This is a genomic window from Candidatus Avelusimicrobium luingense (assembly GCF_902757105.1).
Lineage (GTDB): Bacteria > Elusimicrobiota > Elusimicrobia > Elusimicrobiales > Elusimicrobiaceae > Avelusimicrobium > Avelusimicrobium luingense.
This window is the reverse complement of the sequence record NZ_CACVTK010000006.1, coordinates 57672-114329: the sequence shown is the minus strand read 5'-3', so window position 1 is coordinate 114329 and position 56658 is coordinate 57672. Positions and strand designations below refer to the sequence as shown.

Sequence of the window (56658 nt, the reverse complement as noted above, 5' to 3'; positions counted from 1 at the left end):
TTGTTGTGTGTCGCGCCCTTAATACAGGCGCAAGATGAATCGCTTTTGTTTATTCACCCCGGGCGGGAAACAATGGTGAATTTCCCGTCGGAATCGTTGGGAAATACCTATACGGTATCGTTTTTCTTACCGGAAGATTCCGTGCCGCTTAAACAAAATTATCCGGTGATAGTAGCCTTGGGATTGGTGCCTAAAGAGGATGCGTCTTTCGTAGCCGCCTATCAAAAAGGGAATCCGGCTATTGTGGTGGGAATCAATTTTACCGAGCAAGATTATACGCAAAAAGCCGATAAAATTGTACGGTTTTTATCGGATGAAATACTTCCTTATACCGATGCTAACTATTTAACAAAAAACGGCCCGGAAAACCGTATTTTGGCCGTACAAGGGCCAAACGCGGCTAAAATTGCACTACGCGTCGCTCAAAACCCGAATTTGTTCGGTGCGGTGGCGCTTATTCATCCCGGTAATGTGTGGGAAAATGTCCCGGTACCGTCGGTGCGGATATTAGGGGTCGGTACGCAAGAAGAACTGGCCCGGGCTCAACAAGTTTTAGAGCAAAACGGTAAAATCTATGGCCCTGATTTTGCTTTGCGTTACGACGATACAACATCGTTTTGGTTAAATCCGGTTAATACGCAATATTTGTGGGCTTCTCAAGCGCAAGTGCAACTTAAAACACTCAAGGCCGACGTATTATTTAACCATATATCGTTATCTGCCCCGAAAGATATACCTTTACGTGTTTGGGCGGTGCTGGCGGATAATTCGCTATTTCACTATGTTCCGGTTTCGGTACGGATAAGCCCGCCGTTTTTGGCATGGGATCCCATGCAAGGGGTGTTCCGTGTGCTGGCCGGAGCAGAGCCCGGCAAGGTAAAAATTTATCAATCTGTGGATAAAAATCCATTTTCTGTAAAAATTCGGCTTAAAAAATAAGAAAAACGCACAAAAAAGGCTGTTTTAGGCAAAAAAAGAGGGACTTGTCAACAGGTTTTTTCTTTTGACCGAAAAAAAGGGAAAAAGTGGTAATTTATAAATTCTCCGTCGGGGAAAATAAAATTTTCCTTTATTTTTCGGGTTTAGTTTTAAAGTTATCCACAGAAAAAAGAAGTTATCCACAGCCTATAGTCCAAAACCGGGTATAAAGCCGAAAAGGGGTATCGTAAAAACCCCTAAAATGTAGAGTATAAAGCGGGTTATCCACAAGTTATCCACAGTATGTGAATAACTTGGATAAAATAAATTTTATTACGCAAATTAATGTATTGTGCTATAATAAGCACAGGAGGAATTATGAAGAATTGGAAACTTTTTTTACTTATATTAAGTGCAGCGGTACTCACCGCGTGTGCTTCTGCTCAAACGGAGGAAGATGATCTTTCCCGTCCGAAAAAGACCGACCCGGCTATTCAGGAACAACAAATTAAAAATGAACGCTTGTCGGCCCAATCGGCTAAACAGATGGGCAAAACATTACAGATTCCGTCAGTGCATTACGAATTTGACTCTATCCGCCCGCCGGAAGATGCTTATCCTATATTGGATAAACTGGTTACCGTATTGCAAGACGATACTACCTTGCACCTGATTATTGAAGGCCATGCGGATATTGTTGGGTCTGATGAGTATAATTACTGGATTGCCGGCTCCAGGGCGGCCGCTATGAAGTCGTATTTAGTCAGCCGCGGTATCAATGCCGAACGTATCCGTATCCACTCATACGGCAAATCTCGCCCGATTACGTTGGATAACTCATCCGAAGGACGCCGCGCGAACCGTCGTGTAGATTTCAAGATCACCAAACGCAGTTGGCACGCAATTTATTAGGACATAAATAGGATAGTTGTGATGACAATGCCCCGCTGATTTTAGCGGGGCATTTTTGTTGTGTTGTGTGCTTGTTCTTGTGTAAGACTTGACATCGTTTTTTTTTTGCTAGATTTTATTTGTTGGAACATTTTGTAAAAAGAGGGATAAATGTATGAAAAACAAACAAGCATTTACGCTTATTGAACTTTTAGTTGTTGTACTCATTATCGGTATTTTGGCGGCAGTGGCACTCCCGCAATATCAAAAAGCGGTAGAAAAAAGTAAAGCCGTACAAGGAATAACACTGGTTAAATCATTGGCTCAGGCAGCAGAGGCATATCATATAGCAAACGGTACATACGTTACATATGCGGATGTAGATAGTTTGGATATTGGACTATCCGATGCGCAAAAAACACAACATCTTTGTGCTCAACTTTACGATGGTTGTCCTACTAATACGGAGTGGGGGGTTGCCATTCAAGAAACCGCGGGAGTACAGGGTATCGTAGCCATACGGACTGCTGGACAATATGCCGGAGCCGGTTTTGCTATTTTTCAAAATGTAGGAAATTTGTCAACGGTGTCACCCAATACCCTATATTGTTACGAACGGACTGCCGGAACTTATGTGCTTACAAAAGGAATCTATTGCCAAAAACTATTTCGTGGAAAATGGATCTCGGAATATGTTTCTAATGCTCATTTGTTTGCCTTGCCTTAAAACTATTTACAGACAATTTACAGACAATAAACCCCCGGATAACGCGTTTATCCGGGGGGTATATTCGGAGTTTTTAATTATCCTTAGATAATTATTTCGCCTCTTGCACCGGGGCTTCCGTGGTAGTCTCGGTGGGTTTTTTAAGTTCTTGTAAGCGGGCCGCTTTACCGGACAGTTTGGTCAAGTAATTGAGTTTAGCGCGGCGTACTTTGCCGATTTTGAGTACTTCAATGCTGTCCACCCGGGGAGAGTGCACCGGGAAAATGCGTTCCACGCCTACGCCAAAGGATACTTTGCGTACGGTAAAAGTCTCGCCAATGCCGCTGCCTTTGCGGGCAATAACTACGCCGTCAAACGCTTGTAAGCGTTCCGTGTCGCCTTCTACTACTTTTACTTTGACACGTACCGTGTCGCCGGCTTTGAAAGACGGGACATTGGTTTTGAGATTGTGTTTAATATCGTTGATATTCATAAAACTACTTCCTCCGAATTGTTTTTTTCTTTACGGCCTTTTTTACCGGTTGAGAGGCGGTTAGTAAATCGGGCCTTAATTGTTTTGTTAATCTGAGTGCCTGTTCGTGTTTCCACGCGGCGATTTCTTTATGGTTTCCGTTCAGTAAAACCTCGGGTACTCGTAATCCCCGCCAAACTTCCGGGCGGGTGTACTGGGGGGCTTCTAACAGCCCTTCTTCAAACGATTCACTGGTCGTTACGTCTTGCTTCTTAAAAGTGCCTTTCTGCAACCGCGTAATCGCGTCTATCATGGTGCAAGCGGCAAGTTCTCCGCCCGTCAAAATAAAATTGCCCAAAGATACTTCTAAATCCACCTGCGGATAAATCCGCGCATCTATTCCTTCGTAATGCCCGCACACAAAAATCAGGTGGCGCTTTTTGGCTAACTTTTTGGCCAAGGTTTGGTCAAAGGTTTGCCCGCGCGGGCTGGTTAAAATTACGAAAGATGTTTTTTTACGTAACTTTTTAATCGCCTGATACAGCGGTTCGGCCTTCATTAACATTCCGGGCCCGCCACCATAGGGGCGATCGTCAATCGTTTGGTGTTTGTCCGTTGTGAATACCCGCGGACTTAACGTTGCCAACTTGATTATCCCCGCTTTGCGCGCCCGCCCGACAATACTGTGGGAAAGCGTTTGGTCTATCATTTCTTCAAAAGCGGTGATAACGTCAATTTTCATTAGTCTTCCAACTTTAGGGTAACTTTTTTATCCTGCTTGGCTCCGGCGGCACTCAAAACCGTGCGTACGGCTTTGATGATACAACCGTCTTTGCCAATGATTTTACCTTTATCAGCCGAGCCCACTTTCGTGGACAAGAAAATCCGATTGTCTTCTACCTTTTCTTCTACAACTACGTCTTGAGGCGTAGAAGAAAGCGATTTCAAAATTAACGTGGCTAGTTCTTTCATAACAAGCCCCGTTGATTATTTGGCGCTGGCTTTTTTAATCAAACTAGCGACGGTTTCCGACGGTTTGGCGCCGATTTTCATCCAATATTCCACACGGGGCATATTGAGTTTAATTTGTTCGGCGGCGTTCGGATTGCACGGGTGATATTGCCCTAACACTTCTTTTGCTTCTTGGCCGACCGCTGATTTCTTTTCAATTGCGACGACTCTGTATTGAGGTTGGGCTTTTTTGCCTACCCGTTGTAATCTAATTACTACTGCCATTGTATGACTCTCCTTATGTACCTTCTGCATTGGTGCAAAAGGTTGATATTAAATGTACTAAGATGCCTGCTTAATTTGTTTAAGGGCCACAGCAGGATCTTTTGCACTAAAAATTGCATTTCCGGCTACTAACACATCTGCCCCCGCTTGTACAACTTCGCGCGCGGTTTGCGCGTTAATACCGCCATCCACTTCCAACCAAACCGGACGGTTTGTTTTCGTTATCAGTTGGCGAATTTGCCGTATTCTTTCGGGCGCCTCGGGCAAAAATTCTTGCCCGCCAAAGCCCGGATATACACTCATTACTAAAATCAAATCGGTTTCTTCCAATACCGGAATAATGGACCGGACATCGGTGTCGGGTTTAATAGATACACCCACTTTTATTCCCAGCGCATGAATTTGTTTCAACACATCTTTTACATCATCTTGCGCTTCCAAATGTACGGTCAGTAAATCAGCCCCGGCTTTAGTAAACGGCTCAATAAACCGGGCCGGATGTTCCACCATCAAATGCACATCCAGCGGTAAGGAAGTGTTTTTCTTCAAAGAACGCACTAATGCCGGCCCAAAACTTAAATTCGGTACAAAGTGTCCGTCCATTACGTCCACATGTAACCAATCGGCTCCGGCCAGTTCTACACGTTGCACGTCTTGCCCTAACTGCCACAAATCGGCAGACAATAAAGACGGCGCAACATATATTTTACCATTTGCGGGGGGAATTTTGGAAGTCATTTTTATAAAATCTCCCGTTCCCGTACTAACACTCCGTCGGTAAAGATGCGTAAAGTAGCGGTGCCCGCATACGGAATTTCCAAATTGATTTTAGAGCCGGGTTGCTTGGTTTCATTCAAAATTTCATTTTCACCCGTCTCATCTTCCAGCACTACGCGCACATGACTGGCGTTTTTACCTTGCGGCATTTCGTAGTGCAGGTGATATACTTTTTCATCATCACTAATCGGGCGGCGGCTGACGGTAACTTCTACGTTTGTACCGGGGGCAGTTTGACTATCTGCCGCCGGACGTTGTGCCGCAATCGTGCCGTTACGAAATGCGCTGGTCGGATCTTCTTTGATAATTAAATTGATGTTTTGCGCACTGGCCCACAGCGTGGCTTCGGATAAATTTTTGCCTTTGAAATTAGGTACTAATACAACGCTGGATGGCGGTTGACCGTTGGAAATAATCAGCGAAACGGTTTCTCCTTTTTGTACCATACTGTCTGCTTTGGGATTTTGCGCGACGATCAGCCCTTTTTCATACGTAAGCGAATAGGCATTTTCCACCTTGCCTACGCTTAACCCTGCTTGACGTACGGCTAGTTGCGCGCTTCGTAAGTCGGTGCCAACTAACGTCGGTACAAAGACCATTTCATCCCCTTGGCTGATCCATACACGAATCACGCGGCCTTCCCGCACGGTTGAACCGGCAGATGGAATTTGACGAAGTACAGAGCCGGGGGGAACATTCTGGGCAAATTCTACGCCCGCTTGTTTAATGGCTAAATTTTGTGCGGCGAGCAAGCCTAATGCTTGCGAAACGGGTTTTTTGGTTAAGTCGGGCACGGACACTTCTTTGCGCGTATGCACGAGTGCGCCCATCACCCAGTCGGCCGATACGAAAAGTAAGGCAACAAAAAACGCAAGCACTACCAAGGCGATAACCCATTTGGTAAGCCGGCGTGATTTTTTGGGCTTGTTATTTAAAAAATCGTCAAAATTTTGTTCGTTTTGTGTCATAATTTTTCTACAAAAATCAAATCGCCTGTATGTAAGGCGCGTCCGTTTGCAAAATCTGCTGCGGGCATGGGTTTTTTACCGGCGGGTTGTACTTGACTGATCCACACCGCACCCTCTTTACATTTTACTAAAATTCCGCGGTTTCTCTCAATAGCCAATACGGTGCCGGGGGCTTGGGTGTCGGTGTTTTGTTCCGGTTGGGTTTGTAACACTAGTAACCAATCTGATTTCCCGTTATGCAAAAACGGAATTTTGGGCTTAGGCCCGCACGCAAGTCCGCGCACGCGGTTATGTAATTGTGTGGCGGTTAAATCGGCCGGATGCAAAAGTGCATCTTCTTTTTGAAGCATCGGGGCAAGGGTGGGCACGCCTTGTTGCGGCGTGCGGAGTATATTACCTTGCTCTAATTGTAAAATTGTTTCTTGCAAAGCCTCTAACCCAAGCGCGGTTAATTTTTCAAACAACGTTTTGGCATTGTCTTGCGGGGCAATATCTAATTTTTTTTGCAGAAATAACGGCCCGTCATCCATTCCTTCGTTTATCCAAAAAGTGGAAACGCCGGTTTGGGTATAACCTTGCAGTAACGCTTGTTGTACAGGGGCCGCGCCGCGTAAGTGCGGCAGTAAAGAAAAATGTACATTGATCAGCCCCAATTTAGGTAGCGCAATAAAATTCGGGCGGAAAATTTTTCCGTACGCTACGACGATACCTACATCAAAAGGAATTTTTGAAATTTCATCAAAACTGTCTTTTAATTTTTCGGGTGATAAAACCGGAAGCCCCAAATTTTGTGCCATTTGTTTGACGGGGCAAGCGGATACTTCCATCCCGCGTCCGCGCGGTTTATCGGCTTGCGTAACGACGAGTTTTACGTTCGTAAGTTCGTGGGTGCGTTGTAAAAACGGCACGGAAATATCGGGCGTACCGAAAAAAATCGTGTTCAGTTTAACCATATATTTAATTTTATCAAATAGTGCGTCGATTTTTGTATACTCTAAAAATGCCACTTCTAAATGATTACGCCACGCAAGCCCGGAAGTTGTTTGAAGATTTTTGGGTAAGCGAAAATTTGGAAAAATATAGCCACCAATTTATTGTTGCGGAAAAATGAAACTCCCCGAGCATAAGCCCGGGGAGTTTTATCAAATTTTATCTTCCGCCGCCGCCACCACCGCCGTGACCGCCGCCGGAACTTCCTCCTCCGTGGCTCCCGCCACCGCCACTGCTACGGCTACTTTCACTGGGGCGGCTACTGCTTGCGCTGGAAACGGCGCGGGATAAGTCGCTTGTGATAAAATGAGTCCCGCCGGCTGCTTCTGTGCAGCGTTCCAATACCGCTTGTGATAAAATACCTTTGAAATTCTTTATCCATTGGTTTTTTAACCCCAGCGCAAAGGCATAAGGCAAAAAATTGCAGAAAATAGTTTCCGCATTTTGTGGGTTGGACGCTAAAGTGCGGTACGTTTCGGCAACGCGCAAATAATGCTTGAACCCATACAATTCGGTATAGAGTTGCTGGCCCTGCTGTGTTACGTTACGTATGAGATACGTATATAAACTAAACAAAAGCACGATACTAACAAATATTAGTTGACAAAATATACTGTAACGCGTGTTTTGCATAGCAATAAGTATCGCAGCAAATAGTTGGGTAGGAAACAACATCGGAAGGATACCCCATTTCGGTTGAATCTGTTTCGGCATAGTTGCTAAAACAATATTAAACAGGGATAAGAATATCGCCCCGATAAACGGTAAAATAAGCAGCGTAATGTTGCCTTCGTCAATTGAAGAAATAAATACTCCGGTATCGTTAAACATTTCCCAAACGCCGGGATTGTAAATCAATGTAACGGCTCCCAGTATGCCCGCTAATCCGGGTAACAATCCTAATAAACACAAAAGACGAAATACCGTTTTTACATAGGGAGTATTTTGATTGATGAAAGGTTCGGCCATCTTTTGAAATTCGTCGTCGGTTTTGGTGTCAATGTGGTGAAAAATATCTTCGGCTGAGTACGGCGCCAACGTGCGCGTTTCGGTATCTTTGGGAAATAACTGCTTAAGCACAATTTTTTCTTCAACGGGTAAGCCGTCCGTATCTTGGCGTAACCGGGTTAGTTTGGTTTTGTTGCGGTCTAAAGGAGTGATTTTTATATATCCGTTAAGCGCCAAATGAAGTAGCGAACACGTATGCATGGCGGTATTGATTCGTAAGTGTTCTAAATAGTATATAAAAGCGGGGGAAAACTCGCGCGGCGGTTCATACTGCGGAACGAGCGTATAAAAGGGATCTCGGCCTTTCGTCCACCAAGTAATTGCCATAAAGCAAATTAAAAACACACCGAGGATGATCGCAATACGTAACGGGGCGCGGAGTAAGCGAAACCAAAAAATCCGCTCGGCACGAAATTTATCCGCCAGCATGTTTGCCGATAAAATAGAGACAACCCCTTTATCAAACGGAATAGCAATGGTCATCCCTTCGCGCGGTGATAACGGGCGGGTTGTTTCGTAAGTCAGTTTTCCTACTTCTTCAGTATGATTGGCTTTGCCGCCTTTGGGCCCTGTATAGAGCGAAATACCGTCTTTTTGTACTTTTACTTGTTCGGGAAATGTTACGTGCACGCGAGCTTTATCCATGGAGAAAGCCCAATTGTTTCCGGTAACGTTCCAATAGAGCTCGTCGTAGTCCTTATAAGAATCAACGGCTCCGATAAATGTGTACGTAAAGGTATAGGTATGTTTGCCGACGGGGATATAATTATCATCTCCGAAATTGATAGTTAATATGCTGTTATTTTTCTCTACAAAAAACGGATGTTCTTGTCCGTCAAATTGCAACGAAACAGGTAGCACTTTTTCTGTGCGGGAAACGGGGATATCGCGGTAAATACCGCGGTTAATGTTTTGATGTTTGACGTTAAGGGTAATGTTTTCAACAACGGTAATAGAGCCGTCTGTATGGACGGTAATATCCGAGTCAAACAGATAGATTTTTTCCGGGTCGTTTGCCGATGTGTCATACGTTTGCGCGCCGGACACAATCCCCAACGCGGGAAGAAAAAAAACAGCAAGTAACAGAGAATAAATTTTTTTCATAACAAGATTATAGTAAATCCGTAAGCAAAAAGAAGTCTGTATTTTTGGCAGACTTCTTTTATTATAAATTGGTAGGACGGGTTTATCTTCCGCCGCCGCCACCACCACCGTGACCGCCGCCGGCATGACCGCCGCCGTGGCTTCCGCCGCCACCGCCGCCGCTGCTGACACTTTTGGAAAGACCTCCGGAGGATATAAACCGCATGCCTCCGGCCGCTGATGTGCATTTATCTATAATGGCTTTGGAAAGCACCCCTTCAAATTTTTTCATCCATTTGTTTTCTAATCCAAAAGCAAACGCAAACGGTAAAAACGCACAGAAAATTTGTTCCGCTTTGGTCGGGTCGGATGCATATACACGGTTAATTTCGGCGGTTTTCATATATTTCTTAAAACCGTAAATATGCGCAAAGAGTTCCTTGCCGCGTTCGGTTACGTTGCGAATGAGCGTTACGTAGAAAGACAGCCCCCACATTCCTAAAACATAGGATAGCGAACAAATCAATGCGGCCGGCCCCGCCTGCAAGGACATCGGAATCCAAAAGGCAGAGTAAAATGCCGTGATTGCAAGCCCTAATATAACTTTAAGACCTATGCGGGAATGAATAATGGAAGTCAGTGTAAAAAATACCGCAAAGTGTAGGTTGATAAATATAAGCGGAAATCCTATTTTCCCTAAACATAAAGGCGGTACAAGCCCCAATATCACCATACCGATAACGGCTTTTTTGATATAAGATGAATGGCTGATGATATATTCTTTTGCATTTTGCCTAAACAATTTTTCTATGCCTTTGTGGAAAGGTTTCCATCGTTGGGCGGTATATGGCCCTAAACTGAAGGTATCAGTACCGTGCGGGAATAAAAGCGTAATCAACCCGGCTTCTTCTTCCGGTAAATCCAGTGTATCGCGGTTCTTTAAAATAATGGTGGCTTTATCCATGGCGAAAAAAGATTTGTTTTCTTTAATTTCTATATACCCTTTCATCGCCAAATCCAGTAGCATACAGGCTATGGCGGTTGTGTCCAATTCTTGTGTACATAAATAGTGCATAAACGCCGGCGATATGTTTTGCGGCGGCTCGTATTGAGGTACAAGTAAATAAGACGGATCTATCCCTACCATAATCCACGTACTGATAAAATAGATAAATAGACCGACTAATAACAGTAGCGCCAATATGGAAGCAGGCGCAAAAAAGAGCCTTAATGATTGAAAAGAAGACGGTTTTTGTATAACGCCTTTATAGAACGGAATAGCAATGGTCATTCCTTCGTGCGGGGATAACGGGCGGGTCGTTTCGTAAGTCAGTTTTCCTACTTCTTCGGTATAATTGGCTTTGCTGCCTTTGTACCCGGTATAGAGCGAAATACCGTCTTTTTGTATTTGTACTTGTTCGGGAAATGTTACGTGCACGCGGGCTTTGTCAATGGAGAAAGCCCAATCGCTTCCGGTAACGTTCCAGTAAAGTTCATCGTGATTTTGGTAAAAATCAATCGCGCCTGTAAATTTATAGGTAAAGGTATAGGTGTGCTTGCCCCACGGGATATAATTATCATCTCCGAAGTTAATGCGTTGGATTTTGCCTTTAAATTCAATGAAAAATGGGTGAGAAACTCCGTCAAACGTTAAGGATAGGGGCTCTATCGATTCTTTGAGCGAGAACGGAATATCGCGGTAAATACCGCGGTTAATGTTTTGGTGTTTGACGTTAAGGGTAATGGTTTCAACGACGGTAATAGAGCCGTCTGTATGGACGGTAATATCCGAGTCAAACAGATAGATTTTTTCCGGGTCATTTGCCGACGTGTCATACGTTTGCGCGTTGGAGATTATCCCCAGCGTGGGAAGAAGAAAAGCAACAAGTAACAGGGAATAAATTTTTTTCATAGCAAAATTATAGTAAATTTGCGTGAAAAAGCGGGTGTTTTTTGAAATCATTGGGTTGTTTGGTATAATAATAATTGATTTTTAAATTTATGAGATAGTATAAAATAAAGGAGTATTGTTATGAGAAAAGCATCATCCGGTCATTTGGGGTTTACGCTCATTGAATTATTAGTGGTTGTGCTTATCATAGGCATATTAGCCGCGGTAGCCTTGCCGCAATATAAGCGTGCGGTGCAAAAAGCCCGTCTAACGCAAATGATTACGTATATGGATGCGCTTAAAAAAGGGGCGGAATTATATTATATGGCTAACGGAGAATATCCCAATGATGTGACGGCGTTAGATTTGGATATTTCCGGTGCGGCCGTTAGTCTGGGGCAATCTACTAAAATTACACAAGGCACTACGGTAGCCGCCACTTTTGCGGACGGTACCGAATGTATGGTGCATGGTTCGGCCACGGCCTGTATTGATGATGATTTTTATTTATTGCGCATTCACGATAACGTTTCTTATCCGGGGTTACCGAATGGCCTTTTATGTGCGAGCCGTCACGCCGGACAATCTAGTCCGGTATGCGCTTCTATGTCCAGCGCAAGCAGTATCGCATCCGGCAACCATATATTTTACTTGATCGGAAATTAAAACCGGTTCGTAGGGGACGGCCTGTCGCCCATATACGGTAAAATTTGGTATAATGAATATAGATATACGGGCCAGCCACTCGGCGTGTATATAATTGGAGAGGTGTGTGAGTGGTTGAAACAGCAGGTCTCGAAAACCTGTAAACCGCAAGGTTTCGAGGGTTCAAATCCCTCCCTCTCCGCCAGTTAAAAAGCACCCTAACGGGTGCTTTTTTATTGGCAAAGAGTGGAGCGGCATAAACTGCTTTATGCCGCGTCGGGGCATAAACTGCTTTATGCCGCGTCGGGATTTGAAGCTCGCAGCGATGTTTTTGTTTGCGAAGCAAGGCAAAAACCGCGAGAGCGGGCCCGGACGCAATTCCCGTCAGGAAATTGACGTAGGGCAAATCCATGAACAGTTAAAAAGCACCCTAGCGGGTGCTTTTTTATTATTGCTCAAAAGAAAAATTTATCCCATCATTTGGGTCGCACTCATAGGCCGTTCCGTTGGAACAACACGTGTCCCCTACCGAAAGGTCATCCTTGTTCAACCCACAGAAATCAGCACATAAAAATACGCTGCTTTCATTATTAGCGGTACAAGATGTCTTTGGGGAGCCGTAATAGCGGCTCAATACATAGTTCATGCCGTTTGCCGATGGAGTAATCCGTTGGGCAGTTATCTTGTGCGGGTGTAAGGTTACCTCAAATCCGTTTCCCGGTTTGCCTGTTTGTTGATTAAGGTCGGTGTAATACACATTTCCTTGGGCTCCTTGCGGGGCGACATCTAATTCTCTAAAGTCCGTTACATAGTGATCGTATTGCAAGCCGGCCCGCAATTGCGCTTGATTGATGTTTTCCATCAAAGTAACCGCTTCTGTCAAACGGGCTTTTTCTACCGCCCTGAAGAATTGCGGCATGGCTATAGCGGCGATCATGCCGGCAAAAAGCGTGCCGACTAACAATATCACTACCCCGATTACAACGGCTACAACACAGCCCGAGTTTTCTTCCGGTTTTGTGTCCGCCACTATACAATCGGCTAACATATCATGCAAGCATTGTTTGCGTTCTGTCCACAAGCACATTAAATAACCGATACCTAAAATCAAACCGGAAATATACATCCCCAAGTTGCGTCCTAATGAACGCCAAAAGGAAATGCGTTGGCCGGCGGAGTCGGTTACTTTTAAGCCCATGATTCTTTTGCCCAGCGTGGCTTGCGCCGTAGAACTTTCCGGCCAAACAAAATACAACAAAAAGCATGCTATAGTAAAAAACATCCACAGTAACGTGGTTTGTAACTGGCCGTGTATGGTATTCGTGTGATTAAGAATACCTGTTATCCCTAACAGCACAGCAAGAAATATCGCTCCGGCTGTTTTAATAAGCCCGTAAATAATTATATCTATAAAATAAGCGGCAACACGTTTCCAAAAACTTGCGTAAGTCATATTTTCTCCTAGTTCTTAATAGAACAGAAAAAATTATAACATATTTACGGAGACAAAAGTGGTATTTGCTATAATACCTATATATCATTGTTAGGGGGATTTTATGGCAGAAAATTGTTCGCATGATTGCGCCAGTTGCGGTGCAAATTGTTCCAGTCGGCAAGGCGAAATGCCCAAAATCAAACCGCATTTACTCAGCCGTATTAAACACGTTATTGGGGTAGTCAGCGGTAAAGGGGGGGTCGGAAAATCGTTTGTTACCGGCTTACTCGCTAGCGAGATGACTCGCCGCGGGTTTGCGTGCGGTATTTTAGACGGGGATATTACCGGCCCGTCTATTCCCAAAATGTTCGGTGTGCACGAACGCGCCACCGGGGATCAGGACGGTATTTATCCCGTTACCACCGCAAGCGGCATACAAATTATGTCGCTTAACTTATTATTAGAAAACGAAACCGAGCCTGTTATTTGGCGCGGCGCGTTAATTACGGGAACGGTGCAACAATTTTGGACAGATGTAGTTTGGAAAGATATTGATTATCTCTTTATTGATATGCCGCCCGGTACCGGGGATGTTACTTTAACTGTTTTCCAATCTTTACCGGTGGATGGTATTATCATGGTGTCGTCTCCGCAAGATTTGGTGCAGTTAATAGTGGGCAAGGCCGTCAAAATGGCACAAAAAATGAATGTGCCGATTTTGGGACTTGTGGAAAATATGAGTTATTTACAATGCCCGGATTGCGGAAAACAGATAGCGTTATTCGGGCCGTCTAAAGTGGAAAAAACAGCGCATGAATTTGGTATTTCTCCGGCGGTGCGTTTGCCGTTAAACCCAGATGTTACCACGGCCATAGATAATGGGCAAATGGAATCGGTGCGGCAGGAGGCTATTGCTCCGCTTGCAGATAAACTTACGCAACTTGCGTAATTAAATGGTACAATGAAAACAGAGGATATTTATGGCCACTACATTAAGTAAACTTGCTACCGTGATTGGGGATTCCCCGACACTCAAAATCAACGCCGCTGCGCGTGCCCTAAAAGCCGCCGGCGAACCGGTGATTCACTTAGGCGGCGGAGAGCCGACCTATCCGGCTCCGCAAGCCGCAGTAGATGCAATTATTGCACAAGCCAAAACCCGTAAGATTAAATATTCACCTTCTTCGGGTACACCGGCTATGAAAAAAGCCGTTATCGGTTATACCGAGCGCCAATACGGCCGCACGTTTGAACCGGCTAATGTGTTAATTTCTGCCGGGGCTAAACAAGCGTTATTTAACTTTTTACTCGCCGCAGTAACCGAAGGCGACGAAGTCATTTTTGCCGCTCCTTATTGGGTCAGTTATCCGGAAATGATTAAAATGGCCGGCGGTACACCTGTTTGCGTGCGCCCGACGGAAGGCTTACAAGTTAAAGCCCAACAAATTTTAGATGCTGTTACGCCTAAAACGAAAGCCATTTTGCTTAACAGCCCGTGCAACCCTTCGGGTCAAATTTATAGCGAAGAATTTATCAAAACGATTGTGGAATTTGCCGAGAAAAATGATATTTTCCTCGTGATGGACGATATTTACCACCAACTCGTTTTTGATGGAAACAAAACTCCTAATCCGTGCAAATATGCCAAAGAAGGTAACAATATGGTTATCATCAACGGTGTATCCAAATTGTACGGCTTAACGGGCCTTCGTATCGGTTGGGCCGTATCGGCACGCAAGGATTTAATTGCCGCTATGGGCCGCATGCAAGCACAAAGCACTTCCTGCAATAGCGACTTGTCCGAAACGGCCGCTTGCGCTGCCTTAAACGGTGACCAAGGCTGTATTGCTGATATGTGCCGCGTGCTAGAGGACAACCGCAATACGTTGTTGGAAGAAGTAGCCAAGATTCCCAATATCAAGGTACAAAAACCGATGGGAACTTTCTACTCATTTGTAGATTTTAGTCACTATAACAAATCTTCGGCGGAACTCGCGCAGTTCTTGCTGGAAAAAGCGTTAGTGGCTGTAGTACCCGGGGTAGCGTTCGGGGCAGACGGATATTTACGCATCAGTTTCTGTGCGGATAAGGCTTCTATTATAGAAGGCGTACGCCGCATTCGCTGGGCGTTGGATAATACGCAACCCAATGAACTGAAAATCGGGGATAAAATTCTTAAGAGGAACTAAATGAAAAAAGTAAATGCAACACCGGACTTTTTTAAGCCCGACTTTGGATTAGAACACGCCGGCATCTGCACATCTAAAAATGTGTATTGGAACTACTCCACGCCGGCTTTGTACGAAGAATCACTTAAACGTGAAGAAGGCAACGTCGTATATGGCGGCCCGTTGTGCGTAAGCACCGGCAAACATACCGGTCGTAGCCCCAATGACCGCTATTTCGTGGAAACCCCCGAAATTGATGGTAAACTCTTTTATTGCAAAAGCAATAAAGGTATTAAAGCCGAATATTTTGATAAAATCTTTGCCAAAGTACAAAAATACGTCGCAGATAAAGACCTTTTTGTACGTGATGCCTATGTGGGCTCCAGCGAAGCGTCGCGCTTAAAAGTGCGTGCTATTACCGAGTGCGCTTGGTCTAACCTGTTTGTTAAAAATATGTTCATTGAACCCAAACAGGAAGAACTTAAATCGTTCGTGCCGGAATTTACGCTTATCTGCTTGCCCAAAATGCATGTAGATCCGACCACCGACGGTACCGTTTCCGAAACCGCTATTTTAATTAACTTCGCTAAAAAATTAGTACTCGTTATCGGTAGCGAATACGGCGGAGAAAACAAAAAAGCGTTATTCACGATTATGAACTTCCTCTTGCCGCAAAAAGGCATTATGACCATGCACTGCTCGGCCAACGTAGGAAGCAAAAACGACAGCGCCATTTTCTTCGGTTTGTCCGGTACGGGTAAAACCACCTTGTCGGCTGATATTACCCGCGGTCTCATCGGTGACGATGAACACGGTTGGGATGATGACGGCGTATTTAACTTTGAAGGCGGCTGCTATGCTAAAGTCATTCACTTAAGCCAGGAAGCCGAACCGCAAATTTATTCCACCACCCAACGCTTCGGAACGGTGTTGGAAAACGTCGTGTTTGACCCGCAAACGGGTAAATTAGATTTAGACGACGATACCTTAACCGAAAATACGCGCGCGTGCTATCCGCTTAACTTTATTGATAACGCGGTAGAATCTAAACGCGCTACCCACCCCAAAAACATCATTTTCTTAACGTGTGATGCGTTTGGTGTGATGCCGCCTATTTCCAAATTGACGCCCGATCAAGCGCTCTATCACTTTATCAGCGGTTATACCGCCAAAGTGGCCGGAACGGAAAAAGGTGTCAAAGAACCGACCAGCACGTTCTCTACGTGTTTCGGCGGTCCGTTTATGGCCTTGCACCCGTCTGTGTATGCGGAACTTTTGAAAAAGAAAATTCAAGCGCATAATGTGGATTGCTGGCTCGTTAATACGGGCTGGATTGGTGGTCCGTACGGCGTAGGCAAGCGCATCAGCATTAAATATACGCGTGCGTTGTTAAATGCTGCTTTAGACGGCAAACTCGCCAAAGTAGATTTCATTACCGACCCGGTATTTGGTTTCCAAATCCCGACGTCTTGCGAAGGCGTACCTTCGGAAATTTTGAACCCCATTAACTTGTGGAACAATAAAGAAGACTATATGGCGAAATATGAAGCACTCGCCCGGTCGTTTATTGAAAACTTCAAAAAATACGAAGACGGCTGCACCAAAGAAGTATTAGCCGCGGCTCCGAAAGTGAAAGTCGCCGCGTAAGTAATTTGAAAATGGGGGCTTGTGGGTTGTATAACAAGCCCCTAATATACTAGAATAAAGAAAATTAAACTAAATAGGAGATCTTTAAGTATGGCAAAAGCAAATGCAAAATTTATGGCACCTTTAACCCCCAGCGCTGAATTAGCGGCGGTAGTGGGAACGACGGCAATGCCGCGCACCGAAGTAGTCAAAAAAATGTGGGACTACATTAAAAAGAACGGTCTTCAAGATACGACCAACAAACGCATGATCAACTCTGATGCGAAATTGGCCCCGATTTTTGAAGGCAAAAAACAAATCAGCATGTTTGACATGAGCAAATACTTGTCCAAACACTTGTCTAAATAACGGTTATTCGTTTAATAGCAAGGCGGGAAAATATATATTTTCCCGCCTTGTTTATTTTCCCGGCAACACTTTAACAACTTCTGCCAATCATTCAGTATCAGTTTTTTAGTTTGTCTTTTTTGGGGATGAAAAAAACACGGAAATATCTAATTTTTCTGTTAGTGCATAGGATTTTATTTCTCGGGAGAGAGTTTCCCAATAGGTATGGTTGTTATGCATATAAATATCTATATATAACGGCAATGTTTGGGGATAATTATTCTCAATAAACGTTAATACACGCTTTTGGTAAGCCGGGCGCATATTCAAACTGTCCACATAATAGTAATCTGTATAGGGACGTGTTTGCTGAAGAATGTCTTTCCAATCGGTTATTCCCGGCATAAATGGGGCTATCATTACGCCGGTTCGTATGCCGTTTTCATGCAGTAATTTTAGCGCATCAATTTTGTCTTTAATCGGCGATGCTCCCGGTTCTGCCAGTTCTCTAAAAGTTTCATCTGCTGAAGAAAACGAAAACATGACGCTGCTGTTGTTGGCCAGTTCTTTAAGGATATCCAAATCGCGTATAACAAGGGCTGATTTTGTTAAAATGTGCACATAGGCTTGGCAATCTCTAAGTTGCTTAAGAATGTTACGGGTAATTTGAAATTCTCTTTCGTACGGGTTGTATGGATCTGTTACCGAACTTAATAGCACATTCGTATGAAATAATTGGATAGGACGAAAAGGTATATTACAAGTACGCACGTCTAAAAACTCGCCCCATGGTTCTTCATGTCCGGAAAATTTCCGCATATATTCCGCATAACAATAAATGCACTTATGCGTGCAACCGATATACGGGTTGATAGCATAATCTACTCCGGAGATTTTACTTTTAGATAAAAATGTTTTTACGGGAATATATGAAATGGTAACCATATAACCAATCTAATTATTTTTTGAATATGCCAAAAAATCTATGTATTATTATAATATATCATCTTATTTAAGGAGAAGTACATGCGAAAAATTGTATGGGTATTGTTGGGAATAATGACAGCCTTGCCGGGTTTTGGACAGTTGCAGAAAGTATGCCAATATGGCGTATTGCCGACGGATAACATTACGTCGTTAGAAGTTAACCCGTCCATGACGGTTATAGATGACAGCGGAAGTGTTTCTGCGTCACAGGTAACTTTTAAGGGATATCATGTAATTAACCCAAACTGGAACTGGGGGGTAGAAGTGCCGTTGAGTCGTTTTGAATCGCCTGAAAAATCGGTCAATGGGTTGGGGGATATCTTGTTTGCCATAACGTGGATGCAACCGGAAACCGACCGTAGTTTGGGGTATGGAGCCAAAATGGAGCTAATTACACCGACCGCTACCGATAAGCGCTTGGGTAGCGGCCAGTTGCAAGCCAGCCCATCGGTGTTTGGTGTCTGGACGAATGGCAGCGGTTTTTATGTGGCGTTAGGATATAAGCACTATGCATCTGTAATTGGCGATCATGCCCGCGAGGATATCAATTACGGACGTATCCGCGGGAATATCAGTTATTTGTCCGAAAATAAATGGTGGATACAAACAAATTGGTATTATTACCAAAATTTCCACGAAAGCGGCAAAATGGAATTTGTACCGGAAGTAGAACTCGGCACGCTGGTAAATGAAGGGACGGCCTTTTACATCAATAGCGGTACGCATGCGGCTGGAAACTGGAAGAGTAAAGATTGGAGCGTAAGTATCGGTTTTAAAGTGTTGTATTTGTAAAACTGAATTTTGAAAAGTGACTCCCGACGCAGACAAAGCAGTTTGTCTGCTCCGAGCCTACATACAAAAACCCCGCATAAAGCGGGGTTTTTATATTTGCGCTCGGCTATGTCGTCGGCCACAAGTCGCCTTGCTGACGCGCGGCGCTCGCGGCCCCGCCTCGCCATGCTCGCCTTTCGTTCATGCTTTGCAAGAACTCAAACTCGCATAAGGCTGCGGCTTTCGACTCCCGACGCAGACAAAGCAGTTTGTCTGCTCCGAGCCTACATACAAAAACCCCGCATAAAGCGGGGTTTTTATATTTGCGCTCGGCGGGAGTCGAACCCACATTTCCAGCTTCGGAGGCTGACGCTCTATCCATTGAACTACGAGCGCGTAAATCTATCTCTATTTTATCAAATTATGATTTCGTATGTATTAGATTTTGTCGCCGTGTACCGTAAATTTACGTGGCAAGTTTAGCCCAATGGCTATCAGCGCGCCTATCCCCAAAATATACGGATAATATAAGTACCGCATAATTTGCAACGGCGATATGCCCGATAAACTTGCTGCCATTAACAGTTGGGCTCCGTAAGGTAAAATGCCTTGGGTCACACACGAAAAAATATCTAATAAACTGGCGGCTCGATTAGGGGAAATATGAAATTTTTGGGCGATTTCTTTGGCAATCGGGCCCGCCATAATAAGGGCAATTGTATTGTTTGCGGTACAGATATTGGCAAAACTGACAACGGCCGCTAAACTTAATTCCGCCCCTTTCCGTCCGGTAATATGAGAGGTGCATGCGCGAATAATCCACGCGAGTCCGCCATTATAGCGCAAAAGTTCCAACATGCCGCCCGCTAGTAATGTAACAATAATCAGTTCCCCCATATTATTAATACCGGCACCCGTAGCACTTATCCAATCCCAGACGCTAAAAGCACGGCTGAGTACACCGATAAGCCCACACAATACAAGCCCACCTAATAATACTACCAGCACATTTACTCCGGCTACTGCGGCCAGTAATACAGCCCCATAGGGAAGAACATGTATCCAATTGACCGCTTGCGGTTCAAACGAGTGCGCCCCTTGGCTTCCAATCAAAATATAGAGTATAGTGGTGATAAGCGCCAGCGGCATCACAAGATTGAAATTGGTCTTGAATTTATCAGCCAGTTTGCATCCTTGTGTACGGGTGGCCACGATGGTGGTATCTGAAATCACGGATAAATTATCCCCAAACATTGCACCGCTGACCACTACGGCGCTCATGAGCGCCGGCGGTAACCCGGTTTGTTGGGAAAGTCCCGCCGCTACCGGCGTGAGTGCCACAATTGTTCCTACCGAAGTCCCCACCGAAACGGAAATTACACAGGCTGCTAAAAAAAGTCCTGCCGCTAACATGTTTCCGGGGACAATCGTTAAGGTTAAATTGACAGTGGCTTCTACCGCTCCCATGGCTTTAGCAGTTTGCGCGAAGGCGCCCGCTAAAATAAAAATTAGCACCATGAGCATAATGTTTTCATCGGCAGCCCCTTTGCAAAACCGTTCAATGCGGGCAGATAAGGTTGGCAGTTTCGTCATAGCGATAGCCACGACACTTGCCAGCACAAAGGCTACTGTAACGGGAATCTTGTAAAAATCTCCGGCAACAAGTGACAGCCCGACATAAGTAATCAAAAATACCGCTAGAGGCGTTAAGGCTCTTAAATGGGGAGTAGGCTCTTTTTTCATAGAAATTATATTGTAGCAATTTTTGGGGACATCTTTGATGTTTTTATCGTCGGGAAGGACTCTCGTTAAAAAAATACTTACTTTTTGAGTACAATGTGCTACAATAATAATATCTTCATTACTACTAGGAGAAATTATGGGAAATCCGATGGACTTTCAAACTATTTTATTTGCGGTGGCTTGTTTGGCCACTTTGTTGTTTGTGCTGAAATTGGTGTTGTTTATGATGGGGGGGGCAGATTCGGAAATTGATAGCGATTTTTCGTCGATAGATGATTCGGATGCTTCGTTTAATTTCCTATCTATTCAATCTGTGTTGGCTTTCTTTATGGGGTTTGGTTGGAGTGGTGTAGCCGCCATGCGCCAATTCGGCTTATCTACCGGAATGTCGCTGATTATAGCAATAGCGGTGGGGTTGTTCTTTATGTTTGTTTCCGCCTATTTAATGCGTATGACGAAAAAACTCAATAAAATCGTTAAGGTAGATTATAACGAATTGAAAGGACAAGTCGCCAAAACCTATACGGCATTTGCCCCAAAAGGCAAAGGCCAAATTCAAGTGACGTTAAATAAACGCTTGTCTATCGTTGATGCTACTAATGCATCGGACGAAAATTTGCCTGCTTTTACGGATGTTACTATCAACCAAGTAGAGCAAAATATCATTTACATTACTAAAAAATAAAGGAGAGTTAAATGGAAATCTTACAAGATAGTGCCTTAGTTAGTTTGTTAGTTACGTTCGGATTTCTTTTCTTGGCGGTGATGGTTTTTGTCGCTCGCCAATATAAAAGATGTCCCTCCAACAAAATCATCGTGGTCTATGGTAAAACCGGCGGTAATACGACGGCCCAATGCGTGCACGGCGGCGGTACGTTTATTATCCCGCTCATACAAGATTACGGGGTGCTTTCGTTGGAGCCGATGACGACGGATATTGATTTGCGCGGTGCGCTTTCCAAAGGGAACATCCGTGTAGCCGTACCGACGACTATTACGTTTGGTATTTCTACCCGTGAAGGTATTATGATTAACGCCGCCGAACGTTTGCTCGGCCTAAGCAAAAATGAAATTATTGCGCAAGCCAGCGATATCATTTTAGGGCAGTTACGTTTGGCCATTGCCACGTTAACCATTGAAGAAATCAACCAAGACCGCGAAAAATTCTTGGAACTCATTAACGCCAACGTCAATACCGAGTTAAATAAAATCGGTTTGGAAATTATCAACGTCAACATTAAAGATATTACCGATGAATCGGGCTATATTGACGCTATCGGTAAAAAAGTAGCCGCCGAAGCCATCAACAAAGCCAAAGTGGACGTGGCCCAACAGGAAAAATTCGGTGCCGTCGGTGAAGCGGAAGCCAACCGGGATAAAGAAGTCCGCGTGGCGGAACAATTTGCCGCAACCCAAATCGGTAAAACCAACGCCCAAAAAGAACAGCGTATTAAAACCGCTACGTTGGAAGCCGGCGCAGTAGAAGGGGAAAACATTGCTAAAGCCAACATCGCCGAATATAACGCTACGTTAGCCGTCAAACAGGCTAATGCCTTGAAACTCGGGGAAGTGGCCAAAGCCAATGCCCAACGCGACGTGTTACTCGCTCAAAAAGAACAAGAAGAAGCGCGCCTTAAAAAAGAAGAATTGGCCCGCCAAGAAGTAGAAAAATTGAAAGTACAAGTACAAGCCGACGCCGAAGCCGAAAAGCAACGCCGTATCGCTTTGGGGCAAGCCGATGCTATTAAAGCGCGGTACTTCGCCGAAGCAGAAGGTGTGCGTGCGGTATTGGAAGCCAAGGCTCGCGGGTACGAACATTTAATCGGTGCTACGCACGATAAGCCGGAAATTGCTACCAGTCTTTTGATGATTGAAAAGATTGAAAATATCGTAGCCAAGCAAGTGGAAGCGATTAAAAATATTAAGTTTGATAAAATTACCGTTTGGGACGGCGCTGCCGGTTCCTCTAAAGGTTCTACGACGGCTAATTTTATGCGCGATTTGATTAAATCGCTCCCGGCGATGCATGATTTAGCCCAACAAGCGGGTATTGAACTACCGCAAGTGTTAGGCAAAGTTGCCGACGGAGAACTCCCGACGGTTAAACCGTCCGCTCCGCAAGGCAAATAAATCAAATACGTTCATTTGAAACACCCCCGGGGAATCTCCCGGGGGTGCTTGTTATTATAAAAATGGAAGAAATGATTATTATTTAACTTTCATTTTTTCAAACACGAGGAAATCATACAATTCTTCGGGGGTTTCTATTTCTTCCTCGTGATTGTTTAGACGTACCGTTGCTTGTTTCTTCCCAAAATCATTATCTTCCATCCACCAGCGTAACCATGTTTTTCCTTGTGGAGTGGATGGACAATCCATGACGCTTTCCAACACACAAATTAAACCGGCATATACGGCAGTATGTTGCAGTTGGTTCTTTTCACTTTCCAACGCGTGAATTGCCTTTACAAAAAGATTTTTATCTATCATGTTGCTCTCCTTATCTGTTTTGGAAATTTTATCAAAAAAATCTATTTCAAGCAAAGGAATTATATAATAGGATGCCTGATCTTAATGTGATAAAATATACATATGACTACCATAACTGATACGCTGACGCGGGAAAAAATCATTGTAAGGACAAGTATTATCGGTATTGCAACCAACCTACTGCTGGCGTCGTTCAAAGCTGCCGTGGGGGTTTTGGCACATTCTATTGCCGTGATATTAGATGCGGTCAATAACTTGTCGGATGTGTTATCTTCGCTTATTACGCTTATCGGAGTTAAACTGGCCAACAAAGCCCCCGATAAAAAACATCCGCTGGGGCACGGGCGTATTGAATATATTAGTGCTATGCTTGTGTCGGCGATTGTGTCCTACGCAGGGATTGCGGCACTTGTGGAGTCGGTAAAAAAGATTTTTCATCCGCAAATTCCTATTTATTCAGAGAGTTTTTTTATAGTTGTCGTGGCGGCTATTGTGGTGAAATTAGTGCTTGGCCGGTATGTCAAAAGACAGGGGCAAAAAGTCAGTTCCGGGGCACTTGTAGCGTCGGGAGCAGATGCTTTTTTTGACGCGATATTGTCCGTTTCCGTTTTGGGTTGTGCCATTATTTATGTTTTATTTCAGTTTTCATTAGAGGCCTATGTGGGGGTGGGTATTTCTTTGGTTATTATCAAGGCCGGTCTTTCTATGTTGCAAGAAACCCTGCATGATATCTTGGGCCAACGGGCAGATACTAAAACAACGCAACTGGTCAAACAAATTATCGGCACCGAACCCGAAGTTCGTGGCGTGTATGATTTAATGATTAACAATTACGGTCCGAATAAAAATTATGCGTCCGTACATTTGGAATTGCCTGATACCATGTGCGTGGACGAGGTGGACCAGTTGACCCGTCGTATTGAAGAAAAAGTCTATCACCAAACGGGTATTATTTTAACGGGTGTCGGTGTCTATTCGTATAACACAAAGCAGGGCAAAGCCGCACAACTGCAAAATGATATCCAAGGAAGGGTGTTGGCGCACGATTGGGCGTTGCAATTACATGGTTTCTATGCAAATATAGAGGAAAAAACCCTTCGTTTTGATGTGGTGCTCAGTTTTGATATTTCCCCACAAAAAGCCGTAGAAATATTACAAAGCGAAATCAAAACCGCTTATCCGGACTATGCCATCCAAATCGTGCCGGATGTGGATATTTGCGACTAAAAATCGGATTTCTTTATCAATTGTAGTTTTCTTTTTTGAAACTTTTCCCTATACAAAAAATTAAGACGACAAGGCGATGTCTGCGCGGATTGTTAGACTAATAGTATCTTAAATCAAGGAGACTAAATTATGTCAACAACACCGCAAAATGTCTTAACGCTCATTGCTCAAGAAAATTACTTGGATGCGCAACAACAAATAAAAGAACTGATTGCGCAGTTTCCTCATCAAGAAGAGTTATACCAACTGTATGGCTATTGCGCCAAATGTATAGAAGATATTTGCGAAAAAGAAGCGTGGGAAGAACCCAAACCCGCATCCAAACCGTTAGAACCATGGGAACGATGGCGTCACGAAGCCCAATTGTTAGCCGATAAGGGCGAATATAAAAAAGCCGCCACGTTGCTGGGACTTATATGGGATGGACCGGATATCATAAAACATAATCCTTATTTGCCTATATCACTTTCACGCCAGCCGCGTGCGATTTTATTGCAAGATAGGGCATGCTGCTTATTTTTGCTGGATAATAAGGACGGCGCTAAAACAACGTATGCGCGTGCGATCGGTGTGGAATTAGACCAACTACACCCGGATGATCCCGAACGTATTGATTGTCTGCTTAAGTTAAAAAAATATGATGAAGTATTCCGCTTATTTGATTTGGCCTTGGCACATCTGTCTCGGCCGGAGCAGCACGATATGTATTATAAGCGCTATGCAGTATATAAGCAATTAGGCAATAGTACGGCCGCTAGGCAAGATTTGCAAGAGGCCCTTGGCAGTTTGGAAGCGGATATCGCCGCGCGCCCGCTATTTTATTTGTTGTATTATACGCACGCGGCGTGGCTGATAGAAAAAGGCGATTTGAAAAAAGCGTTACTGGAAAATGCCAAAGCCATTGCTTTATGGCCCGATTTGTACCAATATCACTTACAACGTGCCGAAATTTATGCCCGTTTAGGGCGAACGCACGAAGCACGCGCGGAACTCGCCTTGGTGGAACAAGGAACGCTACGCCGTGTGGATGAGTGTCGGCCGTCTGAAAAAGCCAAAATTTATGAGTTGTTGGGCGATTTGGACAAGGCCGAAAAATTATACCGTTCGGAACACGTCCGTATTTTAACGCGTTATGAGCAGTTGTATGCTTTTTATGAACGTCATAACCGTAAGGACGATATCGTCAAATTGCGCCAAATCCAACGGCAAGAGCCGTACTTTCGCGACCGCGTGTGCGAACAGGAAATATTAGATTTATTTTAAGGAGAGAAACTATGGAATATATTTTGGTTATTTTAGTAACGTGTCTTATTCTGCTTATAGCACAACGCTGCGTGCCGGCCCCGCGGCAAAAGCAAGCACAGTGGCTGGGCGTGTGTTTGCTATCAGGCATGGCGTATCAGTTGGTCATAGCCCCGTTTCGCGTGGCGCGTATATGGTATGATTTAACGCATTTGTTGGGTTAGACACAGCCGTGCGAAATGCTATAAACAGCCCCGGGCTAATTTGTCCGGGGCTGTCTGTATTAGGGCTTTAGATGCACTTGTTAAAGTCCGACTCATTTGTCCAAGTTAATGGAGGACAAGTTGGATATTGCTTGCAAGGTTGTTCACATAAGCAAAATTCACAAGTAATAGGGTTGGATAAATTTTTTTCATTTAATGTTGGATTCCACTGGATAAGTTTGCCATAATACTTAAAAGCACATCGGATAACGGTATTGATTTTCGTGGAACTATAACTTGTCCCCGGATGTGTGGGCATAAGAACTAAACAATGTTTTCCATTATAATCTAATACAGTAAAAGGAATATTGTATTTTGAATCCTTTTCTTCTTGTTTTGTATAGGAAATATGCAAACGGGGAATGAAATATTTTCGTTTCTTCTTTTCTGGCATTTTGCGTAACGTAATCGTCGGATCTTGCAAACCAAGTATGGGGAGTTCATCTTCTTTTCCCCATGTAATAATAATATCGGGTTGATGTTGTATTACAATTTCGGCAAAAGCCCTTAATGCCTGTGCTATTTCTCCGGCGGAATTATTCATTTTATAGGGCATACTGCGTTGGTAAAAATTAGTAAATAATACATGATTCCAAACTTTAGGAGAATCATTACTTTTATGATTGAGAGCCTTGCGAAAATTATTGTGGCTCGTGGAGTCCGTTTCGCTTTGTTTGGTGTAATTGTACATTTGCCGTTGTGTTTTATAATGGCAAATCGGCATTTGTTCACAGAAAGTGCATTTTATTTCTTCCTTTTTACAACAAGGACACCAAAATTTTTCATGCATGTGACATTCGAGATGTTCGTCTGCTTCTTTGATAAACCGGTTAAAATTTTGTGCAAAAGTTACGAGATCGTCCACTTGTTCGTTACGGGGTTCTCCCCATAACGAACATATAGTCAAAATTTTCTCAATAGCCATACACAAATGTAAATCGTGAGAAGATAAATTAGAGATTATCCTCTGTAGCGGTTTTGTTTGGTCGGCTAGCGTTTTCAAATCTTTCTGAATTTCCCCAAAGGCCTGCTGTAATGCTTGCGTATGTATATGTTTTAAGAATGTAGTTGGTTCTGTGCCTTTATTTTTAGCATATAAGGTGTTGTATTCCGGTAGGTAATACAAAACATACAATTTATCTTGATAGGGAGTGTTCCCTCTACTTGATGGTATCTTTCTACGAATAATAAGATGTTTAATAAAATTCCGAATTTTACCTTTGTTATTTATATCTTCTAACTCGGTTAAGATCGTTTTATCTAGAATTTCTAGGTCAAATTGTTGCTTAAAGTTGTTGCCTGCACAATCTTCACGCGATTCGCAATAATGTTCTTTGCCCAGTACTTCTAATCTTAAAGGGCGATAATTAACGGGGATATTTTGGGCTTCTTGGAGCGTATTACTTTCGTCGTAATAATACCATTTTTCATCTTCTTTATTAAAAAAGATTAACCGGCCGTCCGGGGCAAAGTTAATGCCGTCTCCATAGTTCTTACCTACCCACGGATAAAAAAAGACATCTTGGCTGTAATTTTGAATGGGCATAAATCTCTCCGTATGTTTTATTATACAAAAACCTCTTTTCTACAAGTAAATAATTGTAAAATAATACTATGTTACCGCAAGAATTTACTGATTATACTTCCGCATTATTCGGCCCGGAGCGTTGGCAACGCTTTTTACAAGCGTTTGAGCAAGAGACTCCCGTCAGCGTTCGGTTTAACCCGTTTAAGTACCATGGCGAGCCGGTTTTTGAATCGGCTACAGCGGTGCCGTGGTGTAAGGATGGCTATTGGCTTAACGAACGTCCGAATTTTACGTTAGATCCGCTGTTTCATGCGGGCGTGTATTATGTGCAGGAAGCCGGATCTTTATTTTTAGATCAGGTGCTTCGCCAATATGTTTCGTCACCTGTGTTAGCGTTAGATTTGTGCGGCGCCCCGGGGGGGAAATCTACGCTCATGCGTGCCGCTTTACCACAAGGTTCTATGCTGGTGACCAATGAGCCTGACCGCCGACGCGCTAACATTTTATTGGAAAATATGCTCAAGCAAGGGCACCCCGATGTGCTTGTGACGCATAATCAGCCGTATGATTTTACTAAAACAAAATGGACGTTTGATATCATTTTGACGGACGTTCCTTGTTCGGGGGAAGGGTTATTTCGCCGTGATAGTAACGCCGTTAGCGAGTGGAGTATGGATAATGTCCGTTATTGCCAAAAACGCCAACGCCAAATTTTACAGGATATTTGGCCTTGTTTGCGCCCGGGGGGACTGCTTATTTATAGCACCTGTACTTTTAACACGCAGGAAAACGAAGAAAACATACGTTTTATTGCTGAAGAATTAGGGGCGGAAATTTTACCGGTGGCGGTTGACTCCGCGTGGCAAATTACCGGCTCTTTACTTGAAAATTGGGCCAAACCGGTGTATCGGTTTATTCCCGGCGTTACAAAAAGTGAAGGACTTTTTATGGCCATACTTCGTAAAAACGGCGTACCGTACAGCCCCGCCTTGTTGCCCGCTTCCGCGCGCAAACACGCGCAATCTAACCCACTTATTCATTTGCTGTCCGACGGGCTTGCCGCGCCCGAACAAAAGGGTAAGGAACTTATTCCTTCGGCGGCGCAAGCCCTTTCTCTAAACCTGTCAATGCAGTACCCGCGCGTGGAATTATCATTGGAACTAGCACGTCGCTACTTGCACCGCGAAAGTTTAGTTTTGCCGCCGGATACACCTAAAGGGTTTGTGGCGGTAACATATCGGGGATATGCGCTTGGCTTTATGAAAAATTTAGGCGAGCGCGCTAATAATTTGTATCCCAAAAATTGGGCGATACGAAACTTGCAGATTTGAATGGAAGCGAAAAAGTTTTTACATATTATCTGTAAATTGATACAATAAAACGAATTTACTGTGCGAGGTCTTTTTATGACGAACACTTTACGTACTTCTTTTTTAGGAATTGATTTTGACAATCCGTTTTTGCTTGCTTCCGCGCCGCCGACGGCTTTGATAGAAAGTATTGACAAGGCCTTTGAAATGGGATGGGGAGGAGCCGTTCTTAAAACCATTACGCCCGACGATTTGGAAATGAACGAGGCCAGCCCGCGTTATGCCGTTTTGCAAGATAAAAAACGCATTATCGGGTTTCAAAATATAGAATTATTAAGTCATCAAACGGTTAAGTATTGGTGTGATGGTATTAAATTTTTAAAACACAAATACCCTAGTAAAGTAATTGTTGCCAGTATTATGTCTCCGGTGAATAAAGATGCTTGGCAAGACTTGGTAAAAGCAATCAATAATACACCTGCCGATGCGTTTGAACTTAATTTTTCCTGCCCGCACGGTATGCCGGAAAAAGGAATCGGTATGGCTATTGGTACAGATGCGGAAGTGTCTGCCCAAATTACCACGTGGGTAAAAGAAGTGGCTCAAAAACCCGTATTTGTAAAACTTTCACCCAATGTTACCGATATTGCCCGTATTGCCCGCTCTGTGGAGCATGCGCGCGCTGACGGCTTGGCCGCTATCAATACCGTACAAGGGTTTATGGGGATTGACATCAACACGTTTCAACCGATGCTTAATGTCAACGGCAAAACTGCCTATGGCGGTTGTTCGGGAACGATGGTCAAACCGATAGGGCTTCGGTGCGTGGCCCAAATTCGCCAAGCAAGTTCCCTGCCTATTTTAGGGATGGGGGGAATTTCTACTTGGGAAGATGCCGTCCAATATATGGCGGTCGGTTCGGATGCCGTACAAGTATGTACGGAAGTCATGCTAAACGGATATAAGGTTATCGGGCCGATGGTAAAAGGGTTGAAGACCTATTTGAATGAAAAAGGGTTTAAGGAAGTGCGGGAACTGAAAGATAAGGCCATCTCGCTGCTTTCTTCGCATAAACAATTGCAAAAAACGCCGTTATCTTATCCGCAACTTAAGCACGATGTCTGCGGTCGTTGCGGCAAATGTGTAACTATTTGTATGGAATCGGAACATCAAGCCTTGCGCTTGGAAGACGGTTATATTGCGGTAGATAAAACGCGTTGCGTGGGATGCGGTTTGTGCCGGTTTGTTTGCCCCACCGGTGCCATTTGCAATTAACCGGGCATTTCTCATAAAAAAACCGCTCCTTACAATGTGTAAGGAGCGGTTTTTGCTTGATTGTTTATTCTACATCAAAGTTAAAATATGTATCTTTATACGGTTCATCTTTCAAGGTAAAATGCCACCATTCGGAGTCTAATGGATTAAACCCTGCTTTTATCATGGCATCGCGTAAGATTTTCCGGTTTTTCTTTTGTTTCTTCGTTATTTTTTTATAATCGGGGTGGGAAATTTCCGAGAATAAATCAAACGTGCCGCCCATATCCACAAATGAGCCGTCTTTTTTAATAATCGTCAAATCAACGGTGCTACCGCGGGTATGGCCCGATTTTGCCATAATGTAATTTCCGGCGAGTAAATCCGATTTTTGCAAGGCGGGATAAAAAGTTTTATCGCCCGGATCAGTAGGATTATTGATCCACGCCACAAAATTATCTACGGCTTTTTGCGGGCGGTATGCGTCCCAAATTAGCAAGCGGTATCCTTGCGCTCTTAAATCATCGGCGGCTTTGGCCAGTGCCGCTAATGCTTCTTTAGTCAGGTAAGCGCGGGGGGCTTTGTAACCGTTTATTTTATTCCCCGTAAAATTGTTGGGGGAATAATAGCGGATATCATAGGCAGCGTCATCAATGACGGTACTGATTTGGGCAAACCCGGTTTTGTCGTACGAAATAGTATCGGCCAATCCGGGGAGTAAACTACCGGCAACGAACATAAAAGTGAATAATAGTTTTTTCATCGTATTTTCCTCTTGAATCAGATGTTTGTATCCTCCATATTATACCAATCTTTGATAAGCAGCCCCCTTGAAATATACTCTTAAAACGATTATACTATTAAAGTCCTTTATGAAATATTTATGGGATCAAGGAGAGAAATATGAAAAAAACGATGATGTTATTTGCCGTTATGTGTTTGGCAAGTATCGGCTTTGCACAAGTTTTTGACTTCGATCGTGTATTGAAAAAAGAAGTAACAGAACCTGTCTGGTTTACGTCGTTTCTTAACAATGCGCAACTGGTTGATTTACCTTCTTATGCGACTTACAAGCGTATTGTAGTGTTTGAGCCTGAAGTACAAGTGGATGGAGTTGTTCTTCAATTCAAACCTACCAAGAAAACGACACCGACTAAATTAAACGTGTTATTGGATGGGCCCCGTGGTATCCATATTGAGTATTGGGCACAGCATCCGGTTCAATTCGTTTTGATTCCAAACGGGGAAACACTTGTCCAAGACGGAAATGGTCGGGAATATACGTCGTCTTATTTGGTTCAGATGCGTTGGAATGAACCGAAAGAGCAAGTACGTTATGTCAAAGGCAAAAAAGAGGTGACGTATGTTGCCGGTCCGGAGCATAGAAAATATATTGCAAAAGTATATTAATGCAACTAAGTATTTATAAAAAAGCCCCGCTTCGGCGGGGCTTTTTTATTAAAAGCGTTTGCTGATGTTGATATTAAATGTTAAATACTCGTATCGGCGGTTGCCGTCTCCGTGGATAGGAGCGGGGGCTTGTCGCGTGATTTTATCGGTGTCATACCAGAAGGTATTATAACGCGCTTCCACGCCCCAACTCCAACCTGAATGTCCGACGTCAAATTCCAACCCGGCCCCGATAAATAGCCCTAAAGACGTATTGGTTTTTTTGTTTGTATAAGAATTTCCGAAATAGTGGATATCCAAACTTTGCCGGGCAATGGTTGCGCCCGCACCGAGCGGTATATAGAAACGGATGCGGTCGGCCGGGTTGGCCGTATAACGCGCCGATAACATTAAATTGACTAAGTGGACGGAATCTTCTAACTGGTTGGAAGAACTAAATGTCAAATTCGCCCCTTCAAAATCCCCGAAGGAAAAATCGGCTCCGAGACCTAATCGGTCGGTTAATAAATAATGATAAGAAAGTCCGATTTCCGTCCCGCCGGTTCCCCAATCGGCTCTGGCATCCGTGGAAGAGTAGGTAATGCCGGAATTTTGTAACTGAAATCCGATGCCGCCTCTTACATTGACGAGATGTTGCCCTTGTTCCAACTGAGCAAACACCGGTAGTGCAACTAATATGCTTACTACAATAAGTCCTATTTTTCTCATAAATATCCTCTCATTTATTATAATAATTCAACCATAAAATACTCAATATATCAGATAAAACCGTCAAGTATATGTTTGATGAATGTGTTACAATACTACAAAGGAGAAATGATGAAAAAAATATTTTTGATGATGTGTGCTTTGGCATTACTGTCCGCCTGTGCTACTCCGTACAAACAGGCCAAGAAAGAGACGTCTAACGGCTTTTTTGATACAAAATTGCAAGACGGTATGTATGAAGTTCTCTTTAACGGCAACGAGAATACTTCCGCCCGCAAAGCCAACGATTTTGCGCTCTTGCGCGCGGCCGAAGTTTGTTTGGAAAACGGTTACCAATCGTTTGAAATCGTGCGTAAAACGGAAGATTTTACGGAAAAAGAAGTGGATACCGGTATCAAAATTTTCGGGGGGACGCTTTCCAGCCTCGAAAATGCCGAGCCGAAAATTACGCTTGTCATTCGTTGCTCTAAAAAGACGGATTTGCTTTATAAAGCCCAAGAACTTAAGACGAATTTACGAGAGCGATATAAGTTAAAATAAACCGTCAAAAAGCCCCGCTTCGGCGGGGCTTTTTTATGTCTTATGGAAACTAAAATGCTAATTCATATTTGCGGGATGTTCCGCTTTTGCTGTAAAATTCGCCGTCCATGATATCTACACAATAAGAACCTTCTTTCTTTTTATACTTGAATTTCCCGGAGTTGTTTTCTATGCAAGCCAACTGTTCCAAGGGGTATTGTATCCCGTCTTTACGTTCCAGTTGCATAAAGAACCCGGATCCGGCATAAGGCCCGGAAATGCGTCCGACGGAAATAGAAGGATTTTTTCCTTTTTCTAACTCAATAGACCAGTTACCGTTTTGTATGGCTTCGGTGTTATAATACCCAAAACAAGGCGAATTGTTGTTTTGCGCACAGGTGACAGGATCCCCTTGAAACGAAAAATCTAATTGGTCCAACGAATCGGCAAATGTGCCATGTTGCAACTGATGTACTTTTTCAGCATGGTATAAAGAACGCAATAACGCAATGGCTTGAGAAGCGCGCGAATGTTCTATTGCTTTTTGATATTCTACGACACCAAATGAAGCCAAAACACCAATAATCAATATAGTGACTAAAATTTCTAAAAGAGTAAATCCCTTTGCATTATTTATTGTTTTCATATGTTTTCCTGTTTTTTTATTATAGCATATCAATATTGGACGTGGTTAATTTCTTGTTGTAAATTGGCTAGAAATTGTCCGGCATGCGCCCCGTTCATTTGTGTATGATGAAATTGAAAGAAAACAAGTAATGTATAGCGGAATAACCGCTACTTCTTACTCCGTGTCTTTTGCATCGGCGTCAATCACGATTCAAAAGCAGGGCGGTAGCGAAACAATGCCCGTAGCGCTCACGTTAAGTGATACTTCTGTAACGGGTGTGGCCACGAAGGACATCTACGTAGGTGGTACCTTAACCGTAGGCCCGAACCAAGCCGAAGGACAATATGAAGGTTCCTACACGGTGAACGTAACTTACTAAGCAACAGGTTGTTTTGAAAACACCCCCTTATCCGGGGGTGTTTTTTTATGTGGAAAAATAAGAGACCGAGCGCAAAACGCAACGGCGCGTGATGATATCGTTACATCCAGTCACACTTAATCAAACACAAATCTTCCTGTGTTTGGGCATGCAGAAGGGCGTGCAAGGTAGTGTTCTCATCCAACTTTTGTACTTTGCTGATAAGTTGCTCGCCGCATTTAATTTCTTTTTTGAAAACGATATCTATATTTTTCAATTTTTTTCCATGTTTCCAATCGTATGGTAACGGCTCTATGGCCCATACAATATAGTTACCGTTATTGGCGTGCATGTTGACATCAATATCGTTATAACGCACCTTAAAAGTTTCTTCGTAATCGGTTTGCGTGAGCGGGGGAATTTTTCCGAATTTCAAATCCGTATCGTTAGGTACGAATTTGATCATATTGGCATTATCTTTTAGAATTTCACCCACGTGGGCAATAGCCAACGTGTCAGTGTGAACAAGTGCCCAAATGCTGGATGCTCGTCCGCAGGGTTTCCCGTCAGCCAATACTTCAAAATTACGATAGGCAAACATCCGGTTATATCCGCGGGGCTCTGTGTGAATCGTTAATTGATTGACGTGGTGGGGGTATTCGGTAAATTCAATGCGATATTTTAACAAAATCCACATCAGTTTTTGCGGATAAATGGCAGAATACCCGAACCCTAAACGTTCGGCGCTTTCCGCCGCTAAATCTTGGAAGAAATTCAGTAAAGAAAACGGTTTTAAGGTACCATTGCAGTCGCTATCCGAGTAGCGGATATGTAAAGTTTCTTTCAGCATTAAATCGTTCATACAAATCTCCTTACAAGTAGTATATAAAATATATTTTACGTGTGTCGGTAAAAGTCGGAATAAATATATCTGAAGTACAAAAATTTTGTAACATAATACAAAGCATAAGTGTAGATAAGGAAAAATATATGCTGCCTTTGGAAATATACTTAATTACCTATAACCGGAAAGATTATTTGCAGCGTACGCTGACGCAGATCTTGGCGGCTCATTCGCCCGTCAAATCGTTTCCGATTACGGTTTTAGATAATGCTTCTATGGACGGCAGCAGCGAACTTATTCAAGAATTTGTTGCCAAACATCCCAATCTTACTCATATCCGTCATGAAAAAAATATAGGTGGAAATGCCAATATCTGTAAGGCATTGGGGTTGGCCCGCCAAAAATATGTTTGGGTACTGGCGGATGATGATACGTATGATTGGTCCGCTTGGAGTGAAGTAGAGCAGGCAATAGAAAAAGAGACAGATTTTATTTTAGTGTCTAAAACATTTTCTGTGCCAAGACCCTTGACTGATTTTGAAGTGCTTAACGAAATGAGTTTCTTGCCGGGGGCCATTTTTAAGACGGAATATATTACGGATGAAGTGTTGCAAGTTGCTTATAACAATATTTCCAATTCGTTTCCGCACTTGGCGTTAGCGTGCTATTTGTTTAATGAACACAAGACGTACCAAGTAACAAGTCAAAATATAGTCCATCAAGGTTGGGACCTGAAAACCAATTCCCAAGTTCATATGACACGCGGTATTAAGCGGTTTGTTCATTATCGTTTTAAGACACCGTCTTTGTTCACCTGTTTAATCAACTCGTTTCAATTGTTAGATGACCGGAAATTACGTTATCAATGTTGCGGGCATATCTTTACGGGCCATTCCTTTTTCTGGGCGATGATATACTTTTTTGTGGAAAATAGATTTTCCGTTTATAACTGCTCGGATATTTTTTGGGGAATCAGCCTGTGGCAAAAAATTATTTTTATGCTGGCGTTCGGTTTCTATTTGGTGGGAATTCTTCCGCTTAAAATTTTGTTGGGAAGCCGCTTTGATCGGTTTATTCATGCCTTGCGGACGGCCAAACGTAGAAGAGAGGGGAAGATCTAATCAGCCAACTGCCAGCTTAACCCCACATGGATTTTTTTGCAAAAAATCGTCCCAACAAATAATCGTGCCAAATAATCTTAAAAAATTCCAACGAATAAGGTTTTACATCTAGAGGGATGCGTTTTCCGTGGCGAAAATAGCATCCGGTGGGCGGAGTGGAAACAGTTAGAAAACAGGCCTTGATAACGGAAAGAGCCCCTTGCTCGGCTGTATAAGCGGCGTTGTGTCCGCCCATATCGGTTTGACACCAATCGGGGCAAACCGCGTTGACATAAATCCCCTTATCTTTGACGGCTGCCGCCAGTTTTTTAGTAGTCATAATTAAAGCCGATTTGGAAGGGGCATAGCCGATTTGGAAATCTTTGTTGGCATTTGCGTCCCAAAATTCTCCCGCGCCGGAAGCCACGTTCACCACCCGGGTGCCTTTGCCCATAGCCGGTAAAAAGTGTTTTAAGGTGAAGATAGAAGCAAATACATTGGTTTTATAAATAGTTTCCAACATGTCGGCAGACGATTCCAAACTTTTACAATAGGTATCGTTATCCGCGTGCCAATCTAAATTAACGCCTGCATTATTGATAAAAACATCCAATGTTTCATTTTCATCTTTCAGTTGTTGATAAGAAAGAAATGCTTGTTTAACGGAGTTTTCATCCGACACATCTATTTGAATCGGAATGATAGCGTCTTTATGATCTAACAACGCAATTGCTTGGCGAGCCTTGGCAATGTCTCTGGCTCCCATATATACTTTCCAGTGTTGCTCGGAGAATTTTTTGCATAGTTCCAAACCAATTCCCCGGTTTCCACCGGTAATAAAAACCGTTTTTAATTTATTGGTCATTGTTTTTTCTCATTTTTCCCAATTTTAACCGAATTAGTTTAAATAGGTTGGCCCCTTTGGCAAAATTGATATAAAAACAGAATTTCCGCCACATTAAATAAAATTTAGGCAAGTTGCAATATCGGCTGCCGTCTTGTTTAATTAACTGCGCATAGGCCTTTCGGGTGCGGGCGGAGAACTCGGCAAACCGGGGATCTCCTTTCATATCGTCCGACTGAATATATACAGATAGCGAGCCGTATTTTTCCAATAAGTACCACATGCGTGCGGCAAAATCTACTTCTTTTTGAGTTACTTGTTTGTCCCCGTAATAAAAATTGGGGCAGATATACACCCGGGCCGGGCGGATGGTACACATGGCAAATACAAAGCCGCGCAAATCATCTTCGGTTGTGTTTTCGTCGCAAAGAATATATTTCAAAAATAGTTTTGTGGTACCGCTTTGTTGGTAGCGCAGGCAGTTTTCAAGCACCTGATAGTATGCATCTGCCCCGCGTACCTTTTTGAAAGTGGCCGGTGTGCCTGCATCAATGCTAGTGGTTAAAAAGATTTTATTGGCTTTTAATGCGTTATAAATCGCCGGGCTATATTTGACCGCGTTGGAAAAAACAGCCACCATGCCTATCTTATATTTCAGCAAGTAGTTAAGCAGTTCTTCAAAATTAGGCAGTAGCGTCGGCTCTCCGCCGTTATATTCAATCCACTCGCCTTTTTTAAGTTTGCCTTTTTTTCTGAATAATTCAATAAAATCAATAATGTTGTTGTAGACCGGCGGTCTGAAATCGTTTTGTTGGGTAAAGGAACAATACGAACACCGTAAGTTGCATTGGGTGAAGTGCTGGATATTAAATCCCGAACTTAACGCCAATCCATGCCCGCCCAAATAATCAAAACTGATATTTTTATATTTCGTCTTATACTTTAACTGACAATGAGCGCAATCACCGATGTCTTTATTGTTCCAACCGTTTAATGCCTCAAACAATTCCCGGCGGCGTTGCACGACTAAATCATACGTTACTTTTCCCTGTTTCATTTCATCCGCAGATAAAATTAACGGAGATTGATACGTGTTAGCACAACAACAACGTACTCCGTCAATTACAAAACGAACGCCGGATTCTATATATTTACAAGAAAGGACTGTCTGTTCGGGATCTATTTGACGTTGGGCCATATGGGGCGCTCCTAATAAAAAATGATACTACATTGTACTTATTCTGTTGGCGTAATAGCAACCGCTTTCGTCTTGCCGGGGATACTCTTGCGGGCCGAACCCTATATAAGAAGCCATGGCCTCAAATACAAAACTTCTATTTTGCGCTGATAACTGCTAAAATGTTTGTATGGTTGAAGTAAAAACACAGAGCGATACTGTCATTTGCACGTTAGAAGGTGTTTTGGATGGCACAGAACACATTGAATTGTCTTCGTCGCAACTGGATAATAAGAAAATAAAATTGGTGGGGAAAAATATTGAATCGTGGAACCCCGATTTTGTCATTACGCTTTTCAACGCCTTAAAGCATATTTCTAAAGATAATATCACTTATTCGCAGTTACCGGAAGGAATGGAAGAACTTTTACGCTTGGCGTTTCAAACTCCCGCTAAAGAAACGGAAGTTTCTGGCCCGAAAGATTCTTTTTTGGAACGTATCGGACAGGGGGGAATTATTTTTTGCCGTTGCGTTAAAAAAGGCGGAACGTTTATTTATGAATCGCTATCTTCATGGGGAAGGCAAATCGTCGGGAAAGCAGTGTACCGCAGTAAAGATTTCTGGATGATTCTGGCCGATTGCGGCCCCAAATCTATTTTTATCGTATCACTCATTAGTTTTATGGTGGGGCTCATTTTGGCTTTTGTGGGAGCCATACAACTTAAAACCTTTGGAGCACAGGTTTATGTGGCTAGTTTGGTTACTATCGGTATGACGCGCATTATGGGGGCTATTATGACGGGGGTTATTATGGCCGGCCGGACAGGGGCCTCCTACGCGGCCACCATCGGTACTATGCAAGTCAACGAAGAATTGGACGCCTTGCAAACTATGGGAATTTCACGAACGGACTTTTTAGTGTTGCCCCGCGTAAATGCACTGCTGCTTTCTATGCCTATTTTGGTGTTGCTGTCGGATTTCATGGGTATTTTGGGCGGATGTTTTGTGTGCGTGGTATTTTGGGAAATTCCGTTGGGAGAATATATTAAGTATACCGTCAATTCTTTTAACATAACGAATTTTTTGGTGGGCGTTTTCCACGGAATTGTGTTCGGCTATATTATTGCGTTATGCGGGTGCTATTTTGGAGTACATTGCGGACGTAATGCCGATAGCGTAGGCGCGGCCACTACGCATGCGGTGGTATATGCTATCGTATGGATGATTGTTATGACGGGACTGCTGACGGTGATTTTGCAAGGGTTAGGAATATGATGAAACAAAATTCAATAATCCGTGTAGAAAATCTGAGCATTGGTTATGAAAATAAAATAATCATGAAGGATTTGTCCTTTGATATTCCCAAGGGGGATATCTTTATTATTATGGGCGGTTCCGGGTGCGGAAAAAGCACGCTGTTACGCACACTGACCGGGCTGATCCCTGCACTAAACGGGCAAATTCGGATACATGACACTGATTTTATAAAGGCCGGCCGGAAAGAAAAATTGGAAATTATGAAGCGTAGCGGTATTTTGTATCAAGGCGGCGCCTTGTTTAGTTCTATGACGTTAGCGGAAAACGTGGCCCTGCCCTTGCAGCAATATACTTCATATTCCCAAGATAAAATCAACCAAATTGTATCGTTTAAGTTGGCGTTGGTGGGGTTGGCCGGTTATGAAACATACTACCCTTCCGAAATCAGCGGCGGTATGCGTAAACGCGCAGGGCTGGCGCGTGCTTTAGCGTTGGATCCCGAAATTGTTTATTTTGACGAGCCGTCTGCCGGTTTGGACCCCATCAGTTCTAAAAATTTAGATGATTTGATCTTACAAATTAACGCGACATTAGGCACTACTATCATTGTAGTTACGCATGAATTGCCTTCCATTTTTGCTATTGGGAAAAATAGTATTTTTTTAGATAAAACCGTTCAAACTATTTCGGCAAAAGGAAATCCGAATGAACTCTTAAAAAATCCGCCCAATCGGCAAGTTTATGAATTTTTAACAAGAGGAGTTAATCATGAAAAAAGAACCAAATAAAAAAGCGATCGGATTGTTTCTGGTCATCGGTTTTATGTTGTTTGTAGGCCTAATCGGGCACTCTGTGTTTCATAAAATACACGCAGACGCAAAAGACGTTGTGGTAATGTATTTTCACGAATCGTCACAGGGCCTGACGGAAGGCTCCCCGGTGTTATTCCAAGGGGTGGAAGTCGGTAAAGTGACGCGTATTATGTTGGTAACCGATAGAAACAATATGCAGTTTAATGTGGCGGTCTATGCTCGCATTAAACAGGTGGGAATTATGAGCGACGGTTCCATTTTGACACAATTTTGGAAAAAGGAAAATTTATTGGGTAATTTGATTAACCGGGGCCTGCGGGCGCGGCTCGCTACCCAAAGTTATCTGACGGGCCAACTGATGATTGAATTAGTGATGTTGCCGGATACGGAAGTTAAAATGGAATATCACAAAAACGATCGTTTCGCACAAATTCCGACCGTTTTTTCAAAAAAAGAAGAATTAGCGCGCGGACTTAACAGAATTCAAATTCAAGAAACGATCGCGCAATTTAACCATGTAACGGAAGTGCTGGGCAGAGAATTGCCTATCTTGTTACCCGCTTTAACAAACAGTTCTAAAAATTTAGATCAAACATTGGAAAGGGTGGCGGATAGCAGCGAGGAAACACTTTCCAATCTAAATGAAACGTTGCACGAAGTTTCCGAAGCGGCACGGTCCGTTCAGAATTTAGCGGATTATTTGGAACAACATCCGGAATCGCTTATCAGAGGAAAAAAAGGAGAATAATATGCGAATCGTAAAAATCATTATTCCTTGTTTATTGCTTAATGCCTGTATATTCGGAACAAGTAAAAATGCCGAATTTTATACACTGACCCCTACCGACACCCCGGCGCTTTCTGCCGATTATGTAACTTTTGTGGGGGTGAATCGGGTGCAACTTCCCAAATATGTAGAGCGCCCGCAAATCGTAGTACAGCGCAAAAATTCTACTCAAGTTAACATATCCGAATATCACCGGTGGGTGGAATCTCTTTCCATTTTGGCAACCCGGGTATTAACGGAAGATTTAAGTGTGCTTCTTCCGTCTGCGCAAATTAAACAAAACCGATACAAAGGGGAAGAATTTGACCGAACTGTTACGGTAGAAATTGTTAATATGGATGCTGTTCTGGGCGAAAAGGCGGAAATTACGGCTTGGTATGTGGTAAAAGATAAGGCCGATAAGGTACAAATTCGTAATAAGTTCAAACGGGACGTTCCGGTTGGCAAAACGTATGACGAATTAGTGCAGGGTTATAGCCAATTATTAGCCGAACTCAGTCAAGAAATTGCCCAACGGCTGATTCAAAAATAACGCGGAACAGTTTTTTTCAAATAAGATCTTGCCGGGTTGGCAGTCCGTCTCCGACGACTCGCGTAAATGGGGCCTTTGCCGCCGGCGGGGGATATGCTACCATCAAAAAGGTTTTATGCAAATACGGAAAACAACCCTTGTTGATTTGCCGCGCTTATTGGAAATATATCAATCGGCGCGGGCCTTTATGGTCGCAAGCGGTAACCCATTCCAATGGCGTGATTCTTGGCCGCCGTCCTCCCTCGTAAAACAAGATATAGTCACCGGACACAGTTATGTTTGCGAACATAACGGGCGTATTGTGGGAACTTTCTTTTTTAATCAAGGCAAAGATATAGAGCCAACGTATGCTGTAATATCAGACGGAAAATGGCAAAATGATAGCCCGTACGGTGTGATCCATCGTATAGCGGGGGATGGCTCCGTAAAAGGGATAGGCGCGTTCTGTATTGATTGGTGTTATCAACGGTGTAAACACTTGCGCATGGATACTCATCCCGATAACCGAATCATGCAAAATTTACTGTTAAAATTGGGATTTGTGCGTTGTGGTATCATCCATGTGGTTCAGGATACTATGCCTCGCATCGCTTTTGAAAAATAACACTTACTACTAGGATTTGTATGACTTTAATTGCTAAAATAAAGGTGAGTAACACTGGGAGGATACTATGAAAACTTTATTCCTGTTAGGCGGTGGCGGGGCTATCGGCAGTGCTATAAAAGCGCTTTTTATTCAACAAGGGTACACGGTCTTGGCTCCGCGTAGCCGGGAATTGGATCTATCTGATTCGCAAGCCATAGTTTCTTATATGGAGAAATTTACCTCACCGGTGGACGCCCTGATTTTTTGTGCGGGACATAACGATCCGGCTCCGATCGGGCAACTGACCAACCAAGAAATCCAAAAAACTTATCAAATTAATACGGCCAGTTTTGCTACTTTAGTGGCGCATTTACGCAAACAATTTGAACAGCAAAAGAAAGGATATATTTTGGGTATATCTTCTTTGTATGGTTCTATCAGCCGCGAAGGGCGGGCCGCGTATGCGATGTCTAAACATGCTATGAACGGGCTGATTCAAACGTTGGCGTTGGAACTGGGCCCGCACGGTATTTTGTGCAACACGCTGTCCCCGGGGTTTGTCATGACGCCCATGACGCAAAAGAATAATACTGCGCAAATGATAGAAACATTGGCTCGTCAAATTCCGCTTGGGCATTTAGCAGCGCCGGAAGATATCGCGCGCGTAGCCTATTTTTTATGTAGTGAGCAAAACCAATATATTACCGGCCAAGATATTGTGGTGGACGGCGGATTTATGGCGGGAGGCTTCCAGCATGTATGAGTACCTATCAATTTACCGTAGAAAACGAAGCATTTTCTTTTGATTCCGCTTTTTTGGAAAGCGATTCCTTTGTCGTCCGCTCTGTTCCCCGGGATTACCGGGTTTTGTTGCCCCAAACAGATCATCCCGCTGAACTTATCCAACGGATGATGGACGAAAATCCGAAAAATCTGTTACTGATTGACCAAAATGTATGGAACTTGTATCTTGCCGATTCGCACATAGACGAAAAACGCGTCATGTTCGTGCAGGCCAATGAAGAATTCAAAACGTTGCATAACGGAGTGGAACAAGCGCTCGGTTTTTTGGAAAAAAACGGATTTGGTAAAGGGGAAACTCTTGTTGTCGTCGGTGGCGGGGTAACCGAAGATATCGGGGCTTTTGTGGGGGCCGTATATAAACGCGGAATTGCATGGCGGTTTTTTCCGACGACATTGCTTTCCATGTGTGATTCATGCATCGGCGGGAAAACCGGTATCAATTATCACAAAGCAAAAAATCAGTTGGCCCTTTTTTCGGCCCCACGCGAAGTGATTATTTGTCCGGCCTTTTTGCGTACGTTGCATGCGCGGGAAATCAAATCCGGCTTGGGGGAAATTCTAAAACTTTTTATTACAGGCGGACCGGAATTGTTAGCCCGCTTTTCCAAATATGTATCTGCCGACGGGGAAGTCAATAATTTTGAGTCTTTCCGGTATTTAATTTTAGGGGCTCTTGGCGTAAAAAAACAAATTGTGGAAAAAGATGAATTTGAACTTAATCTGCGCAAAAGCCTGAATTACGGGCATACGCTAGGGCATGCTATTGAAGTTTTATCGGACTACGCGATTCCGCATGGGCAGGCCGTTACGATGGGGGTGCTTGTCGTCAACGAAATGAGCCGCCGCCGCGGGTTGCTTTCCCAACAAGATTGTGACGCTATCCGCCGTTTGGCACGGAATTTATTTCAAACGGCCCGGCTGTCAAAAAACATTGTCAACGAGTTGCCTTCGTTGTTACTTAAAGATAAAAAGAGTATTGGCAATGCCGTTAATTTTGTATTTATTAAAAAACCGGGAGAAACGGTATTTGTCAAATTGGACGTAAATGAGACGTTGATCCAAGAATTGCTAACTTGTATGCACGGAGAATTTGATGTCATATAGTTTGCTATTGGATTTTGGCGCCACGCGCATTAAATCGGCCTTGGTAGATGATACTACCGGACAGATACAAAACGTGCAAAGCCGTCCGTGCACTCCTGCCGTTTGCCACGATACCCATTTTGAAATTCCTTTGGCGGGACTCTGGCGCGATTTTTCGGAAATATGCAAATTATACGCTTCGCAGGACTTCAAACGGATTTTTGTGTGCAGCCAAATGCACGGATTTGTGTTGTGTGATAAACACCACCAACCGCTTACCGAATATATCAGTTGGCAAGACGAACGCGCCCGGTTGCCCCACAAAGCGGGGCCGAGTTCTTGGGAATTGTTCGCCGGGGCTTTTGGCACCACGTTTAAAGAAAAAACCGGTATGCGCTTACGCAGTTGTTTTCCGGTTGTTAAAATTTTAGATTATTTACGCTTATATCCTACCGATTACATTAAAGTGCTTTCTCTGCCCGAAGCCCTGTTACTTATCGGCCGTCCGGCCGACCGAGTGCATATTACTATGGCCGCAGGAAGCGGGATGATCGGTTTTTCGTCAGCACAACCCGATGAAGATATGTGTGCTTTTTTGCGTCGGGAAGGTAAAGTGACCGATATTGTATTTAATACCGTTTCCACGCAAACCGTTCCCGCCGGAACAGTGACCATCAACCACCGGGATATTCCCGTATATACGGCTATCGGCGATCATCAATGTGCCGTTTTCGGTGCGGGAAATACGTTGGAAACGTTATCTTTCAATATCGGTACGGGCTCACAGGTATCTGCCATTTGCACGCAAGCACCCAACACCTCGGATACCGAGCGCCGACACTTTATAAACGGGCTTGAATTGCAAACCATTACCCATATCCCGGCAGGACGGGTTTTGACCGCTTTGATAGACTTTTATCATACATTAACCGGTAAAGACGGGTGGAAATGTTTTACGGAAGTTCCGTTGGAGAAAATTCAACAAGCATCAGGGCGGTTTAATTTGGGCTTTTTTCAAGATGCTTGGAATTATACGAACGGCGGCGGTATAACCGGATTGTCGTTGACTGATTTGAAGGAGCCTGTCTTGTGGGCCGAATTATTCCGATCTTTTGCCCAACAATATATTCAGGCGGCCGATTGCTTTGCTCCTCGCAGAAAACAATTGCTTTTAAGCGGCGGCAAATTAGCCAAACTTCCCGCGTTGGCTAAATTCTTTGAGCAAGAATTGGCTATGTCGGTATGCTTATCTGCCGAAACAGACGAAACCTTGGTTGGCCTTGCCAAATTAGCACAAGAAATATAAAGTTGTAAAAAATTGAAAATCAATTTGTTTCACACGTATTGTTTGAGCCAATGTTCCAAAAAAACCATTTGCTCGTCGGTGTGAAACCAATGCTCTCCGTTTTTCATAATCGTAAGCGAAGCGCGGATACGATGCGCAAAAGCAGCAATTGTTTCTAAAGGTATCAGGGTATCTTTCTCACCGTACAAAATATGCGTAGGCGCGCGCCAAATAAGCGGATGTGATTTTACATACGAAAGATATTTCCAAGACAGCGTTTCCCCAAAAGCAGTCGGAATTTCTTGTTTCTTTTCCAATTCTTCCGGCGTAATTTGTGCGGCACTCATCATACGGGAAATCAGTCCTTCCATATCTACTATCGGCGAAATGAAAAAGGCCTGCTCGATTTTTTCCGCTCCCAGCGCGTTCATGGCAAAGTACGCTCCGATACTGTTTGCTATCATGCTGATGCTTGCGTATTTCCGTGCCAAAGAATGATAATATGACAGCAATTCGTCTTTCGTTTCCCACGGGGTAGTGGCGTGATAATCTAAACCGACGACGTGATAATTTGGTAAGAGCGATTTGTAATATGCGGCTTCATCGGCGTTTCCGCCTTTTCCGTGGATATATAATAATGCTTTCATATTTTTATTGTAGAAAATTTGAATCTTCGGCGGCGTTGGTGTAGGTAATATAGTAAAATGAAAATAAGGAGTATCAAATGCCGTCTAGCAAAAACTACTCAGATTTTATCTTGCAGCCACTTTCCGCGCAGTACGAAGAACTGCCTAAAAAGAGATAACTGTGCTAAGAGAGATAAATCTTAAAAAATTCTTTCGGACAATTTTTGCAAACACGGTAACATGAGAGCAATCACTTATGATTAGTTTTTTTACTTGTTTAGGACTTTTGATCCTTTCTTATTTCACGTATGCCAAATATGTGGAACGCGTTTTCGGTCCATCTATGGACCAAACGCCAGCCATCCGGTTTGCTAACGGAGTGGATTATGTACCTATGCCGTTGTGGCGTATGGTGCTTGTGCAACTGCTAAACATTGCCGGGCTCGGCCCTGTGTTTGGGGCCATCGCCGGTGCGTTGTGGGGACCTTGTGTGTTTTTATGGATTACGCTGGGAACCATTTTCGCCGGGGCCGTACATGATTTCGCGTGCGGATTTTTATCCATTCGTAACGACGGAAAATCGGTTTCCGAAGTGACGGGTATTTATTTAGGGCCGCGTATCAATATGTTTATGCGTATTTTCAGCGTAATTTTGCTGGTGATGGTAGGAACTGTGTTTGCGGTAGGGCCCGCTAATTTACTCGTATTTTTATTTAAGGGGCACGCGGCACAAGGCAGCCTGCTGGTAAACGCATATTTTTGGCTCGCACTTATTTTTCTGTATTATTTCTTTGCTACTTTCCTTCCGGTTGATAAAATTATCGGGCGGATTTATCCGTTATTCGGTATTTGTTTGATACTGATGGCGCTTGGCGTTACGGGGGGGATGTTTGCGCAAGGATATCAAATCCCCGAGATTACATTACAAAATCTACATCCCACGCATTTGCCTATTTGGCCGCTTATGTTTGTAACGGTAGCGTGCGGGGCTATATCGGGTTTCCACGCCACGCAATCGCCCTTAATGGCGCGGTGTGTTACGAGTGAATATCAATCCCGTCAGGTGTTTTACGGAGCGATGGTTTTAGAAGGCGTTATTGCGTTGATTTGGGCGGCGGCCGGTTGTGCCGTTTATGAGCGCACCGGCGGTCTGATGACGGGCTTGCAAGAAATGTTGCAACATAGCGGGCAAGCAGGCGTCGTGTATGATATTTGCTTAAAAACAATCGGGCCTTTGAAATGGGGTACTATTTCTTTTGGACTTTTATTTGTAATGATTGGGGTAATCGTATGCCCGATTACGTCGGGAGATACGGCGTTTCGCGCATCGCGGTTGGTGCTTGCCGATTGGTTTAAGGTAGATCAAAAACCTTTCTTAAAACGCTTGTATTTGAGCCTTCCGTTACTTTTAGCAGGTGTAATTATCAGCCAACTTCCTTATGATATTATTTGGCGTTATTTCAGTTGGTCTAACCAGACGCTGGCGATGATTGTCCTGTGGGCCGCTACATTCTATCTGTATGGCAAAAAGCGCAATTATTTTATTGCGTTAATTCCGGCTATGTTTATGACAACGGTAAGTATAACTTATTTCTTAATCGCGCCGGAGTGTTTGCATTTGCCTGCAACAATTGCGTGGCCGTTGGGGTTTGTGCTGATGGTAATGCTATCTTCTTATATGATAGCCAAAATGAAAAAGGGTAAATAATCATTCTAAACAGTCAATCAAAAACCGCTCCCTATGGAGCGGTTTTTTACACAAGCAGCCTACTAACTGCTACAATGTCCGTATGGAGGATTTATGAAAAAATTACTTTTAGTTTTAGTAACCGCCGTATTTTTTGCGACCTGTGATTCTAATACACATACCAAAGGAATAGAAATGCAATCAACGATACAAGATCAAAAAGTATTAGTGGCTTATTTTTCGGCTACCGGAACGACTAAACAAGTAGCCGAAAATTTAGCAAAAGTTACCGGTGCTGATATTTACGAAATCAAACCCTCGGTGCCCTATACGGATGCGGACTTGGATTGGCGAAACAGTAAATCCCGCACGTCTGTGGAAATGAATAACAAAACTTCCCGCCCGGAAATGTTGGGCGATGACTTTTCCGTTGAGGGGTATGATACGGTGTTTCTCGGCTTTCCGATTTGGTGGGGGACGGCTCCGCATATCATAGCCACCTTCTTGGAAAAACAAGACTTCTCTAATAAAACGATTATCCTTTTTGCTACGTCCGGCAGTAGCGGTCTGGGTAATTCCGATAAAGATTTGAAACCGAGTGTAAGTACCAACACTACAATTATCAAAGGGAATGTACTAAACGGTAATCCGTCGGTAGAAGAATTACAAGCGTGGATAGAAACCTTAAAATAGTACGAGGATAATATGTTCTCTTACGTTAAAAAAGCACAATACCACGAAACGGATCAAATGGGTATCATCCACCACGCTAATTATGTGAAATGGATGGAAGAAGCCCGCTTGGCATATTTGGAAGAATTGGGCCTGGGATATCAACAAGTAGAAAACGAACAGGTCTTTTCTCCGGTGGTCAGTATAGCGGTGCAATACAAGGCTCCTGTACGCTTTGCCGACGAAGTGAAAATTAACGTATCCGTGAAAGAATATACTTCTGTAAAGTTGGTGCTTGCTTACGAGTTTTTCAATAAGACAACCCATCAACTTTGCTCTACGGCCTCTTCCGGGCATTGTTTTATCAAGAACGGCAAAATTATTTCATTAAAAAGAGAAATGCCCGCCTTGCACGAAAAAATTTCCGCACTTGTGCCCGGTAAGGAATAATATGCGAAAAGGAAAATTAGAAAAAGCGTTCACGTACTTGGAGTCCGGTGCGGTCTTGCTTGTTACCACGCATGACGGCAAACAAGATAATGTGATGACGATTTCGTGGCAAATGGTATTAGATTTTACACCGAGAATTGCCATTTGCACAGGCAGTTGGAACGAATCTTTTAAGACAATTCTTCGCACTAAACAATGTACGCTATGCGTGCCCGCCGTGGATATGTTAGATACTGCCGTCGGTATTGGTACGGTACACGCTTGCGAATGTGATAAATTCAAACATTTCAAACTTAAAAAGCAGAAAGCCGCTAAGGTAAAATCCCCACTGCTTGCGGACTGTTTAGCCGCCGTAGAATGTAAAGTGATAGATTACGTAGAAAAACATGGCATACTTGTTTTGGACGGTGTGCAACTATGGGAAAACCCGCGTAAAAAAGAGCGCCGCGTCATCCATGCTAACGGGGACGGTACTTTCTTTGCAGACGGCGAATTTTATAATCGCAGAAAAGAAATGAAAAACCGCTTGCCTCAAGGCGCGGAACGACTGTAATTTTTGAGGATAAGGCTCGCCTTGAGACTTGAAAAGATATTTGTGCAAAATAAAACCCCCGCTCATAAGCGGGGGTTTTGCTTACTTAAACCGGTTTATTTGGCTTTGTTAAATCCTTTCCAGATTAACGCCGCCAACGCAGCCCCGATAAACGGGCCAACCACAAATACCCACAATTGGCACAGGGCTTGTCCGCCCAATACCAAGGCGGGCCCAAAACTGCGGGCCGGGTTGACGGAAGTGCCGGTCAGCGGGATACCCATAATGTGCACAAAGGTCAACGTCAAACCGATAACCAATCCGGCAATAGCGGCGGTTTTTTCACTAGAGGTTACGCCTAAAATGGTCAGCACAAAGATACAAGTTAAAATAACTTCCACGATTAACGCGCCGCACGCACTTAAACCGACTGCCGAGGCAGTACCGTAGCCGTTAGCACCTAAACCGGTTACACTAATACCACCCAAGTTGGTCATGTTGATAATGGCGGCTAATACCAAGGCGGCTAACAAAGCACCCACACATTGCGCGAGAACATAACCCCAAAAATCTTTGGCGGTCATTTTTCCGCTCATCCATACCCCTAGCGAAACAGCCGGGTTGATATGGCAACCGGAAATATCGCCAATGGCATAAGCCATCGCCACGATAGACAACCCAAACGCAAAGGCAATTCCTAAGGTGCCCAGCGTTGCACCCGCAATGGCCGCAGAACCGCAACCAAAGAGAGTCAAAACAAACGTACCTAATAATTCGGCAGTATATTTTTTCATAGATTCTCCTAGTATTTGCGCGCTATAAAAGCCGCATCACTCATTACTACTCTTATATTGTATCAATTTAATACGGGTACGTACTGCAACAAATTAGTTGCGTATCGGTTTTTGATGGGGGATAGAAGGTTTGAAATAGCGAGAGAGCCCTTAAAATATGACTTCTATATAGGCCGAATCAATATCTTTCTTGGTAATATGGGTGCCGATGATTGTGTTATCGACCGTAGCCACAACCGGGTTGTTGGCTATATTATTTACAATATTATCTACACAAATCTGGTGCAACATGCTTTCGGCAGTATTATGGGCACGGAGACTGGGGCGATATTTGTGGCGATTTGTCTTTGCTTTTTTGCATTTTCTTCTATTCTTTGTTGGAATTTCTTCGGCAAGATAAATACCCTTTATTTATTCAGAAAAAGAAATACTAAAAAAGCCGTTTTGGTGTACACGTTAATTTCGCTTTGTTTTGTGATGTTGGGCTCGCTGGTATCCAGTGATTTTGTTTGGGAATTGACCGATATGTTTAATAATCTCATGGTTATTCCGAACGTGCTTGCCTTGTTTTCCTTAACCCATATGGTAATCGGTAAGGCTAAATAAACACGCTGCGCCTGTTGAGAAATTCTCACTAATAAGATTTTTCCAAATAATCATTTTTTTATCGATAGATTGACGAGAAATATGATATAATATATAAGTAAATTTTAAGTAGGGATGTAAATTCGTCACAAAAAATATGAAGCGAGATTTTCAAAAAAAATTTAAAAAAATATTAATTGTAATAATAACTATACAAACGTTCTGCCTTTCCGGTGTAAATAGCCTGTGGGGGGCAGAATATGCTTCGCTTTTGGACGCAATAAAAGCAACAGATACGCCGAGAACATACACGCTTGATGCCAACGAAACATCCTCAACTGTCTTGGGAGATATTGGGGGAACGAATTCTGTTCTCACTATCGATGGTGGAACCGGACACTATGGAATACATAATACTTCAACAGCCAACGAAGTAAGAATTTTTGTAGACAATCCCCAAACTCTTAACTTGCAAAATCTCGGCACTTATACTACAACCACCTCAAGTTCTATCGTCGATGGGATGGATATTATTACCAGCGTTGCGGTAGGAAATTCCGTGGACAATTTTGGCAAAACAACTGACAGAGCCGGATTTATCAGATCAGCGGGGACTACATCCGTTACTGATTCTGTCTTTTTTAATAACCGCGGTCAATACGGCGTATTACAAAACAGAGAAGAAGGGACCATGTCTATCACCGGTTCTGTTTTTGTCGCGAACAATTCGCCGCAAGGTACAGTTCATAACGATAGCACAAATAAAATAACTCAAATATTAAATTCTATATTTTATAATAATATAGCCACCGCTCCGGCTTCCGGCTCAGTCGAAGTGAAGAATCGCGGTGGCAGTGCTATTTATAATAAAATCACCACAACGATAGACCTTATTTCCGGTTCTCAGTTTATCGGTAACAATACAGTTTCTACAGCTAGCGGTCAGCAAACGGGAACAATATATAACGGTGGAACGATCGGCACCATATTAAATTCTATATTTTATAACAATAATAACCAAAGCGGATCTGCCCTAAATAACATAAGCGGCGGCACCGTAAACACCATTTCTGGTTCAACCTTTGTCCAAAATACTACCGATACATCCGGTGCGGCCATCATCAATGCAAGCGGTTCAAGCATAGGGGCAATAACAGATTCCCTTTTTACTGCTAATACAGCCACAGGTAACGGCGGTGCTATTTATAACGAGGGTACGATTACAGATTTAGCGGGTACTTATACCGCTAACAGCGCTACGGGTAACGGCGGTGCCTTATATAATAACGGTGTAATCACCAATGCCATTAGTGCGACGTTCGGCGGTGATAATGCAGCCGACGGTAACGTTGCCGATTTAGGTGGTGCTATTTATAACGCCGCTGGGCAAACCGTATCCATAGATTCCGCTTCCATATTTAAGAACAACACGGCTACAACCGACGGCGGTGCTATTTATAACGCCGGAACGATTGCCGATTTAGCGGGTACGTATGCTACTAACAGCGCTACGGGTAACGGTGGTGCAATAAACAATACAGGAACAATCACTACATTTGCCGGTACTTATACCGCTAACAGCGCTACGGGTAACGGTGGCGCCTTATATAATAACGGTACGATTACTAATGCCATAAGTGCTACTTTCGGCGGAGATAATGCGTCTGACGGTAACATGGCCGATTATGGGGGGGCTATTTATAACACCGCGGGGCAAACCGTATCCGTAGACACCGCTTCAACATTTAAAAATAACGGTGCAACAACCGACGGCGGTGCTATTTATAACGCCGGAACGATTACAGATTTAGCAGGTACATATACTTCCAATAGCGCTGCGGGCAACGGCGGTGCGATAAACAACGTCGGCACGATTACCGCATTGGCGGGTACGTATACTTCTAACAATGCGGCAAACGGCGGCGCTATCTATAATACCGGAACCATCAGCGACTTATCAGGCACCTATACTTCCAACAGTGCTACAACCGCCGGGGGCGCTATTTACAATACAGGCACCGTAACTATTACCTCATCCAATGGCGCAGACACCGTATTTAGCGGCAACCAAGCCAACAGCGTTTCAAATGCATTGTACAACAGCGGAACCGTTAATATGAACGCCGGGGCGAATAGTTCTATTACATTTGACGATAAAATCACCGGATCAAACGGCGCGATTGTGTTGGGTGGTGCGGGCATTGTGGAGTTTAATGATACCGTGGCCGGCAATAGCGTGGCGTTAAACTCGGGCACGTTAAAACTGGGTGCGACTAATAGTGTAGAAGACGCGACGAATTTTACGGCTAGCGGCGGATTGTTAGATTTACGCAACAGCGCGACAGAAACCTATCAATTAGGGCAAAGCACCACCATAAACGGTACGGTAGATTTGGCGATAGATGTTAATTTAGCGGGGGCCACCCCGGTAGCGGATATCATCAGCGCAGCCGGAGCCGTTAGCGGAACAGGCAGTTTTGTATTTTCATCGGCAAATATCAACCTGATGAATGATGCCGATACTCAAATACCTTTATGGGTTCAAGTGACCGATGAATATTTACGCAATAATGCGGGGTTAGGAAGCAATGCAAATATAACGATAACGGGCACGGAAAGTTATCTTGTTACGTATGAAACATCCCACGAAAGTGTAAATGCGGGTTTCTTGAAGTTTGAATATGACTCCTTGGCAAATGCCATTGCCTCTACGGTAACGGAAAAAGCCTATACGCTGGGTAATAATGCGGCGTTGGCAAGTACCCCGGCATTAGGCGGTACCAATTTAACCGTAAACGGAAACACAAATGGATATTCTATCACCGGCGATACCGGTGCGGGGATCTCGGTCGGAAGCGGCCAAACCTTGTCCTTAAACGACATAGGGGTAGATAGTTCCGGCAATGTGACCGGAGCCGGATTGAATAATTTTTCCACCGCGCTGACCAATGCCACGGGCGGAACAATCAATCTCTATAACACGAAGTTAAGCGGTAATACGACGGATATTGATAACGATGGCACCGTCAATATGTCCGGTACGGTTATATTGGATAATGCCCAAGGAACAGGTACCGTAAATATCACGAAAGATACCGCCGGAAATGCGTCTTCTGTAACGGTAAACAATAGTTTAGAACAAGATAATATTACCGTAGCAAGCGAAAATACTTTAACGAACAATAATGCCACCATTACCGCCAATACGAACTTAACTAACGCGGGAACCATAACGGGTACCGGAACGAGTTCCTTGGTGATAAACGGTGATTCTTCCAACACAGGGACTATCGAGCAAGGAATTATTACCACAGCCGCCTCGGTTACGTTGACTAATAGCGGAACAGTTACTGTAAACGGTACCTTGAATAATAACGGCTCTATTGTCGGAGATTCGGGCACGTTAAACATCAATGCTACCACGAGTAACGCCGGAACGATTTCTCAAGGAACGTTGGCAACTGCTGCAAGCACCACGTTGACTAATACGGGTGATATCACGGTAAAGACCACGCTCACCAATAACGGCACCATTGATAATAGCAACACGTTGACGTTAGCCGGCACCGGTATGACTAATGCCGGCACTATAAGCAATACGGCCGGAACGACCAACATCACCGGCACCTTAACCAATAGCGGTACCATTTCTCAAAAAGAAGTAAGCGTATCCGCCGGCGGTGCTTTGACGTCTGATGCAAGTACGCTTACGGCAACGGACGGAATTACCAACAACGGTACCTTGAATTTAACCGGCGGGAATATCTCCAGTGACATATTGAGTAGCGGCGGAACGACCAATATCACCGGTAATGTAACCAACAGTGCCGATCATACCATTGCTAACGCGGTGGATGTAAAAAACGGGGCTACATTAAATACGAATGCGACTGCCTTGACGAATGCCACCAATAACGATGGCACATTGGAATTAACGGGTGGTACTTTGGCAGCAAACATTTTGGGATCCGGTTCGTTAACCGTTACGAACAGTGTTCAAAATTCAGCCAATATAACACAAGGTTCCTTAACGGTTAATAGCGGCCAAACGTTAACCAATAACGGCAGCACTACTATTACCGCTGCGGCCGGATTTCAAAACAACGGAACCGTGGCAAATAACGGTACGATTTCGGTAGCCGGTGGTAATAATACAGGCTCCATTACCGGAAGCGGAGCGTTTACTAATAGTGGTAATTTTACCAATAGCAATACTATCACCCAAAATACGATTACCAATACCGGCACCATCACTACCAATTCAGAGAATTTGGTAGCGACGAGCGGTATTACTAATAACGGATCCTTGGTGTATAATGCCGGAAGTCAAACTGTCAGTGATATTACGGGTGATGGCAGTGCCGGCTCTCGTGTAGCATTAACAACCAATGCACCGTTCACCATTGATAATACGATTACAAACACGTATGTTGACTTGTATAATTCAACCGTGAGATTCGGTAGTAACGGTGATATTTCGGGCGCTACGGCGTTCAATGTCAACGGCGGCGGAATGGATATGATTGACGGAAGTATTACTTCTACCAACCTCGGAACGGTCAACTTGAATGCTCTGTCCAATATCGGTATTGATTTAGATTTAAGTACCTTAACTTCCGATTCTTTTAGTGCAACGGTTACTAATAATGGCGGTATCTTTAATGTAAATCAGGTCAATGTGTTTGGCACTACCACTCAAGACAACATCAACATCCATTTGGGTGATATGACACAATTAGGTCAAGCCAATGTGACTTCCGAAACGTTTGAATTACCGTCTATTATGACACCTATTCGCAGAATTTACGGACGCATCGCAAACGGTTGGTTAACCTACTCGGGCGGATCCGGAACGGATGTATCTGATTTTAACCCGGCTGTATTGGCTACGCCGGTGATTTCACAGGCCGGCATGCAGACCATCATGGCTAATACTTTCCAACATGCTTACGAACATGCGGATTGGTACACCAAATTCCCGGCGGATGAAAGATTCTCTATGTCTGATGAAACTTCCCATGCGGTGGCACAGGGAGAAAACTATGGCAAAAGGATTTTGACCGGTCAAGATAAAGATAAATTGGCGATATGGTTTAAATCGTATGCGGCTTTTGAAGATGTCCCGCTACGCAAAGGGCCGAAAGCCGATGTCAAATCGTATGGGTCTTTGGTGGGAATTGATTCTACTTTCCAAGATTGGGGCCGCGATTGGTATGGAATTACCACCGGGTACGTCGGATATAACGGTGCTAATACGGATTATCCGGAAGTTAGTTCCTCTATGGACGGCGGAATGTTCGGCTTGACCCAAACGTTCTACAAAAATAATTTCTGGACAGGTGTTACCGCTAATGTGGGAACCAGTTTTGTGGACACGCGTACCATGTACGGGCGCGAAAATTCCACCTTGTTTGCCACCGGAGTGGGTACTCAAACCGGTTATAATATTGAACTGGGCGACGGCAATTTTATCATTCAGCCTATTTGGTTGATGAATTACAGTATGATTAAGACGTTTGATTATACCAATGCCGCGGGAGTAAAGATTGCTCCTAAACCGTTACATACCGTCCAATTAAATCCCACCTTGAGATTAGTAGGTAATGTAAAGGGTTGGCAACCGTATGCCTCCGTGGGAATGGTCTATAACTTAATGAATAAGACATCTGTGCTTGCTAATGAGGTGGAATTGCCTGAAATGAGCATCAAACCGTATATGCGGTATGATGTGGGTGTGCAAAAAGCATTTAATGACAGATTCTCCGCATTTGTACAAGCCATGGGCTACAACGGTGGCAGAAACGGTATAGATGTGGTCGGCGGTATCCGCTGGGCCTTCGGTAAAGGCGGCCACAATGCCGGGGCTGTACAGATGAACCCTGCCGTTGAAAATGAGACCGTGAGCGAAAATAGGCAAGAACCGCAAGCCGAAGGGCCGGTCGTGGCGATTGGTGAAATGCAGCAAACACCGAAAGATATCCAAGCGCCGGAAACGGTTGAACAGGGGAGTGTTGCCCAACAACAAAATATAAAAACCGAAAAGCCGGTTGTAAATGCGGTGGTCGGTAAAGAGCAGAAAGAAAACCGGACCGAACAACCGATTGCCAAAGAACAGGACATCCATAAAGACCAAAAAGTTGCGAAGGCCGAACAGCCGATTGCCAAAGAACAGGATGTCAATCAAGAACCGTCGGCTTCCCAAGCAGAAGAACCTGCCACCGGGACGAAAAACGGTAGCAATTGGCCGATGGTGCTTGTATGCGGTATGATTTTATTACTCATTATAGTCATGCAACAAAGAAAAGGGAAATAAACATAGCCGCAACGAATCAACGAAATACCATATAATTTTTTGGGCACTATACGTATCAATGAGATTTGGGTTTAGCATATAGAACTTCATACGTTATAGTGCCCAATGTATTTGTTGTCAGTCGGATTTGGATATAATATATATAAGTTTTATAGGTTGGTGAAAAGAGGTATTATAATCATGAAAATACATAAAAATGCAATTCTGTTATTTACTGTTTTGGCTTTTTGGATAGTCGCTTGTTCTGATTCTACAAATGTCGTTGCTACCGTAAATGGGACGAAAAT

General features: G+C 43.7%; 58 protein-coding genes, 2 tRNA genes and 1 pseudogene (2 of these 61 running past the window's edge). 36 read left to right on the top strand and 25 right to left on the bottom strand.

Going from position 1 to position 56658, the window contains the following annotated elements; translation table 11 throughout:
- The 3 genes from ACQY3H_RS06510 to ACQY3H_RS06500 form a co-directional block, all read left to right on the top strand.
- Positions 1-939: the 3' portion of a hypothetical protein gene (locus ACQY3H_RS06510; RefSeq protein ID WP_428075770.1), read on the top strand. 27 nt of this gene lie to the left of the window's left edge; only the last 939 of its 966 coding nucleotides appear in the window; its start codon lies beyond the left edge, outside the window; its stop codon occupies positions 937-939.
- Positions 940-1296: 357 nt separating this feature from the next.
- Positions 1297-1830, top strand: a complete 534-nt coding sequence (locus ACQY3H_RS06505) for an OmpA family protein (RefSeq protein ID WP_428075769.1) — start codon at positions 1297-1299, stop codon at positions 1828-1830.
- Positions 1831-1984: 154 nt separating this feature from the next.
- Entirely contained in the window at positions 1985-2536 is a 552-nt protein-coding gene (locus ACQY3H_RS06500; RefSeq protein ID WP_428075768.1) for a type IV pilin protein, read from the top strand.
- Between the two features lie 91 nt (positions 2537-2627).
- Here the strand turns inward: ACQY3H_RS06500 and rplS are convergent, their stop codons facing one another.
- The 9 genes from rplS to ACQY3H_RS06455 form a co-directional block, all read right to left on the bottom strand.
- The gene (gene rplS, locus ACQY3H_RS06495) at positions 2628-3008 is read right to left on the bottom strand and encodes a 50S ribosomal protein L19 (protein WP_428075767.1); all 381 of its coding nucleotides are present in this window, start codon (positions 3006-3008) and stop codon (positions 2628-2630) included.
- A 4-nt stretch (positions 3009-3012) separates the two neighbouring features.
- Positions 3013-3729, bottom strand: coding sequence for a tRNA (guanosine(37)-N1)-methyltransferase TrmD (gene trmD, locus ACQY3H_RS06490; protein WP_428075766.1), 717 nt, complete (start codon positions 3727-3729; stop codon positions 3013-3015).
- A complete protein-coding gene (locus ACQY3H_RS06485) occupies positions 3729-3959 on the bottom strand; it encodes a KH domain-containing protein (protein WP_428075765.1) in 231 nt (76 codons plus the stop codon). Before ACQY3H_RS06485 ends, trmD begins: the two co-directional genes overlap by 1 nt.
- A gap of 15 nt (positions 3960-3974) precedes the next feature.
- The gene (rpsP, locus tag ACQY3H_RS06480) at positions 3975-4223 is read right to left on the bottom strand and encodes a 30S ribosomal protein S16 (RefSeq protein WP_428075764.1); all 249 of its coding nucleotides are present in this window, start codon (positions 4221-4223) and stop codon (positions 3975-3977) included.
- 57 nt (positions 4224-4280) lie between these two features.
- Positions 4281-4961 (bottom strand): ribulose-phosphate 3-epimerase, encoded by a 681-nt coding sequence (gene rpe / locus ACQY3H_RS06475; protein ID WP_428075763.1) that lies wholly within the window; start codon positions 4959-4961, stop codon positions 4281-4283.
- Positions 4962-4963: 2 nt separating this feature from the next.
- Positions 4964-5968, bottom strand: coding sequence for a PASTA domain-containing protein (locus ACQY3H_RS06470; protein ID WP_428075762.1), 1005 nt, complete (start codon positions 5966-5968; stop codon positions 4964-4966).
- Positions 5965-6921, bottom strand: coding sequence for a methionyl-tRNA formyltransferase (fmt, locus tag ACQY3H_RS06465; RefSeq protein ID WP_428075761.1), 957 nt, complete (start codon positions 6919-6921; stop codon positions 5965-5967). Before fmt ends, ACQY3H_RS06470 begins: the two co-directional genes overlap by 4 nt.
- A gap of 196 nt (positions 6922-7117) precedes the next feature.
- Positions 7118-9070 carry a DUF2207 domain-containing protein gene (locus ACQY3H_RS06460; RefSeq protein ID WP_428075760.1) on the bottom strand — a complete coding sequence of 651 codons (1953 nt, stop codon included), beginning with the start codon at positions 9068-9070 and terminating at the stop codon, positions 7118-7120.
- A gap of 82 nt (positions 9071-9152) precedes the next feature.
- Entirely contained in the window at positions 9153-10961 is a 1809-nt protein-coding gene (locus ACQY3H_RS06455; RefSeq protein WP_428075759.1) for a DUF2207 domain-containing protein, read from the bottom strand.
- 120 nt (positions 10962-11081) lie between these two features.
- Between ACQY3H_RS06455 and ACQY3H_RS06450 the strand changes: the two genes are divergently transcribed.
- A complete protein-coding gene (locus tag ACQY3H_RS06450) occupies positions 11082-11606 on the top strand; it encodes a type IV pilin protein (protein WP_428075758.1) in 525 nt (174 codons plus the stop codon).
- A 96-nt stretch (positions 11607-11702) separates the two neighbouring features.
- A tRNA-Ser gene (locus ACQY3H_RS06445) sits at positions 11703-11790 on the top strand.
- A gap of 243 nt (positions 11791-12033) precedes the next feature.
- Here ACQY3H_RS06445 and ACQY3H_RS06440 read toward each other — a convergent pair.
- Positions 12034-13038 (bottom strand): RDD family protein, encoded by a 1005-nt coding sequence (locus ACQY3H_RS06440; protein ID WP_428075757.1) that lies wholly within the window; start codon positions 13036-13038, stop codon positions 12034-12036.
- Between the two features lie 103 nt (positions 13039-13141).
- Here ACQY3H_RS06440 and ACQY3H_RS06435 point away from each other — a divergent pair, with 103 nt between their 5' ends.
- From ACQY3H_RS06435 to ACQY3H_RS06420, 4 genes are all read left to right on the top strand, one after another.
- Positions 13142-13969 carry a P-loop NTPase gene (locus ACQY3H_RS06435; RefSeq protein ID WP_428075756.1) on the top strand — a complete coding sequence of 276 codons (828 nt, stop codon included), beginning with the start codon at positions 13142-13144 and terminating at the stop codon, positions 13967-13969.
- Positions 13970-14000: 31 nt separating this feature from the next.
- Positions 14001-15209, top strand: coding sequence for a pyridoxal phosphate-dependent aminotransferase (locus ACQY3H_RS06430; RefSeq protein ID WP_428075755.1), 1209 nt, complete (start codon positions 14001-14003; stop codon positions 15207-15209).
- On the top strand, positions 15210-16835 hold the full coding sequence (pckA, locus tag ACQY3H_RS06425; protein ID WP_428075754.1) for a phosphoenolpyruvate carboxykinase (ATP): 1626 nt from the start codon (positions 15210-15212) through the stop codon (positions 16833-16835).
- Positions 16836-16925: 90 nt separating this feature from the next.
- Positions 16926-17183 carry an SWIB/MDM2 domain-containing protein gene (locus ACQY3H_RS06420; protein ID WP_428075753.1) on the top strand — a complete coding sequence of 86 codons (258 nt, stop codon included), beginning with the start codon at positions 16926-16928 and terminating at the stop codon, positions 17181-17183.
- 105 nt (positions 17184-17288) lie between these two features.
- On the opposite strand, the gene ACQY3H_RS06415 is transcribed toward ACQY3H_RS06420, so the two are convergent.
- Positions 17289-18107, bottom strand: a complete 819-nt coding sequence (locus tag ACQY3H_RS06415) for a radical SAM protein (protein ID WP_428075752.1) — start codon at positions 18105-18107, stop codon at positions 17289-17291.
- Between the two features lie 81 nt (positions 18108-18188).
- Between ACQY3H_RS06415 and ACQY3H_RS06410 the strand changes: the two genes are divergently transcribed.
- Positions 18189-18941: a hypothetical protein gene (locus ACQY3H_RS06410; protein ID WP_428075751.1), complete on the top strand. Its 753-nt coding sequence runs from the start codon at positions 18189-18191 to the stop codon at positions 18939-18941.
- A 303-nt stretch (positions 18942-19244) separates the two neighbouring features.
- On the opposite strand, the gene ACQY3H_RS06405 is transcribed toward ACQY3H_RS06410, so the two are convergent.
- Both ACQY3H_RS06405 and ACQY3H_RS06400 read right to left on the bottom strand, forming a co-directional pair.
- A tRNA-Arg gene (locus ACQY3H_RS06405) sits at positions 19245-19316 on the bottom strand.
- Positions 19317-19358: 42 nt separating this feature from the next.
- Positions 19359-20663, bottom strand: a complete 1305-nt coding sequence (locus tag ACQY3H_RS06400) for a Na+/H+ antiporter NhaC family protein (RefSeq protein WP_428075750.1) — start codon at positions 20661-20663, stop codon at positions 19359-19361.
- A gap of 136 nt (positions 20664-20799) precedes the next feature.
- On the opposite strand from ACQY3H_RS06400, the gene ACQY3H_RS06395 reads away from it, so the two are divergent.
- Together ACQY3H_RS06395 and ACQY3H_RS06390 are read left to right on the top strand one after the other, a co-directional pair.
- Complete coding sequence (locus ACQY3H_RS06395; protein WP_428075749.1) at positions 20800-21348, top strand: hypothetical protein; 549 nt, start codon at positions 20800-20802, stop codon at positions 21346-21348.
- Between the two features lie 11 nt (positions 21349-21359).
- Complete coding sequence (locus ACQY3H_RS06390; RefSeq protein WP_428075748.1) at positions 21360-22793, top strand: flotillin family protein; 1434 nt, start codon at positions 21360-21362, stop codon at positions 22791-22793.
- Between the two features lie 78 nt (positions 22794-22871).
- Here the strand turns inward: ACQY3H_RS06390 and ACQY3H_RS06385 are convergent, their stop codons facing one another.
- On the bottom strand, positions 22872-23153 hold the full coding sequence (locus tag ACQY3H_RS06385; protein WP_428075747.1) for a hypothetical protein: 282 nt from the start codon (positions 23151-23153) through the stop codon (positions 22872-22874).
- A gap of 102 nt (positions 23154-23255) precedes the next feature.
- Between ACQY3H_RS06385 and ACQY3H_RS06380 the strand changes: the two genes are divergently transcribed.
- The 3 genes from ACQY3H_RS06380 (at position 23256) to ACQY3H_RS06370 (ending at position 25846) form a co-directional block, all read left to right on the top strand.
- Positions 23256-24380: a cation diffusion facilitator family transporter gene (locus ACQY3H_RS06380; RefSeq protein WP_428075746.1), complete on the top strand. Its 1125-nt coding sequence runs from the start codon at positions 23256-23258 to the stop codon at positions 24378-24380.
- A 129-nt stretch (positions 24381-24509) separates the two neighbouring features.
- Positions 24510-25643: a hypothetical protein gene (locus tag ACQY3H_RS06375; RefSeq protein ID WP_428075745.1), complete on the top strand. Its 1134-nt coding sequence runs from the start codon at positions 24510-24512 to the stop codon at positions 25641-25643.
- A gap of 11 nt (positions 25644-25654) precedes the next feature.
- On the top strand, positions 25655-25846 hold the full coding sequence (locus ACQY3H_RS06370; protein ID WP_428075744.1) for a hypothetical protein: 192 nt from the start codon (positions 25655-25657) through the stop codon (positions 25844-25846).
- 67 nt (positions 25847-25913) lie between these two features.
- On the opposite strand, the gene ACQY3H_RS06365 is transcribed toward ACQY3H_RS06370, so the two are convergent.
- Entirely contained in the window at positions 25914-27431 is a 1518-nt protein-coding gene (locus tag ACQY3H_RS06365; RefSeq protein ID WP_428075743.1) for a hypothetical protein, read from the bottom strand.
- Between the two features lie 68 nt (positions 27432-27499).
- Here ACQY3H_RS06365 and ACQY3H_RS06360 point away from each other — a divergent pair, with 68 nt between their 5' ends.
- Both ACQY3H_RS06360 and preA read left to right on the top strand, forming a co-directional pair.
- Positions 27500-28744 carry a methyltransferase RsmF C-terminal domain-like protein gene (locus ACQY3H_RS06360; protein ID WP_428075742.1) on the top strand — a complete coding sequence of 415 codons (1245 nt, stop codon included), beginning with the start codon at positions 27500-27502 and terminating at the stop codon, positions 28742-28744.
- Between the two features lie 75 nt (positions 28745-28819).
- A complete protein-coding gene (gene preA / locus ACQY3H_RS06355) occupies positions 28820-29998 on the top strand; it encodes an NAD-dependent dihydropyrimidine dehydrogenase subunit PreA (RefSeq protein ID WP_428075741.1) in 1179 nt (392 codons plus the stop codon).
- Between the two features lie 64 nt (positions 29999-30062).
- Here the strand turns inward: preA and ACQY3H_RS06350 are convergent, their stop codons facing one another.
- The gene (locus ACQY3H_RS06350; RefSeq protein WP_428075740.1) at positions 30063-30740 is read right to left on the bottom strand and encodes a M15 family metallopeptidase; all 678 of its coding nucleotides are present in this window, start codon (positions 30738-30740) and stop codon (positions 30063-30065) included.
- A 140-nt stretch (positions 30741-30880) separates the two neighbouring features.
- Here ACQY3H_RS06350 and ACQY3H_RS06345 point away from each other — a divergent pair, with 140 nt between their 5' ends.
- The gene (locus ACQY3H_RS06345; RefSeq protein WP_428075739.1) at positions 30881-31387 is read left to right on the top strand and encodes a hypothetical protein; all 507 of its coding nucleotides are present in this window, start codon (positions 30881-30883) and stop codon (positions 31385-31387) included.
- 48 nt (positions 31388-31435) lie between these two features.
- Here the strand turns inward: ACQY3H_RS06345 and ACQY3H_RS06340 are convergent, their stop codons facing one another.
- Complete coding sequence (locus ACQY3H_RS06340; protein ID WP_428075738.1) at positions 31436-32095, bottom strand: porin family protein; 660 nt, start codon at positions 32093-32095, stop codon at positions 31436-31438.
- A 111-nt stretch (positions 32096-32206) separates the two neighbouring features.
- Between ACQY3H_RS06340 and ACQY3H_RS06335 the strand changes: the two genes are divergently transcribed.
- Positions 32207-32635, top strand: a complete 429-nt coding sequence (locus tag ACQY3H_RS06335) for a CC0125/CC1285 family lipoprotein (protein ID WP_428075737.1) — start codon at positions 32207-32209, stop codon at positions 32633-32635.
- A gap of 49 nt (positions 32636-32684) precedes the next feature.
- On the opposite strand, the gene ACQY3H_RS06330 is transcribed toward ACQY3H_RS06335, so the two are convergent.
- The gene (locus ACQY3H_RS06330; RefSeq protein ID WP_428075736.1) at positions 32685-33260 is read right to left on the bottom strand and encodes a type IV pilin protein; all 576 of its coding nucleotides are present in this window, start codon (positions 33258-33260) and stop codon (positions 32685-32687) included.
- Positions 33261-33289: 29 nt separating this feature from the next.
- Positions 33290-33403, bottom strand: a pseudogene (locus tag ACQY3H_RS06325) (CatA-like O-acetyltransferase, family 2); the annotation flags it as partial.
- Between ACQY3H_RS06325 and ACQY3H_RS06320 the strand changes: the two are divergent.
- Positions 33391-33621 (top strand): DUF4402 domain-containing protein, encoded by a 231-nt coding sequence (locus ACQY3H_RS06320; RefSeq protein WP_428075735.1) that lies wholly within the window; start codon positions 33391-33393, stop codon positions 33619-33621. The pseudogene ACQY3H_RS06325 and the gene ACQY3H_RS06320 sit on opposite strands and share 13 nt — an antisense overlap.
- A 100-nt stretch (positions 33622-33721) precedes the next feature.
- Here the strand turns inward: ACQY3H_RS06320 and ACQY3H_RS06315 are convergent, their stop codons facing one another.
- On the bottom strand, positions 33722-34462 hold the full coding sequence (locus tag ACQY3H_RS06315) for an acyl-[acyl-carrier-protein] thioesterase (RefSeq protein WP_428075734.1): 741 nt from the start codon (positions 34460-34462) through the stop codon (positions 33722-33724).
- A gap of 128 nt (positions 34463-34590) precedes the next feature.
- Between ACQY3H_RS06315 and ACQY3H_RS06310 the strand changes: the two genes are divergently transcribed.
- Entirely contained in the window at positions 34591-35565 is a 975-nt protein-coding gene (locus ACQY3H_RS06310) for a glycosyltransferase family 2 protein (RefSeq protein ID WP_428075733.1), read from the top strand.
- 16 nt (positions 35566-35581) lie between these two features.
- Here the strand turns inward: ACQY3H_RS06310 and ACQY3H_RS06305 are convergent, their stop codons facing one another.
- Both ACQY3H_RS06305 and ACQY3H_RS06300 read right to left on the bottom strand, forming a co-directional pair.
- Positions 35582-36409, bottom strand: coding sequence for an SDR family NAD(P)-dependent oxidoreductase (locus ACQY3H_RS06305; RefSeq protein WP_428075732.1), 828 nt, complete (start codon positions 36407-36409; stop codon positions 35582-35584).
- Positions 36399-37586, bottom strand: coding sequence for a radical SAM protein (locus ACQY3H_RS06300; protein ID WP_428075731.1), 1188 nt, complete (start codon positions 37584-37586; stop codon positions 36399-36401). The genes ACQY3H_RS06305 and ACQY3H_RS06300 overlap by 11 nt, the downstream gene beginning before the upstream one ends.
- A 169-nt stretch (positions 37587-37755) precedes the next feature.
- Here ACQY3H_RS06300 and ACQY3H_RS06295 point away from each other — a divergent pair, with 169 nt between their 5' ends.
- The 8 genes from ACQY3H_RS06295 (at position 37756) to ACQY3H_RS06260 (ending at position 44733) form a co-directional block, all read left to right on the top strand.
- On the top strand, positions 37756-38841 hold the full coding sequence (locus ACQY3H_RS06295) for an MlaE family ABC transporter permease (protein ID WP_428075730.1): 1086 nt from the start codon (positions 37756-37758) through the stop codon (positions 38839-38841).
- Positions 38838-39611 (top strand): ABC transporter ATP-binding protein, encoded by a 774-nt coding sequence (locus tag ACQY3H_RS06290; protein WP_428075728.1) that lies wholly within the window; start codon positions 38838-38840, stop codon positions 39609-39611. The genes ACQY3H_RS06295 and ACQY3H_RS06290 overlap by 4 nt, the downstream gene beginning before the upstream one ends.
- The gene (locus ACQY3H_RS06285) at positions 39592-40383 is read left to right on the top strand and encodes an MlaD family protein (protein WP_428075727.1); all 792 of its coding nucleotides are present in this window, start codon (positions 39592-39594) and stop codon (positions 40381-40383) included. The genes ACQY3H_RS06290 and ACQY3H_RS06285 overlap by 20 nt, the downstream gene beginning before the upstream one ends.
- A 1-nt stretch (position 40384) precedes the next feature.
- Positions 40385-40954, top strand: coding sequence for a PqiC family protein (locus ACQY3H_RS06280; protein WP_428075726.1), 570 nt, complete (start codon positions 40385-40387; stop codon positions 40952-40954).
- Between the two features lie 115 nt (positions 40955-41069).
- Positions 41070-41558 carry an N-acetyltransferase family protein gene (locus ACQY3H_RS06275; protein WP_428075725.1) on the top strand — a complete coding sequence of 163 codons (489 nt, stop codon included), beginning with the start codon at positions 41070-41072 and terminating at the stop codon, positions 41556-41558.
- A 67-nt stretch (positions 41559-41625) separates the two neighbouring features.
- Positions 41626-42303: an SDR family NAD(P)-dependent oxidoreductase gene (locus tag ACQY3H_RS06270; protein ID WP_428075724.1), complete on the top strand. Its 678-nt coding sequence runs from the start codon at positions 41626-41628 to the stop codon at positions 42301-42303.
- Positions 42300-43448, top strand: a complete 1149-nt coding sequence (locus ACQY3H_RS06265; protein WP_428075723.1) for a 3-dehydroquinate synthase — start codon at positions 42300-42302, stop codon at positions 43446-43448. Before ACQY3H_RS06270 ends, ACQY3H_RS06265 begins: the two co-directional genes overlap by 4 nt.
- Positions 43438-44733, top strand: a complete 1296-nt coding sequence (locus ACQY3H_RS06260) for a sedoheptulokinase (protein ID WP_428075722.1) — start codon at positions 43438-43440, stop codon at positions 44731-44733. The genes ACQY3H_RS06265 and ACQY3H_RS06260 overlap by 11 nt, the downstream gene beginning before the upstream one ends.
- A gap of 29 nt (positions 44734-44762) precedes the next feature.
- Here the strand turns inward: ACQY3H_RS06260 and ACQY3H_RS06255 are convergent, their stop codons facing one another.
- Positions 44763-45359 carry an alpha/beta hydrolase gene (locus tag ACQY3H_RS06255; protein ID WP_428075721.1) on the bottom strand — a complete coding sequence of 199 codons (597 nt, stop codon included), beginning with the start codon at positions 45357-45359 and terminating at the stop codon, positions 44763-44765.
- Between the two features lie 235 nt (positions 45360-45594).
- Here ACQY3H_RS06255 and ACQY3H_RS06250 point away from each other — a divergent pair, with 235 nt between their 5' ends.
- The 4 genes from ACQY3H_RS06250 to ACQY3H_RS06235 all read left to right on the top strand — a co-directional run bounded on the left by ACQY3H_RS06250 (position 45595) and on the right by ACQY3H_RS06235 (position 48700).
- Positions 45595-47046, top strand: a complete 1452-nt coding sequence (locus ACQY3H_RS06250; protein ID WP_428075720.1) for a carbon starvation CstA family protein — start codon at positions 45595-45597, stop codon at positions 47044-47046.
- Positions 47047-47220: 174 nt separating this feature from the next.
- Positions 47221-47718, top strand: coding sequence for a flavodoxin (locus tag ACQY3H_RS06245; protein ID WP_428075863.1), 498 nt, complete (start codon positions 47221-47223; stop codon positions 47716-47718).
- Positions 47719-47730: 12 nt separating this feature from the next.
- Positions 47731-48147 (top strand): acyl-CoA thioesterase, encoded by a 417-nt coding sequence (locus tag ACQY3H_RS06240; protein WP_428075719.1) that lies wholly within the window; start codon positions 47731-47733, stop codon positions 48145-48147.
- Position 48148: 1 nt separating this feature from the next.
- Positions 48149-48700, top strand: a complete 552-nt coding sequence (locus tag ACQY3H_RS06235) for a flavin reductase family protein (RefSeq protein ID WP_428075718.1) — start codon at positions 48149-48151, stop codon at positions 48698-48700.
- 95 nt (positions 48701-48795) lie between these two features.
- On the opposite strand, the gene ACQY3H_RS06230 is transcribed toward ACQY3H_RS06235, so the two are convergent.
- On the bottom strand, positions 48796-49473 hold the full coding sequence (locus tag ACQY3H_RS06230; RefSeq protein ID WP_428075717.1) for an MIP family channel protein: 678 nt from the start codon (positions 49471-49473) through the stop codon (positions 48796-48798).
- Positions 49474-49623: 150 nt separating this feature from the next.
- Positions 49624-49764: a hypothetical protein gene (locus ACQY3H_RS06225; RefSeq protein ID WP_428075716.1), complete on the bottom strand. Its 141-nt coding sequence runs from the start codon at positions 49762-49764 to the stop codon at positions 49624-49626.
- A 15-nt stretch (positions 49765-49779) separates the two neighbouring features.
- On the opposite strand from ACQY3H_RS06225, the gene ACQY3H_RS06220 reads away from it, so the two are divergent.
- The 3 genes from ACQY3H_RS06220 to ACQY3H_RS06210 form a co-directional block, all read left to right on the top strand.
- Positions 49780-50079, top strand: a complete 300-nt coding sequence (locus ACQY3H_RS06220) for an alanine:cation symporter family protein (RefSeq protein ID WP_428075715.1) — start codon at positions 49780-49782, stop codon at positions 50077-50079.
- 250 nt (positions 50080-50329) lie between these two features.
- Positions 50330-56371 carry a beta strand repeat-containing protein gene (locus tag ACQY3H_RS06215; RefSeq protein ID WP_428075714.1) on the top strand — a complete coding sequence of 2014 codons (6042 nt, stop codon included), beginning with the start codon at positions 50330-50332 and terminating at the stop codon, positions 56369-56371.
- 105 nt (positions 56372-56476) lie between these two features.
- Positions 56477-56658, top strand: the start of a protein-coding gene (locus tag ACQY3H_RS06210; RefSeq protein ID WP_428075713.1) for a peptidylprolyl isomerase. 1021 nt of this gene lie beyond the right edge of the window; 182 of the gene's 1203 nt are visible here — the first part of the coding sequence; its start codon is at positions 56477-56479; the stop codon falls past the right edge of the window.

Coding starts and splice junctions, on each gene's coding strand:
- ACQY3H_RS06505 (WP_428075769.1), top strand. CDS start 1,297: ATGAAGAATTGGAAACTTTTTTTACTTATATTAAGTGCAGCGGTACTC.
- ACQY3H_RS06500 (WP_428075768.1), top strand. CDS start 1,985: ATGAAAAACAAACAAGCATTTACGCTTATTGAACTTTTAGTTGTTGTA.
- rplS (WP_428075767.1), bottom strand. CDS start 3,008: ATGAATATCAACGATATTAAACACAATCTCAAAACCAATGTCCCGTCT.
- trmD (WP_428075766.1), bottom strand. CDS start 3,729: ATGAAAATTGACGTTATCACCGCTTTTGAAGAAATGATAGACCAAACG.
- ACQY3H_RS06485 (WP_428075765.1), bottom strand. CDS start 3,959: ATGAAAGAACTAGCCACGTTAATTTTGAAATCGCTTTCTTCTACGCCT.
- rpsP (WP_428075764.1), bottom strand. CDS start 4,223: ATGGCAGTAGTAATTAGATTACAACGGGTAGGCAAAAAAGCCCAACCT.
- rpe (WP_428075763.1), bottom strand. CDS start 4,961: ATGACTTCCAAAATTCCCCCCGCAAATGGTAAAATATATGTTGCGCCG.
- ACQY3H_RS06470 (WP_428075762.1), bottom strand. CDS start 5,968: ATGACACAAAACGAACAAAATTTTGACGATTTTTTAAATAACAAGCCC.
- fmt (WP_428075761.1), bottom strand. CDS start 6,921: ATGGTTAAACTGAACACGATTTTTTTCGGTACGCCCGATATTTCCGTG.
- ACQY3H_RS06460 (WP_428075760.1), bottom strand. CDS start 9,070: ATGAAAAAAATTTATTCTCTGTTACTTGCTGTTTTTTTTCTTCCCGCG.
- ACQY3H_RS06455 (WP_428075759.1), bottom strand. CDS start 10,961: ATGAAAAAAATTTATTCCCTGTTACTTGTTGCTTTTCTTCTTCCCACG.
- ACQY3H_RS06450 (WP_428075758.1), top strand. CDS start 11,082: ATGAGAAAAGCATCATCCGGTCATTTGGGGTTTACGCTCATTGAATTA.
- ACQY3H_RS06440 (WP_428075757.1), bottom strand. CDS start 13,038: ATGACTTACGCAAGTTTTTGGAAACGTGTTGCCGCTTATTTTATAGAT.
- ACQY3H_RS06435 (WP_428075756.1), top strand. CDS start 13,142: ATGGCAGAAAATTGTTCGCATGATTGCGCCAGTTGCGGTGCAAATTGT.
- ACQY3H_RS06430 (WP_428075755.1), top strand. CDS start 14,001: ATGGCCACTACATTAAGTAAACTTGCTACCGTGATTGGGGATTCCCCG.
- pckA (WP_428075754.1), top strand. CDS start 15,210: ATGAAAAAAGTAAATGCAACACCGGACTTTTTTAAGCCCGACTTTGGA.
- ACQY3H_RS06420 (WP_428075753.1), top strand. CDS start 16,926: ATGGCAAAAGCAAATGCAAAATTTATGGCACCTTTAACCCCCAGCGCT.
- ACQY3H_RS06415 (WP_428075752.1), bottom strand. CDS start 18,107: ATGGTTACCATTTCATATATTCCCGTAAAAACATTTTTATCTAAAAGT.
- ACQY3H_RS06410 (WP_428075751.1), top strand. CDS start 18,189: ATGCGAAAAATTGTATGGGTATTGTTGGGAATAATGACAGCCTTGCCG.
- ACQY3H_RS06400 (WP_428075750.1), bottom strand. CDS start 20,663: ATGAAAAAAGAGCCTACTCCCCATTTAAGAGCCTTAACGCCTCTAGCG.
- ACQY3H_RS06395 (WP_428075749.1), top strand. CDS start 20,800: ATGGGAAATCCGATGGACTTTCAAACTATTTTATTTGCGGTGGCTTGT.
- ACQY3H_RS06390 (WP_428075748.1), top strand. CDS start 21,360: ATGGAAATCTTACAAGATAGTGCCTTAGTTAGTTTGTTAGTTACGTTC.
- ACQY3H_RS06385 (WP_428075747.1), bottom strand. CDS start 23,153: ATGATAGATAAAAATCTTTTTGTAAAGGCAATTCACGCGTTGGAAAGT.
- ACQY3H_RS06380 (WP_428075746.1), top strand. CDS start 23,256: ATGACTACCATAACTGATACGCTGACGCGGGAAAAAATCATTGTAAGG.
- ACQY3H_RS06375 (WP_428075745.1), top strand. CDS start 24,510: ATGTCAACAACACCGCAAAATGTCTTAACGCTCATTGCTCAAGAAAAT.
- ACQY3H_RS06370 (WP_428075744.1), top strand. CDS start 25,655: ATGGAATATATTTTGGTTATTTTAGTAACGTGTCTTATTCTGCTTATA.
- ACQY3H_RS06365 (WP_428075743.1), bottom strand. CDS start 27,431: ATGCCCATTCAAAATTACAGCCAAGATGTCTTTTTTTATCCGTGGGTA.
- ACQY3H_RS06360 (WP_428075742.1), top strand. CDS start 27,500: ATGTTACCGCAAGAATTTACTGATTATACTTCCGCATTATTCGGCCCG.
- preA (WP_428075741.1), top strand. CDS start 28,820: ATGACGAACACTTTACGTACTTCTTTTTTAGGAATTGATTTTGACAAT.
- ACQY3H_RS06350 (WP_428075740.1), bottom strand. CDS start 30,740: ATGAAAAAACTATTATTCACTTTTATGTTCGTTGCCGGTAGTTTACTC.
- ACQY3H_RS06345 (WP_428075739.1), top strand. CDS start 30,881: ATGAAAAAAACGATGATGTTATTTGCCGTTATGTGTTTGGCAAGTATC.
- ACQY3H_RS06340 (WP_428075738.1), bottom strand. CDS start 32,095: ATGAGAAAAATAGGACTTATTGTAGTAAGCATATTAGTTGCACTACCG.
- ACQY3H_RS06335 (WP_428075737.1), top strand. CDS start 32,207: ATGAAAAAAATATTTTTGATGATGTGTGCTTTGGCATTACTGTCCGCC.
- ACQY3H_RS06330 (WP_428075736.1), bottom strand. CDS start 33,260: ATGAAAACAATAAATAATGCAAAGGGATTTACTCTTTTAGAAATTTTA.
- ACQY3H_RS06320 (WP_428075735.1), top strand. CDS start 33,391: ATGTATAGCGGAATAACCGCTACTTCTTACTCCGTGTCTTTTGCATCG.
- ACQY3H_RS06315 (WP_428075734.1), bottom strand. CDS start 34,462: ATGAACGATTTAATGCTGAAAGAAACTTTACATATCCGCTACTCGGAT.
- ACQY3H_RS06310 (WP_428075733.1), top strand. CDS start 34,591: ATGCTGCCTTTGGAAATATACTTAATTACCTATAACCGGAAAGATTAT.
- ACQY3H_RS06305 (WP_428075732.1), bottom strand. CDS start 36,409: ATGACCAATAAATTAAAAACGGTTTTTATTACCGGTGGAAACCGGGGA.
- ACQY3H_RS06300 (WP_428075731.1), bottom strand. CDS start 37,586: ATGGCCCAACGTCAAATAGATCCCGAACAGACAGTCCTTTCTTGTAAA.
- ACQY3H_RS06295 (WP_428075730.1), top strand. CDS start 37,756: ATGGTTGAAGTAAAAACACAGAGCGATACTGTCATTTGCACGTTAGAA.
- ACQY3H_RS06290 (WP_428075728.1), top strand. CDS start 38,838: ATGATGAAACAAAATTCAATAATCCGTGTAGAAAATCTGAGCATTGGT.
- ACQY3H_RS06285 (WP_428075727.1), top strand. CDS start 39,592: ATGAAAAAAGAACCAAATAAAAAAGCGATCGGATTGTTTCTGGTCATC.
- ACQY3H_RS06280 (WP_428075726.1), top strand. CDS start 40,385: ATGCGAATCGTAAAAATCATTATTCCTTGTTTATTGCTTAATGCCTGT.
- ACQY3H_RS06275 (WP_428075725.1), top strand. CDS start 41,070: ATGCAAATACGGAAAACAACCCTTGTTGATTTGCCGCGCTTATTGGAA.
- ACQY3H_RS06270 (WP_428075724.1), top strand. CDS start 41,626: ATGAAAACTTTATTCCTGTTAGGCGGTGGCGGGGCTATCGGCAGTGCT.
- ACQY3H_RS06265 (WP_428075723.1), top strand. CDS start 42,300: ATGAGTACCTATCAATTTACCGTAGAAAACGAAGCATTTTCTTTTGAT.
- ACQY3H_RS06260 (WP_428075722.1), top strand. CDS start 43,438: ATGTCATATAGTTTGCTATTGGATTTTGGCGCCACGCGCATTAAATCG.
- ACQY3H_RS06255 (WP_428075721.1), bottom strand. CDS start 45,359: ATGAAAGCATTATTATATATCCACGGAAAAGGCGGAAACGCCGATGAA.
- ACQY3H_RS06250 (WP_428075720.1), top strand. CDS start 45,595: ATGATTAGTTTTTTTACTTGTTTAGGACTTTTGATCCTTTCTTATTTC.
- ACQY3H_RS06245 (WP_428075863.1), top strand. CDS start 47,221: ATGCAATCAACGATACAAGATCAAAAAGTATTAGTGGCTTATTTTTCG.
- ACQY3H_RS06240 (WP_428075719.1), top strand. CDS start 47,731: ATGTTCTCTTACGTTAAAAAAGCACAATACCACGAAACGGATCAAATG.
- ACQY3H_RS06235 (WP_428075718.1), top strand. CDS start 48,149: ATGCGAAAAGGAAAATTAGAAAAAGCGTTCACGTACTTGGAGTCCGGT.
- ACQY3H_RS06230 (WP_428075717.1), bottom strand. CDS start 49,473: ATGAAAAAATATACTGCCGAATTATTAGGTACGTTTGTTTTGACTCTC.
- ACQY3H_RS06225 (WP_428075716.1), bottom strand. CDS start 49,764: ATGTTGCACCAGATTTGTGTAGATAATATTGTAAATAATATAGCCAAC.
- ACQY3H_RS06220 (WP_428075715.1), top strand. CDS start 49,780: ATGGGCACGGAGACTGGGGCGATATTTGTGGCGATTTGTCTTTGCTTT.